A 55,667-nucleotide genomic window follows, 5' to 3' on the forward strand; every position below is an offset into this window, starting at 1 on the left:
CCGCCTCCCCGGCCGGTCCGGGGGAGTGGCCGGGCTACTTCAGGCCGCTGTCGATGGCGGTCATCAGTTCGCCGTTGGCCGTGTCACCGCTGAATTCCCAGAAGAACGCGCCACCCAGCCCCTGCTGCTTGGCGTAGTTCATCTTGCCGATGATCGTCGCCGGGGTGTCGTAGCTCCACCAGTTGCTGCCGCAGCGGGCGTAGGCGGTGCCGGCGACGGTGCCTCCCCCAGACTCCGTCTGGGAGGTGCCCCCAGCCGGGCAGCTCGCCTTGAGGATCTTGTAGTCCTCGATGCCCGCCTCGTACTTGCCGGGGGCCGGTCCTGTGGCGGTGCCGCCGGGGGCGTCCTGGGTGACGCCGGTCCAGCCGCGCCCGTAGAAGCCGATGCCGATCAGCAGCTTCTTGGCGGGTACGCCCTTGGCCTTGAGCTTCTGCAGGGCCGCGTCGGTGTTGAAGCCCTGCTTGGGGATGCCGGGATAGGTGGTCAGGGGCGAGTGGGGGGCGGTGGGGCCGGTCTTGTCCCAGGCGCCGAAGAAGTCGTACGTCATGACGTTGTACCAGTCGGCGTACTGCGAGCCGCTGCCGTAGTCGGCCGCGTCGATCTTGCCGCCGTCGGAGCCGTCGGCGGTGATCGCCGCGGTGACCAGCTGCTTGCCGAACTTGGCGCGCATCGCCTTCATCATCTCGGCGAACGCCGCCGGACCGCTGGTGTCACAGGTCAGGCCGCAGGCGTTGGGGTACTCCCAGTCCAGGTCGATGCCGTCGAAGAGGCCGGCCCAGCGCGGGTCGTTGACCAGCTGGTGGCAGGAGTCGGCGAAGGCCGCCGGGTTCTTGACGGCGTCGGGGAAGCCGCCGGACCAGGTCCAGCCGCCGAAGGACCACAGGAGCTTGATGTTCGGGTACTTCGCCTTGAGCTTCTTGAGCTGGTTGAAGTTGCCGCGCAGTGGCTGGTCCCAGGTGTCGGCGACGCCGTCCACGCTCTGGTCGGCGGTGTACGCCTTGTCGGTGGCCGCGTAGGCGTCGCCGATGGTGCACCGGCCGCCCTGGACGTTGCCGAAGGCGTAGTTGATGTGCGTCAGCTTGCTCGCGGAGCCGGAGGTGACCAGGTTCTTCACGTGGTAGTTGCGGTCGTAGACGCCCCACTCGGTGAAGTAGCCCAGCTTGACCGCGTCCACGGGCTGCCCGCCGCCGCCGGTGGTGCGGACGGTGGTGGCGGCGCTGGCGGGGCCGGTCTGGTCGGCGGTGTCGCGGGCGACGACCGTGTAGGTGTAGTCGGTGCCCTTGGTCAGGCCGGTGTCGGTGTAGGCGAGTTTCTCGACGGTGGCGACCTTGGTGCCGTCGCGGAGGACGTCGTAGTTCTTGATGCCCTTGTCGTCGGTGGCGGCGGTCCAGGTCAGGCGTATGGAGGTGTCGGTGATGTCGCTGGCCACGGGCTTGCCGGGTGCGGAGGGCGGGGTGTCGCCGGGCTGTGCCCCGTCGCAGGGGCCGCCGTTGAGCTTGCAGCCGTTCACGTCGCCGCCGCCGGAGCCGGTGCCGATGAAGCCGAAGCTGACCGAGGCGCCGGGAGTGATGGTGCCGTTCCAGTTGACGTTCTTGGCGGTGTAGTGGCCGTTCGAGCCGCTGACCTGGGCGTCCCAGGCGGAGCCGACGGTGGTGCCGGCGGGGAAGTCCCACTCGACGGTCCAGCCGTTGACGGTGGTGGTGCCGGTGTTCTTCACCGTCCACTGCCCCTGGAAGCCGGTACCCCAGTCGGAGACCTTGGTGTACGTGGCGGTCGCCGATTCGGCGGCGTGCGCGGGGGTGGCGCCGGCCAGGCCGATCAGCGCGGCGACGGGCAGGAGGAGTGCGGTGAGGGCCGCGAGGGCTCTTCGTCGGGCGTGGGTGGTGCGTGTCAGGGTTCCGGGTGTCACGGATGCTCCCAGGTGAGGGGGTGGAGGGTGGGGGAACCTGCGCCGCCCGGTGAGCGCTGTGGGGCGCGCTCACCGCAAAGATGTGAAGGGAGCGTAAAAAGGTCCAGACCTACGGTCAAGAGGTCTGGACCAAAGTGGGGGACGCCCTCCGCGGCGCCCGGCCGCGCGACGGGTGCCGTCGCCCGTCTCAGCCGCCGGCGACACCCAACTCCTGCGCCAGCACCGCCGCTTGCACCCGGCTGCGCAGCTCCAGCTTTCCCAGCAGGCGGCTGACGTGCGTCTTGACCGTGGCCTCCGCCATCTCCAGGCGCACCGCGATGTCGGCGTTCGACAGGCCCTGGCCCAGACAGCCCAGCACCTCGCGTTCGCGGCGGGTCAGCGCGTCCAGCACGGCCGGGTCCGGTGCCGAGGCATCTGCGGGCCGCCGTACCGTACGGGGGTCGGCGAACTCCGCGATCAGCCGCCGGGTCACGGCCGGGGCGATCACCCCTTCCCCGGCGGCCACCGTGCGCACCGCGTCCAGCAGCGCCGCCGCCTCGCTGTCCTTGAGCAGGAAGCCGGCGGCTCCGGCCCGCAGCGCCCCGAAGACGTACTCGTCCAGGTCGAAGGTGGTCAGCACCAGGACGTCGGCCAGCGACTCGGTCACGATCGCCCGGGTGGCCGAGACGCCGTCCAGTTTGGGCATCTGGACGTCCATCAGCACCAGATCGGGCCTCAGTTCGCGGGCCAGCCGCACCGCTTCCTCGCCGTCCGCGGCCTCCCCGGCCACCTCGATGTCGGGGGCGGAGCGCAGGATCAGCGCCAGCCCGGCCCGTACGGCGGACTGGTCCTCGGCGATCAGTACCCGGACCGGGCGGCCGGTGTCAGCGGTCATTGTTGTTCTTCCTCCTCGCGGACGGGCAGTTCGGCCCGTACCTGCCATCGCTTGCCGTCGCCGTGCTCGCCACCGCCCTCGGGCCCGGCCTCGAACCGGCCGCCGAGCAGCTCGATCCGCTCCCGCATGCCGATCAGGCCCGCGCCGGAGCCGGGCGCGCGCGGGCCGGGCCGGTCGCCGAAGGGGCTGGTGACGCGGACGGTGAGCGGGCCGCCGGGGCCTTGGGTGATACGGACCGCGACCTCGCCGGGCGCGGCGTGCTTGAGGGCGTTGGTCAGGGACTCCTGGACGATGCGGTACGCGGCCAGCTCCACCGGCGCGGGCAGTCGCGCACCGCCGTCCGCCCGGGTGTCCTCCAGGGTGAAGGTGAGTCCGCTGCTCGCCCCGTTGACGCGGGCCTGCGCCAGGAGCGCCTCGAGCCCGTGCAGGGTGGGGGTGGCCTGGGCCTCTGCGGTCCCGCCGGGGTGCTTGGCGTCCCGTAGCAGCCCGATCAGGCGCCGCATCTCGGCGAGGCCCTGCACGCTGTTCTCCCGGATGACGCCGAGCGCTTCGCGGGTGGCGCCGGGGTCGTCTATGGCCTGCGCGGCCGTGGAGTGGATGGCGATGGCGGACAGGTGGTTGGCGACCATGTCGTGCAGTTCGCGGGCCATCCGGGCGCGTTCGGCGAGGATGGCCTGCGTACGGTCCATCTCGGCCAGCAGCGCGGTCTGTTCGGCCTCCAGGCGGGCGGCCCGGGCGGTGTTGCGGTGTTCGCGGATGATGGCGCCGGTCCAGGCCGGGCCGACGGTGATCACGCCGATACCGATGCCGATCAGCAGGGCCTGCGGGTCGTGCAGGATCGTCACCGGGACGATGGTGGCGAGGACGGTGAGCAGGACGCTGATGACCGGTACGCGCCGGGCGGTGCCCGGGGGCCCGTACAGCACCGCGGCGTAGACGATGTCGGTGAACATCACGACCGTGGCGATCAGCCCACCGCAGCACAGGTCCAGTGTGATCGCGAGGGTCGCCAGGCCCAGCGCGGACCGCGGGGCGGTCCGGCGCAGCAGCTCGGTGCCGGACATGAGGGTCAGCGTCACCAGGACCAGCCAGGAGGGCAGGCCCGGGAACAGCGGTGGGCTGCTGCGCAGCCCCAGCCCGTACAGCAGCAGCCCGCCGAGCAGCCCGCAGACGGCGATGCGCACGTCGTCGCGGTGCGGGCGCGCCGGGGCGGCGATGGGTCTCGCGGTCACCCCTCCATCAAACACGGCGGTGCGGCCCGTCGCCTCCACGCCCCGGCGGAACCCGTTCCGCCGCGCGCTACATCGAAAGATGCAGTCCTGGATCATCGCGGGTGACGAGGTGACGGCCGGATTCCGGGGTGAGGCTGGAAGGGACCGGAAAGAAGGGGAGTCCCGTGATCGTCACGCTGATCGTCATCTGTGAGGTCGGCTTCTGGGTGCTGCTGGCCGGCGGGCTGGCCCTGCGCTACCTGGCGAAGATGCCGCGTACCGGCATCGCCGTCCTGCTGCTGGAACCGGTGCTGGAGCTCGTCCTGCTGATCGTCACCGCCGTCGATCTGAAGAACGGTGCGGACGCCGACTGGAAGCACGGGCTCGCCGCCGTCTACATCGGATTCTCGGTCGCGCTGGGGCACCGCACGATCAAGTGGGTGGACGCCCGCTTCGCCCACCGCTTCGCGGGCGGCCCGCCGCCGGTGCCGGCACCGAAGTACGGCAAGGAGCGTGCGGTCTTCGAATGGCAGTCGGCGGGCCGCTGGGTCCTCGCCGCGCTCATCGCGATCGGACTGCTCCAGCTCGCGGCCTGGTACGTGGGCGATCCCGCTCGGACCACCTCGCTGCGCGACTGGCAGATCAAGATGCTGTTCGTGATCGGCATCAACCTGGTCATCGCGGTGAGCTACACGCTCTGGCCGAAGAAGGCGCCGGAGGGGGGCCTGCCCCCGGGCGGCGCGGACGGCCGCGACCGTGACCACGGACTCGATCCGGCCGGGGCGGGCCGGCCGGGCCCGCCCACGTCCTGGTAGTTCCGCCCGCCGCCGTCCTGGTGGCCTCCGCCTACCGCTCGCCGCCCGGCACCCACAGCACGTCGCCCTGCTCCTTGTTGGCCGTGCGGGCCAGGATGAACAGGAGGTCGGAGAGGCGGTTGAGGTAGGTGGCGGTGAGGTGGTTCATGGTGTCGCCGTGCGTCTCCAGCGCCGCCCACGTGGAACGCTCGGCGCGGCGTACCACCGTGCACGCCTGGTGCAGCAGCGCGGCACCCGCCGTACCGCCGGGGAGGATGAAGCTGCGGAGCTTCTCCAGGCTCTCCAGGTAGTGGTCGCAGTCCGCCTCCAGCTTGTCGATGTAGGACTGCTCGACGCGCAGCGGCGGGAACTGCGGGTTCTCCACCACCGGCGTCGACAGGTCCGCGCCCACGTCGAAGAGGTCGTTCTGCACCCGGACGAGCACCTTGACGACGTCCTCGGGCAGTGAGCCGAGGGCGATGGCCACGCCGATCGCCGCGTTGGCCTCGTTGGCGTCCGCGTAGGCCGCGATCCGCGTGTCGGTCTTGGCGGTCCGGCTCATGTCGCCGAGGGCGGTGGTGCCCTTGTCGCCGGTACGGGTGTAGATGCGCGTCAGATTGACCATACGGGCGAGCCTACGCGGCGGCCCTGCGGAAGGCGCGGGCGCAGACCGCCGCGGCCACCGCGGCGAGCCCGGCGGCGACCAGCGCGCCGTACAGCACGGGCGTACCGGTGTAGTCGCCCACGTAGGCCGCGCGGACGCCGTCCACGAGGTGGCGCAGCGGCATGAAGCGCGAGAGGACGTCCAGCCACCCGGGGGCCAGGGCCATGGGCAGCATCAGGCCGGACAGCAGCATGGTGGGCATGGTGGCGGCGTTGACGACCGGCCCGAACTCCTGCGGCGAGGCGACCTTCAGGGCCAGTGCGTACGACAGCGAGGACAGGGCGACGGCTGTCGCGGCGACGAACGCGAAGCCGATGAGGATGCCGCCGAGCGGCGCCCGCAGTCCCATCACCAGCGCCGTCAGGACCAGCAGCACCGCCTGGCAGGTGAGCAGCGCGGTGTCCCGCAGCACCCGCCCCAGCAGCAGCGCGAGCCGGCTGACGGGCGTCACCCGCATCCGTTCCACCACGCCGTACTGCTTTTCGAGAAGGATGGCGAAGCCGCAGAACGACGCGCCGAAGAGCGCGAGTTGCAGCAGCAGGCCGGGCACCAGGACCTGCCAGGAGCTGCCTTCGGAGGCCAGCGGCAGTTCGGTCAGCAGCGGGCCGAAGAAGAGCAGGTAGAGCAGCGGCATCAGGACGCCGAAGAACATCTGCACCTTGGAGCGCAGGGTCTGCCGGGCGTAACGCCCGAAGATCAGGGCGGTGTCGGACAGGACGGAGGGCATGCGGGTCTCCTGAGGGGCGGGCGGTCAGACGGCTACGGGGGCGGTGTCCACCGGGGCGGGGCCGCGCCCGGTGATCGCGAGGAAGGTGTCCTGGAGGGACGCGTCGGGCGAGCCGGCGTACTCGGTCTTCAGCGCGCGCGGGGTGCCTTCGGCGGCCACCACGCCGTGGTCCACGATCACGAGGCGGTCGGCGAGCGCGTCCGCCTCGTCGAGGTGGTGGGTGGTCAGGACGACGGTGGTGCCGAAGTCCGTACGCAGCCGCCGGACCAGCTCCCACAGGCCGGCCCGGCTGCCGGGGTCGAGGCCGGTCGTCGGCTCGTCCAGGAAGAGCACCGCGGGCCGGTGCAGCAGGCCCATCGCGATGTCCAGCCGCCGCCGCTGGCCGCCGGAGAGCGCCGCGCACGTGCGGTCCAGCAGGTCGTCGAGGCCGAGGTCGTGCGCCAGTTCTGCGGCGCGGGCCGCGGCCTGGGCCTTCGGGAGGCGGTAGAGCCGCCCTTGGGTCGTCAGTTCCTCCCGTACGGAGATGTGGGGGTCGACGCCGCCGGACTGGGCGACGTAGCCGGTGTTGCGCCGGACGCCGGCCGGGTCGCGGGCGAGGTCGCAGCCGGCCACGGTCGCGTGGCCGCCGGTGGGGGCGAGGAGCGTGGTGAGCATCCGCAGGGTGGTGGTCTTCCCGGCGCCGTTCGGGCCGAGCAGGCCGAGGATCTCGCCGCGTTCGACGGTGAGGTCGATGCCGCGTACGGCTTGGACGGTGCCGCGTCGGGTGGTGAAGGTCCGGGTCAGGCCGGACGCGGTGATGACTGCCATGCCGGACAGAAAAACAGAGTCGGTGAAAGTTTGCAATGCCTCCAAAATTTAAAGGGCACCAAGAAGGCGTACGATGCGAGGCATGGCAGAGGGACTCAGGGAGCGCAAGAAGCGGCAGACGCGCCAGCACATCTCCGACATGGCCACCGGCCTGTTCCTGGAGCGCGGCTTCGACGCGGTGACCATCACGGAGATTGCGGAGGTCTGCGAGGTCTCGGTCAACACCGTCTACAACTACTTCCCGGCCAAGGAAGACCTCTTCATGGACCGCAGCGCCGGGCTGGTGGACCGCCTCGCGCGCTATGTCCGCGGCCGGGACGCGGGGGAGTCGGCGGCCGCCGCCGTCCTGCGCGAACTGCGCGAACAGGTGGAGGCGGTCTCGCCCGCCGTCGGGCTGGTCGAGGGCTACGACCGCTTCCTGCGCGTCATCGAGGGCGCCGCCACCCTCAAGGCCCGCCTCTGGCACCTCCAGCAGGAACAGCTCACCCGCCTGGAGGACACCCTGTGCCAGGAGGCCGGCGCCGCGGCGGACGACTGGCTGCCGCTCCTGGTGGCCGGCCAGCTCAACTGGGTGCACGCCACGCTCACCGCGCACATCGCCCGCGCGATGATGGCCGGGCGCGCACCCGACGAGGTGTCACGCGAAGCGCTCGTCCTGCTCGACGACCTGGAGGACGCGCTCAGCGGAAAGGTCCTCAACTACGCCGTGCGCGGCGGCGGATGAGCCCGCACGGTGTGATGTCCGTCATGTGAGACGTGACGCGCATCTCTAACCCTCCTATCGATCGCCGCCGGGCGCTAACGTCACTGCCGAGAGCCGTCAGGTGTACAGCGTGTTAGGGGACAGCAAGTGGCAAAGAAGCTCGCCGTCATCGGAGCCGGACTCATGGGGTCCGGCATCGCGCAGGTCTCGGCCCAGGCGGGCTGGGAGGTCGTCCTCCGCGATGTGACGGAAGGCGCGCTGGCCCGTGGCAAGGGCGGCATCGAGGCCTCGTACGAGAAGTTCGTCGGCAAGGGCAAGCTGGCCGCCGAGGACGCCGAGCGGGCGCTGGGCCGGATCACCACCACGACCGACCTGGACGCGGCGGCCGACGCGGACATCGTCGTCGAGGCCGTCTTCGAGCGGATCGACGTCAAGCGCGAGATCTTTACGAACCTGGACAAGCTGGTCAAGGACGAGGCGGTGCTCGCCTCCAACACCTCGGCCATCCCGATCACCAAGATCGCGGCGGCCACCGGACGCCCCGATCGGGTGGTGGGCACGCACTTCTTCTCGCCGGTGCCGATGATGCAGCTGTGCGAACTGGTGCGCGGCTACAAGACCAGCGACGAAACCCTCGCCACCGCCCGCGCGTTCGCCGAGTCCGTCGGCAAGACCTGCATCGTCGTCAACCGCGACGTGGCCGGCTTCGTGACCACCCGCCTGATCTCGGCGCTGGTCGTCGAGGCGGCGAAGCTGTACGAGGCCGGGGTGGCCAGCGCCGAGGACATCGACACCGCCTGCAAGCTGGGCTTCGGCCACGCCATGGGGCCGCTGGCCACCGCCGACCTGACCGGCGTGGACATCCTGCTGCACGCCACCGACAACATCTACACCGAGTCGCAGGACGAGAAGTTCGCGCCGCCGGAGATCATGCGGCGGATGGTCGATGCCGGCGATATCGGTCGCAAGAGTGGGCAAGGCTTCTACGAGCACTGATTCCGCGTCGGACGGGCCCGGACCCCGCATCGTGCTGTCGCGGCGTCAGACGCCGCCCACGGCACGGCCGTGGGCGTGGCGGCCGGAGCTCCGGCCGCCGCCGGCGCACCCCCGAAGGTGGCCGGCGCGTCAGGCGCACGGGTCCGGTGCCGTCACCCCCCAGGGTGAATTCGGTATCGGTTCGCTTACAGGCGGCAACTTCGCCGCATGAGAGGCAGTCAGTTCTGTAGACGTAACGATCGAGCATTCATCACCCGGGGAGCGCATATGCACATCAGGGGCGATCACGCCGAGCTGGTCGTCGGGGGCCGCCTCGACGTCCGCAGCGCGGCGGACGCCCGAACCGTCCTGCACACCGCCGTCGACTCGGGTCAGGGCGACCTCGTACTGGACCTGACCGGACTCGACTCCTGGGACGCCACCGGGCTCGGCGTGATCATGGGCGCGCACCGCCGCGCCGGCCGGGCCAACCGCCGCCTCGTCCTGCGCGGCGTCCCCCCGCAGATGCAGCGGCTGCTGGTCGCCACACGGCTGCACCGCATCCTGGCCATCGAGGGCGGCATCGCGGCCGAGACCCTGCCGCGGGTCTGAAGGCGGCCGGGCGCGTACGGCACCGGCACAAGATCAAAGCCGCATACCCGAAGGATTCTCACAACACTGTGACGTTCCGGGCAGGAACGGACCCCGGCGCTTCGTAGATACTGGGCAAAGGTCTAAGGTTCGGTTTTCCGCCGTCCGGTACGCCGCGCGGCGGGCACCGGACCAGAAGCGGCGGCCGGGGAGCACCCCGGCCGGAGGCTGGGGGAGTGCGGACGGCCGGGACGCAAACGGTCGGTCGGCACGCCAAGCGCATCTGGGGGGCATTTCACCATGGACCCGAACACCAACCGGGGACCTGAGGAGTACGGCGAGCAGGACGCCCCTGCCACGACGCCGCCACCCGCGTCCAGCGGCTCCGGAGCCGCCCCCGGCGGGCTCGCGCGCACCGTACAGCTCGTGTCGGGCCCCTACCTGCTCACCGTCAACCCGGTCGACGGCAGCGAGATCGAACCCTGCCCGCCCGGCGAGCAGCCCGCCGTCCCCGGCAAACACGGCCCCGAGGAACGCGCGGAGCTCGCCCGCGCCGCCGCCCCGCCCGCCGTACCGGTCTCCGCGGGCCGCCACGGCGCCCTCCTGGAGCGGGCCGAGGAGACCGAGAGGCTGGTGCGACTGCTGTCCCGCGGCAGATCCGTACGCGTCACCGGGCCCTCCGGATCGGGCCGTACGCGCCTGCTGGACGCCGTGGCCACCGCCTGCGACGGCCTGGCCCCCGACGGCGTGGTGCGGCTCTCCGGCTACCACCGCACGCCCACCGACGTGATGTACGAGCTGTTCGCCGCCGTCCACCGGGCCCCGCTGCACCGCCCCGACCGCGGCGAGCTGCTGCGCCTGCTCGGCGAGATCGGCGCGATCGTCGTCCTGGACGACCTGGAATTCGGCGGCGCCGCGCTGGACGAGCTGCTGGGCGCCACCCCCGAGTGCGCCTTCCTGCTCGCCGCCACCCCCGACGTCGCCGCCCCCTCGCCCGGCTCCCACCTCGAAGAGGTCTTCCTCGGCGGCATCGGCCGCGGCGCCTGCCGGGACCTGCTGGAGGGCGTCGTCGGCCGGCCGCTCAGCGACGACGAGGCCGCGTGGGCCGCCGACCTGTGGTTCGAGTCCGAGGGGCTGCCACTGCGCTTCGTCCAGGCCGGCGCCCTGCTGCGGCAGCGGCACCGTACCGACCAGGACCCCGAGACGTACGGGGAGCACTCCGACGACGCGGGCGCGCCCGGCGACGGCGCACCGCTGCCGACCGTCACCGAGGCCGCCTCGCCCGCACCGCTGATCGCCTCCCGGCTCAGCGAGGCCGCGCGCGAGACGCTGCGCTTCGCGGTCGCGCTGGGCGGCGAACTGCCGCACCAGGCGCACCTGCCCGCGCTCGCCCAGGACACCCACGCGGACGCCGCGCTCGGCGAGCTGCTGGACTGCGGACTGATCACCCCGGCCGGGGCCCACTACCGGCTCGCGGCCACCGTCGAGGACCAGCTCGCGGCCGCCGGGTACGCCGACGGCGCGGGCGAGCGGGCGCTGACCGCCGCCCAGCACTACGCCTGGTGGGCCGGCCACCCCTCGGTCACCCCCGAACGGGCCGCCGTCGAGTCCGACGCGATCCTCGCCGCGATGAACGTCCTGACCGGCAGCCGGGAGAGCGGCCACCCCAGCGCCGCCGTCCTGCTGGCCCGTACGGCCGCCCCGGCCTTCGCCGCCGCCCTGCAGTGGAACGCCTGGGAGCGCAGCCTGCGGCACGGCGCCGAGGCCGCCAGGATCGCCGGGGAGGTGGCCGAGGAGGCGTACTTCCACCACGAGCTGGGCGTGCTCGCCCTGTGCACCGGCAACCTGGACCGGGCGCGGGCCGAGCTGGAGGCGTCGATAGGGCTGCGCGGTGTGCTTTCCGACCGGCGCGGTGCCGTCGCGGGACGGCGCGCGCTGGCCCTGGTCGCCGACCGCTCCGGCGCGTTCACCCCGCCCGCCGGCACGGCCACACCGGCCGGCGAGGAGGTCCCGGACGCGCGGACGGAGGAATCCGCCTCGCCGCCCGGCGGGGTGCCCGCCGGGCTCGCGCCGGCCCCGGCCGTCGACGCGACCGCGCCCACCGTGGTCACACCCCATGCCGCCCGTACGGGCGGCGGCAGGACCGGCGGCAAGGCCGGCGGCCGCAAGGCGCTGGTGCTGGGCGCCCGGCGCAACCTGGTCGCCGCTGCCGCGGGCGCGCTGCTCGTCGCCGTCCTCGGCACGGTCGTCACCCTGGGCGCGGTCTCCGGGCCCGACGGCGGTCCGGGCGACAAGGTCAAGACCGAGCAGTCCGCCGAAACGGGCCAGGACGGCGACGGCCTGCCCGCCGACCAGCCGGGCACCGACAGCACCCGCACCGGCCAGGGCAGCCGCCCCGGTACGCACACCGGCCCCGGCTCGACGGCGCCGGGCACGCCGGGCACCAGCGGCCGGCCGGGCAGCGGCACGGCCGCCCCGAGCACCGGCGCCACCGGCCCGACGACCGGCCGGCCCACGGACGGGAGCAGCAGCCCGACCGACCCGACGACGCGCCCGACCGACCCGACCACCCGGCCCACCGACACGGGGACCGGGACCGGCAAGCCCACGGACAAGCCGACCGGCAAACCGACGGACAAGCCCACCGACAAGCCGACGGACAAACCGACCGACAAGCCCACCGACAAGCCGACCAGCCAGGACCCGACCGGGACCACCAGCAACCCGGCGCCCAGCAGCGCCAACGGCAGCGGCTCGGCGGGCACCACCACCGGCGGCGGCACGAGCGGCGGTGGCACGACGGGCGGTACGGACGCCTGAGCGCAGCACGACGGCCCGGTACGTGACCGTCCGCCCCCGTGGGCGGGCGTTGCGTACCGGGCCGTCGTCGTCCGTACCGCAGGGCCGTGCGGCCCCGCGCCCTGTGGGCCGGCCGCTCAGAACAGCCGCAGCTTGTCGTCCTCGATGCCGCGCAGCGCGTTGTAGTCCAGCACGACGCAGCCGATGCCGCGGTCGGTGGCCAGCACCCGCGCCTGCGGCTTGATCTCCTGGGCCGCGAAGACGCCCTTGACCGGCGCCAAGTGCGGGTCACGGTTGAGGAGTTCGAGATAGCGGGTGAGCTGCTCGACACCGTCGATCTCGCCGCGCCGCTTGATCTCCACCGCGACCGTCCCGCCGTCCGCGTCCCGGCACAGGATGTCCACCGGGCCGATGGCGGTGGGGTATTCACGTCGGATGAGCGAGTAGCCCTCGCCGAGGGTCTCGATCCGGTCGGCGAGCAGCTCCTGGAGGTGCGCCTCCACCCCGTCCTTGATGAGGCCCGGGTCCACGCCCAGTTCGTGGGCCGAGTCGTGCATCACCTCTTCCAGGGTGATGATGAGCTTCTCGCCACCCTTGTTCTCCACCGTCCACACACTGCCGTCCCCCTCCTTGAGGGTGCACGGCGGGGACATCCAGTTGAGGGGTTTGTAGGCCCGGTCGTCCGCGTGGATGGAGACCGAACCGTCCGCCTTCACGAGGATCAGGCGAGGGGCCGACGGGAGGTGGGCACTGAGCCGGCCCGCGTAGTCCACGGAGCAACGGGCAATGACGAGACGCATGGTGCGCCACGCTACTCGACCGGAGGCCGCCGACGCGATTCGCCCCTGAAGCGCCCGGTGGGCCGGTGGCCGGTTGTCCCTGCAATCTCCTGGTGCGGGCCGGATGAGCGGCATACCGTTGAAGCGGGGGGTCGTGATACGGACACGCTCCGTCGCGAAACCCCCGTCCGATCCCTGAGGCCCCGTCCCGGCGGGGCCGCGAGAGGAGAACCTCATGTCGCTCGACGTCTCACCGGCCCTCCTCGAACAGGCCGAGCGAGGCGAGGTCGACGAAGCGGAATTCGTCGACTGCGTCCGGACCTCCTTGCCCTACGCATGGGGAATGATCAGCTCCCTGGTGGCCCAGCTGAAGGTGGACGGCGGCCAGTTCGCCGACAACCAGACGCCGCCGCCGGACGAGCAGGCACGCGGTCAGCTGCTGCGTGCGCTGGCCAGTGACGCGATACGCGGGTCACTGGAGCGGCACTTCGGTGTGCGACTGGCGTTCCAGAACTGCCACCGGGTCGCGGTCTTCCCGCTCGGCCCGTCGGCGGACGACAGGCTGGCCAAGTTCACCTCCATCCGGGGCCAGCTGCTGAACCAGTCGCCGGAGCTGCGCGACTGCTGACCGGAGATGCTGCCGCTGCGCACGCGCAGGGGAGGCCGTACGGCCAAGGGTGCGTGGGCGGCAGCATCGGCCGACCCGGCGCGGTCACACAGAGTCGGCGCGGCCTGAACGGTGTCCTCCGGTCGCGGGCCGGGGACCGGCACTATCGCGCCAGGCGCACGGACCGCGGCCGGCGCACCTCACCGGCCCGCGCGGGACACCGCACTCCGCCGCCGCGTCCGGCTCAGCCGAGCCGGGGCAGCACCTCGGCACCCAGCCGCCGTACGTTCTCCTCGGTGGCGTCCAGGTCCCCGGAGCCCTCGACGAGCAGCGCGAAGCGCCGGATGCCCGTCCGCTCCGCCGAGGCCGCCAGCCGGTCGGCGCACAGCTCGGGCGGCCCGACCGGATGCAGGTCGCAGAGCAGCTCCGTGTACGCCAGCGGATCGCGCATGGCGCGGTAGCGGCCGTCGACCGTCTCATGGGCCGCCAGCCCGCGCCGCAGCCAGCCCGGCATGGCCTTCGTGAGGACCTCGGCCGCGCCCTGGCGGGTGTCGCCGACCTGCACCACACCGGCCGAGACGTGCTCCGCCGCCGCGACCTGCTCAGGGTCCCGCCCGGCCGCCAGCGCGGCCCGGCGCCACAGCGCCACCATCTCCGCCTTGTCCTCGTCGCCGCAGTGCATCCCCAGCAGCATGGGCAGCCCGCGCTCGGCGGCCAGCCGCACCGTCCCGGGCGAGGTGCACGCGAGGACGACGGGCGGTCCGGCCGGCATCTCCAGCGACTCGTCGGGCCGCGGCACGACGGCGACCTCCCGGAAGGAGTGCCGCTGCCCCGCGGCGCCGACCCGCGGCTCGCGCAGCCAGCGCAGCAGCAGGTCCAGCGACTCGGGGAAGTGCTGCTCGTACGCGGCCAGCCCCGAGCCGAAGACCTCCAGGTCCACCCAGGGGCCGCCCCGGCCGACACCGAGGGTGAACCGCCCGCCGGAGGTCAGGTGCAGCAGCGCCGCCTGTTCCCCGAGGGCGACCGGGTGCTGGGTCGGCAGCACGCTGACGGACGTACCGACGCCGATCCGGCGGGTACGGCCCAGCAGCAGGGCGGCCAGCGTCGCCGCCGACGGGCACACCCCGTACGGCACGAAGTGGTGCTCCGCCAGCCAGACCGCATCGAGCCCGGCCTCCTCCGCGGCCTCGGCGGACCGCACCGCCCGGTGCAGCGCCTCCCCCTGCCCCTGACCGGGAAACTGAGCGGCCAGAATGAAAGCCCCAACACGCATCGCTCTTCTGCCTCCTCGCAGCCGACGCGACATCCCCCTAACAGGCAACAACGGGTGACACGTGCCAAAGGCACGGCCTGGAACGAAGTTTCCTGATGATCGCAGGATTGTGACGGGCGACTACGCCCCATGACGGAGCCGCGTAGGGTGGTGACGGCCCGTGACCCCGCAGATTTCCCGAGGTGCCCAGTGTCTCCGCGTCGAAACCGCCCGCGCGGCGGTGAGAAGCCAGCCGACCACGCGGGCGGGGGCCGCTACGGTCTCGAACGTACCGAGGAGTGGCGCGGCGAGGAGTGGGTCGTACGGCACCTGGGGGGTGGCGGGGCGGCCAAGCACTACCGCTGCCCGGGGTGCGACCAGGAGATCCCGCCGGGGGTGCCGCACGTCGTCGCCTGGCCGCGGGAGGGCGACGTGGACGAACGCAGACACTGGCACAAGGCGTGCTGGAACGCACGGGACCGCCGGAGCGCGAAGCTCCAGCGGTCCCGTAATGCGCCGAGGTACTGAGGGTCAGACGTCGCGCTTCTCCAGCGCGGCGTACGCACCGCCGAGGACGACGGCTGTGACGCCCAGGAGGACGAGCAGCGGCTGCCAGCCGGACGGGCCGTCGGGCATGAACGGCTGGTCGTAGATCGCGGCGAGGTTGTTCGGGACCGAGTACTCGATCAGCTTGGTCGCGAACGGGCGCAGACTCTCCGACCCGATCATGAACACGGCCAGCAGCATGGGCAGTAGGACCAGGCCCAGCATCGCGCTGATCGCGCCGGCCGAGTGCCGCAGCAGCGCGCCCGCGCCCAGGGCCAGCAGGCTCAGCACGGCCACGAACAGGCCGGAGCCGACCGTGGCGCGCAGCCACTGGTCGCCGGTCGGCGCCGGGCCGTTGAGCATCCCGGCGTGCGCCACCGCGACCAGCACGTTGGAGACCGTGGTGACGACGAACGTCAGCCCGAACAGGACGATCGCCTTGGCGGTCAGCACCCGGGCCCGGCCGGGGCAGGCCGTGAACGTCGTACGGATCATTCCGGTGCCGTACTCCGAGGCGATCACCAGCACGCCCAGGGGAATGACGCACAGCGTCCCGAGCAGCAGGCCGAACCAGGCGAAGCCGAGCACCGGATCGACCACCCGGTCCGGGCCCGCCAGAAACAGCGACATCAGCAGTCCGATGCCGACGTTCAGCAGGACCAGCACGCCCAGCGTCCACATCGTGGAGCGCACCGAGCGGATCTTCGTCCACTCGGAGGCAAGGGCGTGGCCCAGGTTCGTACGGCGCACCGGGATCGGCGAGACGTAGGCCGGGGTGGTGCCGCCGGGGCCGGCGGCCTGCCAGGCGGCCGGGATCTGCTGCTGGTGGGACGGCCGCTGCGCCTGCTGCTGAGCGGTCTGCTGCGGCTGGTGGGGTGTCTGCTGCGGCGGGGGGCCGACGGGCGGCTGCTGAGCCTGGAGCGTCATGGTGCCCGCGTCCTTGGGGATGCCCTGCGGGGCGGGTGCACCCTGGGGGACCTGTGGGGCGGACTGGGCCTGGAGCATCATCGTCCCGGCCTCCTTGCCGGGCACGGCGGCCGGCGGCTGCTGGGCCTGGAGCATCACCGTGCCGGCCTCGCGGGCCGGAGCACTCTCCTGCGGCGCCTGGCCGGCCTGCGGGGGCAGCGGCGCGTGGGCCGGCTGCTGCGGCTGCGCCGGGGGCTGCTGTGCGGGCTGCTGCGGCTGCTGTTCCGGCTGCGGGTGTGCGGCCAGCGGCCGGGGCTCCGGCTGCTCGGCGGGCGGCTGTGCGGGCTGCTGCGGGGCCCCCGCCGGGGGCGTCGGGCCGGCGCCCGGGGCGTCGGTGTCGTGCGGCTCAGGCTGCGGCTGCGGCTGCTGAGGGCTGGTCATCGGGCGTCCTCGGTGTGTGGCTTGGAGATGTCGGCGGGGGCGGCGGGCGGCATCGGCGCCGGGGCGCCGGCCTGCGGGCCCGGCTGCGGCTGCCCGTACGGGTTCGGCTGCCCGTACGGCGAGCCCTGGCCGGCCGGCGGCGGGTAGCCCTGGCCCGGCGCGCCGCCGGGACCTTGCGCGTACGGGTTCGGCTGTCCCTGGGCCCCTGGCTGCGGCTGCCCCGGGTGGCCAGGCTGTCCGTAAGGGCCGGGCTGCGGCGCTCCGGGCGCGTACCCCTGCGGCGGCTGCCCCGGCACACCGGCACCCTGCGGCGCGTGGCCGGGCGCCTGCTGCTGGAGGCCGGCCCGCTGGTCGGTCGTCGAGCGGTAGTCCACGACGCCCTGCGTCAGCTGCATGTACGCCTCTTCCAGGGACGCCTGGTGCGGCGACAGCTCCCACAGGCGGATGTCCGCGTCGTGCGCCAGGTCGCTGATGCGGGGCAGCGGCAGCCCGCTGACGCGCAGCGCGCCGTCCTGTTCCGGCACGACCTGGGCACCCGCCTCGCCGAGCAGCGAGCCGAGCTTCTCGCGCAGCGCCGGCTCGGTGTCCGGCGTGCGGACCCGGGCGAAGTCGGCGGAGTTGGCGGAGATGAAGTCCTTGACCGACATGTCGGCCAGCAGTTGGCCGCGGCCGATGACGATGAGGTGCTCGGCGGTCAGCGCCATCTCGCTCATCAGGTGCGAGGAGACGAAGACCGTACGGCCCTCGGCGGCCAGCTGCTTCATCAGGTTGCGGACCCACAGGATGCCTTCGGGGTCCAGGCCGTTGACCGGCTCGTCGAAGAGCAGCACCTGCGGGTCGCCGAGCAGCGCCGCCGCGATGCCCAGGCGCTGGCCCATGCCGAGCGAGAAGCCGTTGGAGCGCTTGCGGGCGACGTCCTGGAGGCCGACCACGCCGAGCACCTCGTCGACCCGGCGCGCCGGGATGCCGGAGAGCTGCGCGAGGCAGAGCAGGTGCTGGCGCGCGCTGCGGCCGCCGTGCACCGCCTTGGCGTCGAGCAGGGCGCCGACGTGCCGCGGGGCGTTGGGCACCTGGCGGAACGGGATGCCACCGATGGTGACCCGCCCGCTCGTCGGGGTGTCCAGCCCCAGGATCATGCGCATCGTCGTGGACTTGCCGGAGCCGTTGGGCCCCAGGAAGCCGGTGACGGTGCCCGGCCGCACCTGGAACGACAGGTTGTGCACGGCCGTCTTGGCGCCGTAGCGCTTCGTCAGGCCGACTGCCTCGATCATTCTCCGCCCCTCAGACATGGTTCGGGGCAGAGGTGCTCTCGTACCCCCGTGAGGGTTAGGAGGTTATCCGCAGGCTGACGGTTCCCGTCAAAACGCGGGCCGGTGGGGCGCGAGGGGTGCCAGGGGCCCGCGCGGGGCGGCCGGAGCCGGATCCGGAGCGCCGGACCTCACGCGCCCCTTCTCACACGTCTCGCCTCATGCGTCCCGCCGCTTCAACAGCACGTACCCGCACAGCAGGACGGCCGCCGTCCACGCCACCATGATGGCGAACCCGCCCCACGGCCCGTACGGCACCTCGTCGCCGGCCGGCGGCACCACCCGCATCACCTTCTGGCCGGCCTGGTCGGGGAGGTACCAGCCGATCTTCTTGGTGGCCGAGACGTTCCCCAGGATGCTGGAGATCAGGAAGAAGAACGGCATCAGGATGCCCAGCGCCAGCATCGGGCTGCGCAGCATCGTGGCCACGCCCATCGAGAACACCGCGATCAGCGTCATGTACAGCCCGCCGCCCACCACGGCCCGCAGCACTCCCGGGTCGCCGAGGGACGCCGCGTGCGTCCCGAGCATCGCCTGTCCGATGAAGAAGGAGAGGAAGGCCGTCACGAAGGAGACGACGAGGGCGAGCAGGGCGGCGACGGCGACCTTGCTGAAGAGGAAGGTGCCGCGCTGCGGTACGGCGGCGAGCGACGTACGGATCATGCCGGTGCTGTACTCGTTGGAGACCACCAGCACTCCGAAGACGATCATCGCGAGCTGGCCGAGGCCCATCCCGGAGAAGCTGATGTTCGTGGGGTCGAAGACGAGCCGGTCGCGGGGGGACATGGTGCCGAAGTCGTTCGAGGCGAGCAGGCAGATCAGCGCGCCCAGCGCCACCGTGACGACCAGCGCGATGCCCAGGGTCCACACCGTGGACCGCACCGACCGGATCTTGGTCCACTCCGACCTCAGGACCTGGGAGACCGCCGCCATCGTCAGGCCCTCCGCTTCTTGTTCCGCCAGTCGGCGCCCCAGCCGCCGCCGGGCGGCGCGTCCGGGGGCGGCGCCCCCGGCGTCCCGGGAGGGGGCGGAGCGTCCGGCAGACCGTCCTCCGGTGCCGCGGGCCGCGGCCCGTCCGCATGGGCGTGGTACTCCACCGACCCGGCGGTCAGCTGCATGAACGCCTCCTCCAGGGACGCCTGCTGCGGGCTCAGTTCGTGCAGGACGATGCGGTGCCGGGCGGCCAGCTCGCCGAGGTCGGCGGCGCTCGCCCCGTCCACCTCGACCGCCTCGCCGGAACCGGCCGCCGCGTACCCGGCATCCGTGAGCACGTCCAGCAGCCGCTCGCGCTCCGGTGCCCGCATCCGTACGTACGAGCGTGAGTTCTCCCGGATGAACTCCGCCATCGAGGTGTCCGCCAGCAGCCGCCCCTGGCCGATGACGATGAGGTGTCCGGCGGTCAGCGCCATCTCGCTCATCAGGTGCGAGGAGACGAAGACCGTACGGCCCTGCGCCGCCAGACCCTTCATCAGGTTGCGGATCCAGTGGATGCCCTCGGGGTCGAGCCCGTTGACCGGCTCGTCGAACATCAGGATCTCGGGGTCGCCGAGCAGCGCCCCGGCGATGCCCAGGCGCTGGCCCATGCCCAGGGAGAAGCCCTTGGAGCGCTTCTTCGCCACCGCGGTGAGTCCGACCGTGTCCAGCACCTCGTGGACGCGGGCGCGCGGGATGCCGTTGCTCTGGGCCAGGCACAGCAGGTGGTTGACGGCGCTCCGGCCGCCGTGCATGGCCTTGGCGTCCAGCAGGGCGCCGATGTGCTTCAAGGGGTCGGACAGCTGCCGGTAGTGCCGCCCGTCGATACGGACCCGTCCCGACGACGGATGGTCCAGGTCGAGCATCATCCGCATGGTCGTCGACTTGCCGGCGCCGTTGGGGCCGAGGAAGCCGGTGACGATCCCGGGCCGCACGGCGAAGGTCAGCCCGTCCACGGCGAGCTTGTCGCCGTAACGCTTGGTCAGCCCCTCGATCTCGATCATGTACAGCACGCTAAGCGGGGGCCGGTGGCCCCGCATCTCGGGCGTACCGGACATCGCGCACCGGTTCCGCCGGACACCGGAGCGGCCCCGTACGACGGTCCGTCCATCTGCTGAAAGCATTCCGCCCGCCCGGCCTCCGGGGAGAGGCGGGGCGGGCGGAAAACGCCTGCGCCGTGGTGCGCGGTACCGGCCGTCACGGGGTGGACGGGCCGCCGGGGCCCGCCGGCCGCACCGGCGTCACAACGACGAACGGCGCCTCAGCGCGACTGCTGCGCCGGGACGCCGCGGGAGATCGGCTCCTCGTCCGCCGGAGTACCGGCCGCGGCGACCGCCGCACCGGTCAGCGTGGCGAGCATCTCGCGGACGTTCGTCAACTGGGCGTTGATCGAGTCCCGGCGGTTGGTCAGCGCCGCCAGCTCCCGCTCCGACTCGCTGCGGATCCGGTCCGCCTTGGCGTTCGCGTCGGCCACGATGTCCTCGGCCTGGCGCTGCGCCGTCTCCACCGTCTGGCGGGCCCGGCGCTCCGCGTCCGTCCGCAGCTTCTCGGCCTCCAGCCGCAGCTGCTCGGCCCGGTGCTCGATCTCCGCCAGCCGCTTCTCGGCCTTGGCCTGACGCGAGGCCAGGTCCCGCTCCGACTGCTCGCGGCGCTTGGCGAGGTTGGTCTCGAAGTCCGCGGCCGCCTGCGCGGCCTTGGCGCGGGTCTCCTCGAAGAGGGAGTCCGCCTCCTCCCGCTTGGACTGCGCGTCCTTCTGCGCCTCTGCGCGCAGCGCGGTCGCCTCGCCCTGTGCCTTCTCGACGATGCGGGCGCCCTCGTCCTCGGCCTTGGCCTTGCGTTCCGTCGCGAACTGCTCCGCGTCGTTGCGGACCTGCTGGGCGGCCGACTCGGCCAGCTCGCGGTGCTGCTCGGCGGCCCGCCGGGCCTCCTCGCGCAGGTCCTTCGCCTCTTCCTCCGCCAGCCGGAGGATCTTCTCCACGCGCGCGCCGAGGCCCGCGTAGGACGGTTCGGCGTCATTGACCTGGGCCTGGGCGTTCTGCGTCTCGAGGTGCAGCTCCTCGATCCGCTTCTCCAGCGAGGTGATACGGGCCAGGGCGCTGTCGCGGTCGGCGACCAGCTTCGAGATGCGGTCGTCCACCTGACCGCGGTCGTACCCACGCCGCACGAGCTCGAAGCCGTAGGGGGAGGAAGTGTCGCTCATGGGGTTCCTGTCGAAAGAGACCGGTGAGGTGATAAAGGGAATCCTAGGGGCCGCAACGGCGTGTCATCGAGTCATTGCGCGTTTGAAGTGGAGAATGGCCCCTCATTCGGGTGGCTACCCCTCAGACTGCTTGCCACTCGAACGAGTTGCGCCCGCCCCCGCCGCGGCCTTCGCCCCGTCCTTGCCACCACCGTTGGCCGGGGCCTCGAAAGACTCCAACGCCTCCAGCACGTCCTGGACACGGGAGATCTCCGCGTTGATGTCCTTGCGGCGCCGCACCAGCACCTCCAGCTCCCGCTGGCCCTCCGACACGATCCGCTCCGCCTCCGCGCGGGCCTCGGCGCGCAGCCGCTCCGACTCCCGTACGGCCTCGGCCTTCTTCTGCTCGGCCTCCTTGAGCAGCCCCTCCGCCTTCTTCACCGCGGCGATCCGGACCTTGCTGGCCTCGCTGCTGGCGTCCGACACCATCCGCTTGGCCTTCTCCTCGGCCTCCGCCTGCTGCTGCGTGGCCTGCGCGATCAGCTTGTCGACACGCTCCCCGGCGTTCTTCATCGTCTCCGAGGACTCGCGGCGGGCCCGCTCGTGCAGTTCCTCGACCTCGCCCTCGATCCGGGTGCGCAGCTCCTCGGCGCGCTCCCTTATCGCGGTGGCGTCCCCGCGGGCCTCGCTGAGCAGGACGTCCGCGTCCGTACGGGACTTCTCGACCATCGCGTTGCCCTCGGCGGTGGCCTCGGCGATGATCCGCTCGGCCTCCTTGCGGGCCGCGCCCACCATCCGGTCGGCCTGCTCCTCGGCGGCGGTCGCCGACTTCAGCGCCTCCTCCTGGGCCTTGGCCACCAGCTGGTCGGCCTGCTCGGCGGCGTCCGCGCGGCGCTGCGCGGCGTCCTTGCGCGCCGCGTCGACGGTCTGCTCCGACTCCTCCAGCGCCTCGGTGCGCAGCCGGTCGGCCTCCGCCTCGGCCTCCTCCTTGATCCGCTCGGACTCGGCACGCGTACGGGTGGCGTGCTCCTGCGCCGAGGTGACGGTCTCCGCCGCCTCCGCGCGCAGCCGGTCCGCCTCCGCGGTGGCCTCGGCGAGCATCCGGTCCGCCTGCTCGCGGGCGTCCGCCCGGGTGCGGTCCGCGTCCCGCTCGGCGCCCGCGACGGTCTCCGCCGCGTCCGCGCGCAGCTTCTCGGCCTCGCTGCCGGCCTCGGTCATCAGCTGGTCGGCCTGCTCGGCGGCGTCCGAACGGGTCTTGTTCGCCGCCTCGCGCGCCTCGTCGCCGATCCGCTCCGCCTCCTGGCGCGCGGTCTCCAGCGCCTCGGCGGCCTCGGCCCGCAGCCGCTCCGCCTCGCCGGTCGCCTCGGCGACCAGCTCCGCCGCCCGCTGCTCGCCCTCGGCCCGCAGCCGCTCGGCGGCCTCCTGGGCCTCGCGGACCGTGCGGTCCGCGTCGTCCTGCGCCGAAGAGGTCAGCTCGGTCGCCTCGGTGACGATCCGTTCGGCCTCCGCGCGGGCCTCGGTCAGGAGCCGGTCCACCTGTTCGGCGGCGTCCGAACGCATCCGGTTGGCGTCGTTGCGGGCCTCCGCGCGGGCCCGGTTGGCGTCCTGCTCGGCCGAGGCCAGCGCGTCGGACGCGTCCGTACGCAGCTGCTGCGCCTTGGCGGAGGCGTCCGCCACCAGCTTCTCGGCCTGTGCGGTGGCCTCCGCGACCAGGCTGTCGGCCTGCTCGGCGGCGTCCGTACGGGTCCGGCCGGCCGCCTCGCGCGCCTCGTCGAGCGTGCTGTCGGCCTCCGCGCGCAGCCGGTCGGCCTCCGCGATGGCCTCCGCGACCGTGCGGTCCGCGAGCGCCTTGGCGGCCTCGGCCTCCTCCTGGGCCTCGCGCCGGGTGCGGCTCGCGTCCTCGGCGGCGCGCTCGCGCTCCGCGTACGCGTCGGCCCGTACCCGGTCGGCCTCCTCCTGCGCCTCGGTCCGCGTACGGTCCGCGGCGTGCTCGGCCGCCGACCGCAGCCCGGCGATCTCCTCCTCGGCCTGCTCGTGCAGCCCGGCGACCGCGTCCCGCACCTGCTGGGCGGTCTGCTCCGCGGCGGCGACCAGTTCGGCGGCGCGCCGGTCCGCCTCCTCGACCAGCCGCTCCGCCTCCTCCTGCGCCTCGGCGACCCGCGTACGGGCCGAGGCCAGCAGCTCCTCGCTCTGCTCGCGCGCGGCGGTGCGCTCCTGGTGGGCCTCCTCGCGGGCCTCGCCGAGCAGCTGCTCGGCCTCCCGGCGGCGGCGGGCCGCCTCCTCCTGGGCGGCGGCCAGCGCCTCGGCGGCCTCGGCGCCCGTGCGCTCCGCGGCGGCCGCGGCCTCCGCGCGCACCCGGTCCGCGGTCTCCTGGGCCTCGGTCTTCAGACGCTCCGCCTCGGCGGCGGCGTCACTGCGCAGCCGTACGGCGACGGACTCGCCCTCGGCGCGCGCGGCCGACGCGTCGGTCGCCGCCTCCGAACGCAGCCGCTCGGCCTCCTCCTCGGCCTGCTGCTGGAGCACCCGCAGCCGCTCAGCGGACTCCGCCTTGAGCTTGGCGGCCTCCTCCTGCGCCTCCCGGCGCAGCTTCTCGGCCTCGCCACGGGCGTCGTGCAGCGCCTCCTCGGCCGCGGCGACCTTCTCCGCGGCCTCCGCCTGGAGCCGGTCCAGTTCCTCCTGCACCTCGGAGCGGCGCTCCGCGGCGGCCTCCTCGGCCTCCGCACGCAGCTGCCGCGCGGCCTCCTCGGCCTCCGATTTCAGTGCGGCGGCGGCCTCCTCGCCCTCGCCGCGCAGCTCCTCGGCCTGCGCGCGAGCGCTCTCCAGCGCCTCCTCCGCCTGCTTGCGCAGCGCCGTGGCCCGCTCGATGGCCTCGGTACGGACCCGCTCGCTCTCCGCGCTCGCGCCCGAACGCGTCTCCTCGGCGTCCGACTTCGCCTTGGCCAGCAGCTCCTCGGCGGTGGCGGCCGCCTCCTCGATCTGCTGGACCGCCTCGCGGCGCGCCTCGGCCCGGATCCGGTCGCCCTCGTCGACGGCCTCGGCCCGCAACTGCTCGGCCTCGCCGCGCAGCCGCCGGGCCTCCTCCTGGAGCTCGACGGTCTTGGCGCGGTACTCCTTGGTGTCGTCCTTGGCGGCGCCCTTGAGCTGCTCGGCGGTGTCGTGCGCCTCACCGCGCAGCCGGTCCGCCTCGGCCTCGGCCTCCCGGCGGACCCGCTCGGCCTCCTCGGCGGCGGCCTTCGTGGTGGCCTTGGCGTCCTCCGACGCCTTGGTCAGCACCTCCTCGGCCGTGCGCGCGGCCTTCGCGAGCTGCGCCGCGGAGTCCTCGGCCGCCTTGGAACGGGCGGCCTCCTGCGCCTCGGCGACCAGCTTCTCGGCCTCCGTACGGGCGTCCGCGCGCAGCTGCTCGGCCTCCGCCTTGAGGGCGTCGGCCTCCTTCGTGGCCTCCGCGACCAGCCGGGCGATCTCCGCCTTGGCGGTCCGCAGCCGCTGCTCCTGGTCCGACTCGGCGGCCGACAGCCGCTTGGCGGCGCTCTCCTGCGCCTCGGTGACCAGCTTCTCCGCCTCGGCGCGGGCCTCGCGCAGCGCGCGGTCGGCCTCCTGCATCCGGGCCTCGGCGGTCCGCGTCAGCTCCGCGGCCTGCCGCCGCGCCTCCTCGGACTCCGTACCGACGCTGGTGCGCAGCTGCTCGGCCTGGTCGGTGGCCTCCTGCGCCTGGCTGGAGGCGGCGTTCAGCAGCCGCTCGGCGTCCGCGCGGGCCCGGCGCAGGATCGCCTCGGCCTCGGTGCGGGCCTGCTCGGCCTCGGTGCCCAGCCGGGCGCGGGTCTGCTCGGCCAGCCGCTGCGCCTCGGCGCGGGCGGCGGCCAGCGCCTGCTCGGCCTCGGCCCGCGACTCGTCCATCAGCCGGCGCGCCTGCGACTCCGTACGGGCGCGCAGCTGCTCCGCCCAGGCCACGTTCTCGTTGACGTGCGACTCGACGGTCTGGCGGCGCTCGTTGAGCTCCTCGTCCAGCCGGCGGCGCCGCTCGACCGCCTCGGCGTGCAGGTCGGCCTCCATGCGCGCCTGGCGCTCGGCCTGCTCCTGCAGCAGCCGCTGCGTCTGGGCGCGCGCCTCGCGCACCTCGCGCTCGGCGTCGGTACGCAACTGGTCGGCCTGGATCTGGGCGTTGCGCAGCAGCTGCTCGGCCTGGTGGCTGACGTTGTCGTAGGCGGGGCGGGCCGCGATGGTGCGCCGCGCCTCGTGGAGCTTGGCTCGCAACACCTCGACCTGGTACCCGAGGTCGTCGGCGTGCTGGACCGCCTTGTCCCGCTCCGTCTTCAGCCGCTCCATCTCGGCCTCGAACTGCGAGAGGTGGTCGTCAGCCTCGTAGCGGTCGTTGCCCCGCACTGCGCGGTCCCATCCGTCCCCTGGTCATGGTGGCGGCCGGCTCCCATCTGCCCGTTCGCACCCGAAATGCCTCGTGCGCAACGCGTGCTGGAGCTGACCCTTCCGAAGAAATGGTGTCAGATCATCGGCGGAGTGTGGACCGAGCCCCGACCCGGCCCCCGGCCGAAGGTGCACTCTACCGGCCGGGGAAGGGAAAGGTCAGTGCTCTGTCGTGGAGGTGGACGAGGAAGCGGGGCCGGCAGTTCCCTCGTGGGGGGCCGCGGTGACCAGTTCGGTCAGTACGCCGTGGCAGTCCTTGGGGTGCAGGAAGGTGATCCGCGAGCCCATGGAACCGGTGCGCGGCTGCTCGTAGAGCACCCGTACACCCTTGTCCCTGATGGCCTCGGAGTCCCCGTCCACGTCCGCCGTGCCGAAGGCGATGTGATGGACCCCCTCCCCGTTCTTGGCGAGCCACTTGCCCACCGCGGAGTCCGCCCGGGTGGGTTCCAGGAGCTGGAGGTACGAGGCGCCGCCGTCCGACGTATCGTTGATCTTCAGCATGGCCTCGCGGACGCCCTGCTCCTCGTTGACCTCGGTGTGGAACACCTCGAAGCCGTACGTGGCGCGGTAGAACTCGACGGTCGCGTCGAGGTTCTCGCAGGCGATCCCGATGTGGTCGATTCGCGTCAGCATGCCTCCAGTGCACCGCTCGCACGCGTGGTTACGCAACGTGCGCGCGATCACACCCGCAGCCCGGTGACCCGGCGCCTACCGCTCAGTACATTGACGGGAACCCTCGTTAACCTCCCTGTACAGGAAGGGCCGCGCTGATGTCGACAGCGAACGGTACGTCCAGCACCACCTCCGTGATCGTCGCGGGCGCCCGTACCCCCATGGGCCGCCTGCTGGGGTCCCTGCGCAGCTTCTCCGGCGCCGACCTGGGGGGCGCGGCCATCAAGGCGGCGCTGGACCGGGCGGGCATCGGCGGTGACCAGGTGCAGTACGTGATCATGGGCCAGGTGCTCCAGGCCGGCGCCGGCCAGATCCCCGCCCGCCAGGCCGCCGTCAAGGCCGGCATCCCCATGAGCGTGCCGGCGCTGACCGTCAACAAGGTCTGCCTCTCCGGCCTGGACGCCATCGCCCTCGCCGACCAGCTGATCCGCGCCGGCGAGTTCGACGTGGTCGTCGCCGGCGGCCAGGAGTCCATGACCAACGCGCCGCACCTGCTGCCCAAGTCCCGCGAGGGCTTCAAGTACGGCGCCGTCGAGATGCTCGACTCGATGGCCCACGACGGCCTCACCGACGCGTACGAGAACGTCGCGATGGGCGCGTCCACCGAGAAGCACAACACCCGCCTGGGCATCGGCCGCGCCGAGCAGGACGAGATCGCCGCGCGCTCCCACCAGCGGGCCGCCGCCGCGCAGAAGAACGGCCTGTTCGAGGCCGAGATCACACCGGTGGAGATCCCGCAGCGCAAGGGCGAGCCGGTCGTCTTCAGCAAGGACGAGGGCATCCGGCCGGAGACCACCGCCGAGTCCCTGGGCAAGCTGCGCCCGGCCTTCGCCAAGGACGGCACCATCACCGCCGGCTCGTCCTCGCAGATCTCCGACGGCGCCGCCGCGGTGGTCGTCATGAGCAAGGCCAAGGCCGAGGAACTGGGCCTGGAGTGGATCGCCGAGATCGGCGCGCACGGCAATGTGGCGGGGCCGGACAACTCGCTCCAGTCGCAGCCGAGCAACGCGATCCGGCACGCGCTGGGCAAGGCGGGCCTGGGTGTCGAGGATCTTGACCTGATCGAGATCAACGAGGCGTTTGCCGCGGTGGCCGTGCAGTCAATGAAGGATCTCGGGGTGTCCCCGGAAAAGGTGAACGTCAACGGCGGGGCCATCGCGCTCGGTCACCCGATCGGCATGTCCGGTGCCCGTATCGTGCTCCACCTGGCGCTGGAGCTGCGGCGGCGGGGCGGGGGTGTCGGGGCGGCGGCGCTGTGCGGTGGCGGCGGTCAGGGTGACGCGCTGATCATTCGCGTGCCGGGCAAGTGAGCCGGGCCTCGTCGGACGCGTAGCCGTAACCGAAGTGGGAGGAGCTGGGCCGTGGTGGACGTCCCCGAGCTGGTGGAACAGGCACGCCAGGGCCGGCCGCGGGCCGTGGCCCGGCTGATCTCGCTGGTCGAGGGGGCGTCCCCGCAGCTGCGCGAGGTGATGGCGGCGTTGGCTCCGCTGGCCGGCGGGGCGTACGTGGTAGGGCTGACCGGGTCACCCGGTGTCGGTAAGTCGACTTCCACGTCGGCACTGGTGAGTGCGTACCGGCGGGCGGGGAAACGGGTGGGGGTGCTCGCGGTGGATCCGTCCTCGCCGTTCTCCGGGGGCGCGCTGCTCGGCGACCGGGTCCGGATGTCGGACCACGCGTCCGACCCCGGTGTCTACATCCGGTCCATGGCCACGCGCGGGCACCTGGGCGGCCTGGCGTGGGCCGCCCCGCAGGCGATCCGGGTGCTGGACGCGGCGGGGTGCGACGTCGTCCTGGTCGAGACGGTGGGGGTCGGGCAGTCCGAGGTCGACATCGCGGGCCAGGCCGATACGACGATGGTGCTGCTCGCGCCGGGCATGGGGGACGGCATCCAGGCGGCCAAGGCCGGAATCCTGGAGATCGGGGACGTGTACGTCGTCAACAAGGCCGACCGGGACGGCGCCGACGCGACCGCCCGGGAGCTGAACCACATGCTCGGGCTCGGCGAGGCGCGGGCGCCGGGCGACTGGCGGCCGCCGATCGTCAAGACGGTGGCCGCGCGGGGCGAGGGCACGGACGAGGTCGTCGAGGCGCTGGAGAAGCATCGCGCCTGGTCGGAGGAGCACGGGGTGCTCGCCGAGCGGCGGCGGGTGCGGGCGGCGCGCGAGGTCGAGACGATCGCCGTCACACGGCTGCGGGAACGGATCGGGGACCTTCGGGGGGACCGGCGGCTGTCCGTGCTGGCGGAGCGGATCGTGGCGGGAGAACTGGATCCGTACGCGGCGGCGGATGAGCTGGTGGCGGGGGTCACGGGGGAGGAGTGACGGCTTCGCGGGGACTCGCGTGCGCGCCCCGCGTCCGGTGGCGGGGGGCTTTCACCAGCTGAGCCCCGCCGCGGTGCGGCGGGGCCCGTGGGGAGTTTCCCGGAGGGTCAGTCGTCCTGGCCGTCGTTGTCGTTGTCGTCGGTGTCCTGCGGGGCGACCGTCACCTCGGCCGTCTTCGGGTCGACGTCGAGCCGGTGCTCCTTGCCGTCCTTGGTGACGGTTTCCACCTCCCAGGTGGGCGTGGAGCGGTGGTCGTCGTCCAGGTCGACCGAGGTGACCTTGCCGTACGTGGCGGCGGCCTTCTCGGCGGCCCGGGCGGCGTCGACGGTGACGCCCTTCAGTTCGGAGCGGGCGTGCGAGACGCCGTGGTCGTCGTCACCTTCGTGCTCCACGTGCTGGTTCAGGACCTTCGCGTCGCCGGCGTCGAGGGTGACCTCGTGCCACTTGCCGTCCTTGCCGAGGATGTCGGCCTCCCAGACCAGGCCGGGGCGGTCCTGGTCGAGGTCGAGGCCGGTGACGGTGCCGGGGACGGCCTTGAGGGCGGCTGCCGCGGCCTGCGGGGCGGAGACGGACGCCGCCTTGGCCTCCCGTGCGTCCTCGTTGACGTCGTCGTCGGGGACGCTGACGCTGGAGCGCGGCGTGGACGACGCGGCCGACGCGGCCGACGCGGACGGCGAGGACGGCGAGGACGGGGCCGCGGAGCCGCCGCTGAAGGCGACGGCGGTGGCGGTGCCGCCGCCGATGAGGGCGGCCGCGGCTACGGTGGCGATGACGATGTTGCGCTTCATCTCGGTTCGTTCTCCCCGGTTGGTGAAGTGGTGCTCGATGACGTGATCCACCGTGGCGCAGGCGAGCTGAAGGGAAGCTGAAGTCACCTGAAGGGCTCTTCAGGTACGGGGTGGCATCGTGTGCGTATGCGCCTGTTGATCGTGGAGGACGAGAAGCGGCTGGCCTTGTCGCTGGCCAGGGGACTGATGGCCGAGGGGTACGCGGTCGACGTGGTGCACGACGGCCTGGAGGGGCTGCACCGGGCGGGTGAGGGCGCGTACGACCTGGTGATCCTGGACATCATGCTGCCGGGGATGAACGGCTACCGGGTCTGCGGCGCGTTGCGTGCGGCCGGCAACGAGGTGCCGGTCCTGATGCTGACGGCCAAGGACGGGGAGTACGACGAGGCCGAGGGGCTGGACACGGGGGCGGACGACTATCTGACGAAGCCGTTCTCGTACGTGGTGCTGGTGGCCCGCGTCAAGGCGTTGCTGCGGCGGCGCGGGCGGACGGCGTTGCCGGTGTTGCGGGTGGGGGAGCTGAGCATTGATCAGGGGGCTCGGCGGGTCGAGCGTGCCGGGGTGGAAGTGGTGCTGACCGCGAAGGAGTTCGCCGTGCTGGAGCAACTGGCGCTGCGCGCGGGGGACGTGGTGTCGAAGGCGGAGATCCTGGAGCATGTCTGGGACTTCGCGTACGAGGGCGACAACAACATCGTCGAGGTGTACGTGAGCGCGCTGCGACGGAAGCTGGGTGCCGCGGCGATCGTGACGGTGCGCGGTGCCGGGTACCGGCTGGTGTCCGGTGCGTAGGGTTTTCGGAAAGGTACGGGTACGGGCGGCGCTGGGCGCGTCGCTGGTGGTGGCGCTCGCACTGGTCGCGGCGGGGACGGCGCTGTTGCTGGTGCTGAAGGACAATCTGGTGGGGCAGGCGGACCTCCAGGCGGAGAACGCCGCGCGGGAAGTCGCCACGCAGATCGCGACCGGCAAGCCGTACGAGAAGCTGGATCTTCCGGACGGGGACGAGCGTCCGGTGGTGGTGCTGTCCGAGGACGGACGGGTACTGGCGGCGGGCGAGGACGTACGGGCGGTGGACGGGAAGGCCGTGACGGAGCGGCATCCGTCGGCGGCACAGCAGCCGGGCGGTTCCGGTTCCGGCGACGATGACGACGACCGGGAGATCAAGCCGGGCGAGGTCGAGGACGAGGCCCGGCACAGCGGCGGTACGGCCACGGTCGGGCACCGTAGCGCGGACTACCGGTTCGCCACCGTCGAGGCCAAGGACACGCAGGGCGGCAAGGCCGTGGTGCGGGCGGGGGCGCCGCTGGCGACGGAGCGGGAAGCGGTGGGGTCGGTGCGGACCGTGATGCTCATCGGGCTGCCGTGTCTGCTGGTGGTCGTGGCGGGGGTGACCTGGCTGGTGACGCGGCGGGCGCTGCGGCCGGTGGAGGGGATCCGGCGGGAGATGGCCGTGATCACGGCGAGCGCGGATCTGTCGCGGCGGGTGCCGGAGCCGGGGTCGCGGGACGAGATCGACCGGCTGGCCCGTACGACCAACGAGACGCTCGGCGCGTTGCAGGCGTCGGTGGAACGGCAGCGGCGGTTCGTCGCGGACGCCTCGCACGAGCTGCGCAGCCCGATCGCGAGTCTGCGGACGCAGCTGGAGGTGGGCATCGCCCACCCGGAGCTGCTGGACGCGGAGGGGGCCGTGGAGGACGCCGTACGGCTCCAGAACCTGGCGGCTGACCTGCTGTTGCTGGCACGGCTGGACGCGGGGGAGCGGCCGGCGGACACCCGGATCGACCTGGCGGCGCTGGTGCGCGAGGAGGTCTCGCAGCGGGTGGGGGACCGGATCGCCGTGCAGGTGGGGGAGCTGGACGGCGTGGAGGTCGCCGGGTCGCGGAGCCAGGTGGGGCGGGTGCTGGGGAATCTGCTGGACAACGCGCAGCGGCATGCGGAGGGCGCCGTACGGGCGAGTGTGGTGCGCGAGGGGGAGTGGGCCGTGCTGCGGGTGCAGGACGACGGGCCAGGGGTGCCGCCGGAGGAGCGGGAGCGGATCTTCGAGCGGTTCGTACGGCTCGACGACGCCCGCAGCCGCGACGACGGCGGGGCCGGTCTCGGCCTCGCCATCGCCCGCGACGTCGCGGAGCGGCACGGCGGCACGCTGGCCGTGCGGGAGGGCTCGGTGTTCGAGCTGCGGCTGCCGGCGGGGTAGCCGTCAGACCTTGCCGCGGCGGCCCCGGAGGTGTTCGGCCACCGGGGTCAGGGAGGTCCGCAGGGACTCCAGGTCCTCGGTGGTGAACAGGTCGATGAAGTGCCGGCGTACGGACGCGACGTGGTGCGGCGCGACCCGGCGCATGGTGTCCCAGCCCTCGTCCGTGAGCACCGCGTACAGACCGCGGCGGTCGGACTCGCAGCTCTCACGGCGTACCAGGCCCGCGTTCTCCATGCGGGTGATCTGGTGGGACAGGCGGCTCTTGGACTGCAAGGTGGCGGCCGCCAGGTCGCTCATGCGCAGCCGCCGGTCCTCGGCCTCGGAGAGGTTGACCAGGATCTCGTAGTCGTTGTTGGTCAGTCCGAACGGCTGCAGGTCGCGCTCCAGCTGGTGCATCAGCAGCCGGCTGACGTCCAGGTGGGTACGCCAGGCTCGCTGCTCCTGCTCGGTCAGCCAGGGAGTGTCGCTGTCGGTCGTCATGAATGAATTCTACCCGTGAAAGTTGAATATCGAATTAGTCATGGCTGTGACATGGCTCAGGCGCTCGGTCGGGCGCTTGCTCAGACGTTCGAGGTCACCGTCCGCAGACTACCGCTCACAGCCCGAAGCGGCGCTGGAGGCCCCCGAGCCCGCCGGGCAGCTGCGGCAGTTGTGAGCCACTTTGGCGAGTTGCCTCACCCCCGCCCGGCACCCCCGCCTCGGCCGCGACCTCGCCCGTCGCCAGCTCGGGCATCAGCTGTTCGGTGGATTGCAGCAGCACCGTGCCGGCCCCGACGAACTCGAACTGGTGCTCCTCGCCGGAGACCCCGCCCAGGCCGGTGTGCGCCCGTACGCCGCCGAGGAACCCGCGCAGGTACTGGTGGTCGTAGTGGTGGCAGGGCGAGGGGCAGTCGGCCCAGCCCACCAGGGCCTGCGGGTCCACCCGGATCGGCGGCTCCATGAAGACCACCGGGCCGTTGGAGGCGGCCACGAACTTGCCCGTGCCGATCAGCGTGAGGAACCCCGGAATGATCGACTGCTTCAGCGACAGAGATGGCTGAAAGGCGAGCAAGTTGCCCGAGCGAATGGTCAGATTGCCCTCTTCCAGGTCGTAGGAATTGACGTCGAACGCCCGGTCGGCGAGGAGCATCTTGCCCTGGCCCTCGGCCACCACCCAGTCCGCGGCGTGCAATGGCGAATGGAAACTGTGGGCGACCAGGCGGTCCAGCGCGCCGTGTCCGATGCCCTGGAAGTCGATCCGCCCGTAGTAGGCGATCATCTTGCCCTTCTGCAGGAACCACTGGCCGTTCAGGTCCACGCTGAAGGTGTACTCGTTGACGTTGTCGTCCGAGGGGAGCGTGTGGGGGTCGAGAACGACGGGACCGGTCACAGTTTCTCCTCCGACGCCTGTACGTAGACGGTGCCCTGGCCGGACAGCTCCAGCTGGAACGCTTCCCCCGAGCCGCGGCCGACCATGTCGCGCCAGCCCAGCGCCGTGGAGAGCTTGTTGCGGACGTCGCCGCGGTGCGCCACGTACGCCTGCGGGTCGACGTGGACGGGCCGCTGCGGGGTGATGGGCAGCTCGATGACGCCGCCGTGCGCCATCACGGCCACCGCGCCCTGCCCCTTGAGGGTCGTGGTGAACAGGCCCTGGCCGGTGACCTGACCGCGCACCATGCCCATGACGCCGCCCTGCGACCCCATGAACATCGTGCCCTGCTGGAGCGTCCCGTCGAAGGCCAGCAGCCGGTCGGCCTCGACGTAGAGGGTGTCGCCGGAGAGGTCCACGACGTGGACGTGGTGGCCGCCGTGCCCGAAGAGGACGGTGCCACTCCCCTCCACGGTCATCAGCGGCGTCGCCTCGTTGGCGATCCGCCGGCCGATCATCGAGCCGATGCCGCCCTGGCCGCCCTGGATGTTCGGGGTGAAGCTGACGTCGCCCTGGTAGGCGAGCATCGCGCCGCGCTGGCTGTACATCCGCTGTCCGGGGCCGACCTGGGCGCGCACCATGCGCGAGTTGACGAGCGTGAACGGCATCAGACCTCCCCGCCGATGGTGTTGCGCTCGCTGGGCTGTACGTACACCAGGCCCTCGCCCTCGAAGCGGATCTGGAAGGACTCGCCGGAGCCTTCCCCTATGAAGGTGCGGAAGTTCACCCCGGACTGGAAGTGCTGTTTGAGGTCGCCGGTGTGCGCGACGTACGCGCCCGGGTCGACCTGGAGCGGGTACTGCTTGGTGACGCGCAGCACCACGGCGGGCCCGTCGGAGACGATCGCGGCCTGGCCGCTGCCCTCGACGGTGGTGGTGAACAGGCCGTTGCCCTGGGAGGCGCCGCGCAGCCCGGTGAAGGTGGTGCCGGTGCGCAGCGACGCGTCCGTGCACAGCAGGTTGCTGGCTTCCACGTACAGCTTCTCGCCGTGCAGCCGTACGAGGTTGATCTCGCTCGCGCGGTCGGCGAAATAGCAGGTGCCGTGGCCTTTCACCTCCATCACTTCCATCTGTTCGCCGGTCAGCCGGCGGGTCACCATGCCGCGCAGCCCGTCACCGCCGCCGGTCATCTTCTTGAACGTCATCTGGCCGTCATAGGCGACCATCGCGCCGTTCTTCGCCTTGACGGCATCGCCGGTCATGTCGACGGCGAGCACTTTGCTCCCCTGGAGCCGAAACTGAGCCACGGGATCGAAGGTAACCGGCGCACCGACCCCTGAACAGTGATCCTTTGCGGGCCTGCAACAATGGTGACGCCCTTGTGAAATGCCGCACAAGCGCATCGTGCCGCCACCTGCCACCCGAACGAGGTTCCCGTGGACATCAAGACCGCTTCCGCCCTGCGCCGGCTCCGCCTGGCGTCCGTACCCGAAGCCGCTTCCTGGTTGCTGCTGATCGTCTGCACCATCCTGAAGTACACGACCGACTTCAACGCGGTACCGGTCCTGGGCCCGGTGCACGGCGTGCTGTTCATCCTGTACGTGCTCTTCTGGCTGGACGCCTGGAACCGCACGAAGTGGTCCTTCGGGACCGCCGCCCTCTACTTCGTCCTGTCCATCGTGCCGACCGGCGGCTTCATCGCGGACCGCCGCCTCAAGCGCGAGGCCGAGGCCACCGTCATCGCCGCCCGCGCCCGCCGCGAAGGCGTGGTCAACGCATGATCGTCGCCTTCTCGGTCAGCCCGCTGGGCGTCGGCGAGGACGTCGGGGAGTACGTCGCCGACGCCGTACGGGTGGTCCGTGAATCCGGGCTGCCCAACCGGACGGACGCGATGTTCACCTCCGTCGAGGGCGAGTGGGACGAGGTCATGGACGTCGTCAAGCGCGCCGTGGCCGCCGTCGAGGCGCGGGCCGGGCGGGTCTCGCTCGTCCTGAAGGCCGACATCAGGCCCGGCGTCACCGACGGCCTGACCTCCAAGGTCGAGACCGTCGAACGCCACCTCGCGGCGGACTCCGGCAGCTGAGGGCCGCGCGTACCCGCGCTCAGCGCGGCGGCGTACCGCCCGCGCTGAGCGCGATCCCCAGCGGCGTCCGCTCGTACAGCACCTGGTGCCCGTGCCGGCGCGAGGTCAGCAGCCCGGCGTCGCGCAGCACCGACAGCTGCGCCGACACCGACGACGGCGCCAGGCCCAGCCGCTGCGCCAGCGCCGTGGTCGACGCCGGCTCGTCCAGCGCGGTGAGCACCGCGGCCCGGTTCACGCCGAGCAGCCGGGCCAGCGCCGGGCCCGACTCCGGCTCCTGCCACAGCCCGCCGATGCCGCGCGCCGGATAGATGACGGTGGGCTGCCAGTGCGGCTCGTAGGCGCTCACCACGTCGGGCCACACGAAAACGCTCGGCATCAGCAGCACACCCCGCCCGTCCAGGTCCTGGATCTGCAGGAACCGGGCGCGGGTACGGACCGTGAGGGTGCCGCCGGACCACGTGATCCGCGGGCCGAGGTCCGCGAACAGCTTCTCCAGCCCGTCGCTCGCCAGCTGCCGCGACCGGTAGGCGACCTCGGCCTCCAGCAGGGCGCGCAGCCGCGGCCAGTCCGGGGCCAGCAGCGCGTGCCAGGCCCGCTCGGTGGCGTCGGCCAGCTCCTGTACGGCGCCGGCCGGGTCCGCCAGCAACGCCCGGCCCCGCGGGGACTCGGCGGCCCCCGGCGTACAGGCCAGCGACTTGGCCAGCTCCGCGCGGGCGAGGACGGGATCCGTGGCCCGTACCCGCGCCAGCTCCTCCTCGAAGGGAGCGAGCGACGACTCCGGCGGCGGCCCCAGGAAGTCGGGGGTGTAGCCGGGCTGCGGGGACGGCATCAGCAGCCACAGCGCGGTCAGGTCCAGGCCCGCCAGCGCCGCGCGCATCCGCCGCAGCCAGGGCAGGTGATAGCCGTGCCGTTCGGTGCGTAACAGGGTCCGTACGGCTTCGTGGGTCTCGCACAGCGGCGAGATGGCGAAGCGGATGCGCAGCAGGTCCTCCGCGCCGAAGCGCATGTCCAGCGGCATGGCCGAGGCCCCCCTCTCCTCCTACCTGCACTACCTTCACTCTTCCCACCGGAGGCCGGTTCCGTCATGGATTCGGCCGCCGGCGAATGACTGGGGCCCGGTGCTCCGGCCCGGCACGCTGCCGCCATGCCCTCACCCGCCGGCCCTTCCCGACCTTCCGGGCCCACCGAACCTGTCCTCCCCTCCGGGCCCGCCGGCCCCTCCAAGCCCGCCGCCACCGGATACCGCGCCGTCTTCGCCGTCCCCGAGTTCCGCCACGTCTTCGCCGCGCACCTCCTCTCCTCCCTCGGCGTCGTCGTCTGCGAGATCGCGCTGTCCGTGCTGGTCCACCGGCTCACCGGCTCACCGGGTCGCCGCTGCTGAGCGCGCTGACCTTCGCGCTCGGCCTGCTGCCGTACGTCATCGGCGGCACGCTGCTCTCCGCGGTCGCCGACCGCTACCCGGCCCGCCGTGTCCTCGTCGTCTGCGACCTGCTGTGCGCGGGCTGCGCCGCCGCGATGGTGGTCCCGGGCACGCCGGTCGCCGTACTGCTGGCACTGCGTTGCGCGACCGCCGCCATCGCCCCCGTCTTCGCAGGTACGCGGGCCGCGACGCTCGGCGACGTGCTGGGGGAGGGCGACCTGTTCGTCCTCGGGCGCTCGCTGATCCGCATCGTCAACCAGAGCGCGCAGCTCGGCGGTTTCGCCGCCGGAGGACTGCTGCTGGCCGCCGTGACGCCCGGTGCGGTGCTCGCCGTCACCGCCGGTACGTTCCTCGGCTCGGCGCTGCTGCTGCGCCTGGGCACCCGCGCCCGCCCAGCGCGCGACACCTCCCCCGGCGCGCTGCTGGCCGCCTCCCTGGCCGGTACCCGGCACCTGCTGTCCGACCGCCGCATCAGGGCCCTTCTCCTGCTGATCTGGCTGCCCCCGACGTTCGTCGTCATCCCCGAGGCACTGCTCATCCCGTACGCAGACCTGCTCGGCACCGGCCCGGCGGGGGCCGGCCTGCTGATGTGCGCCATGCCGGCCGGTGCGATCACCGCCGAAACCCTGGCCGGCACCTTCCTCGGCCCCCGGGCCCGCGCCCGCCTGACCTTCCCGATGGGCGTCTTCTGCGTCCTGCCGTCCCTCGGCTTCGCCGCCCGCCCCTCGCTCGGCTGGTCGGTGGTGCTGCTCGTCCTGACGGGCACCGGCATCGCGTACAACTTCGGCGTGGACCGCTGGTTCGTGGCCGCCGTACCCGATCCCCTGCTGGGCCAGGCGATGACGGTGATGCAGGCGGGCCGCATGACGATCATGGGCCTGGGTATGGCCACGGCGGGCGCCGCAGCCGAGTACGCGCCCTTGCGGGTGGTGATGCCGGCCGGCGGGGTGGTGTGCGTGCTGCTGGTGGTGGGCGAGGTGCGGAGGACGCGCCCCCGAGCCAGGTCCGGGAGTTGCTCCGGTACGACCGGCCAGGCAGGTTCCCGCCCGAGGGGGGCTCCGCGGAGCGCGAGCCCGCGATGTCAGCAGATGATCCGCCCGGGTACCGAAACCTGAGACAGGGCTGACCACGATATGGCTGGCCGGTAGGGTCGAAGGCGTGCCGAAGCCGCTCAGTCTTGCCTTCGATCCCATCGCCCGTGCCGACGAACTGTGGCAGCGGCGGTGGGGAGCCGTGCCGTCCATGGCCGCGATCACTTCGGTCATGCGGGCCCATCAGATCCTGCTGTCCGAGGTGGACGCGGTGCTCAAGCCGTACGGGCTGACGTTCGCGCGGTACGAGGCGCTGGTGCTGCTCACCTTCTCCAAGGCGGGGGAGCTGCCCATGTCGAAGATCGGTGAGCGGCTGATGGTCCACCCGACCTCGGTGACCAACACCGTGGACCGGCTGGTGAAGTCCGGGCTGGTCGACAAGCGGCCGAACCCCAACGACGGGCGCGGCACGCTGGCGTCCATCACCGAGCAGGGGCGTGAGACCTGTGACAAGGCCACTCGTGACCTGATGGCGATGGAGTTCGGGCTGGGGGCCTACAGCGCCGAGGAGTGTGCGGAGATCTTCGCGATGCTGCGGCCGCTGCGGGTCGCGGCCGGTGATTTCCAGGACGGCTGATCCGTGGTAGGGGCGGCGAAGATCGCCCCGGAACGGGCGGTTACGCTCGGGGCATGAAACGAAGCGTGCTGACCCGTTACCGGGTGATGGCCTACGTCACCGCCGTCATGCTCCTCGTCCTGTGTGCCTGCATGGTGGCCAAGTACGGCTTCGGTACGGGCAAGGACCTCACGCTGGTGGTCTCCCAGATCCACGGCGTGCTCTACATCATCTACCTCGTCTTCGCCTTCGACCTGGGGTCCAAGGCGAAGTGGAAGTTCGGCAAGCTGCTGTGGGTGCTGATCTCCGGCACGATCCCGACCGCCGCCTTCTTCGTCGAGCGCAAGGTCGTCCGCGAGGTCGAGCCGCTGGTCGCGGACGGTACGCCGCAGCCCGCCAAGGTCTGAGGCAGCCGCACGGCACGGCCGCCGGGCCCGGACCGGCGGCCCCCCGTACTGTCCCGTAGGCCGTCCCGTACCGCCGTTCCGTAGCCCCTCGGGGGGTTGTCCGGCGGCTCGCGGCCTGCTGCCATCGACAATTACTAGGACGTCCTAGTAAATTTGTGGGTATGGACGCTGACGCGATCGAAGAGGGCCGCCGTCGCTGGCAGGCCCGGTACGACTCCGCCCGTAAGCGGGACGCGGACTTCACCACGCTCTCCGGCGACAGCGTGGAGCCGGCGTACGGCCCCCGTCCCGGCGACACGGTCGAGGGGTTCGAGCGCATCGGGTGGCCGGGTGAGTACCCCTTCACGCGCGGGCTGTACCCGACCGGCTACCGCGGCCGTACGTGGACCATCCGCCAGTTCGCGGGCTTCGGCAACGCCGAGCAGACCAACGAGCGGTACAAGATGATCCTCAAGGCCGGTGGCGGCGGTCTGTCGGTCGCGTTCGACATGCCGACCCTCATGGGCCGGGACTCCGACGACCCGCGCTCGCTGGGCGAGGTCGGCCACTGCGGTGTCGCCATCGACTCGGCCGCCGACATGGAGGTCCTGTTCAAGGACATCCCGCTCGGCGACGTCACGACCTCGATGACGATCTCGGGACCGGCCGTCCCGGTCTTCTGCATGTACCTGGTCGCCGCCGAGCGCCAGGGCGTCGACCCGGCTGTCCTGAACGGCACGCTCCAGACGGACATCTTCAAGGAGTACATCGCGCAGAAGGAGTGGCTCTTCCCGCCCGAGCCCCACCTGCGCCTGATCGGCGACCTGATGGAGCACTGCGCGCGCGGCATCCCCGCGTACAAGCCGCTCTCGGTCTCCGGCTACCACATCCGCGAGGCGGGCGCGACGGCCGCGCAGGAGCTGGCGTACACCCTCGCCGACGGCTTCGGGTACGTGGAGCTGGGCCTCTCCCGCGGCCTGGACGTGAACACCTTCGCGCCCGGCCTGTCCTTCTTCTTCGACGCCCACCTGGACTTCTTCGAGGAGATCGCGAAGTTCCGGGCCGCCCGCCGCATCTGGGCCCGCTGGATGCGCGACGTGTACGGCGCGACCAGCGAGAAGGCCCAGTGGCTGCGCTTCCACACCCAGACCGCCGGCGTCTCGCTGACCGCCCAGCAGCCGTACAACAACGTCGTCCGAACAGCCGTGGAGGCACTGGCCGCGGTCCTCGGCGGGACGAACTCCCTGCACACCAACGCGCTGGACGAGACCCTCGCCCTGCCCAGCGAGCAGGCCGCCGAGATCGCGCTGCGCACGCAGCAGGTGCTGATGGAGGAGACCGGCGTCGCCAACGTCGCGGACCCGCTGGGCGGCTCGTGGTTCATCGAGTCGCTGACCGACGGGATCGAGGCCGACGCCGAGAAGATCTTCGAGCAGATCAAGGAGCGCGGCACCCGGGCGGTCCCGAACGGCGACCACCCGATCGGCCCGATGACCTCCGGCATCCTGCGCGGCATCGAGGACGGCTGGTTCACCGGCGAGATCGCCGAGTCGGCCTTCCGCTACCAGCAGGCGCTGGAGAAGGGCGAGAAGAAGGTCGTCGGCGTCAACTGCCACCACGGCTCGGTCACCGGCGACCTGGAGATCCTGCGGGTCAGCCACGAGGTCGAGCGCGAGCAGGTACGGGTCCTCGCGGACCGCAGGGCGGCCCGGGACGACGCGCGGGTGCGCTCTTCGCTGGCGGCGATGCTGGACGCCGCGCGCGACGGCGGCAACATGATCGAGCCGATGCTGGAGGCCGTACGGGCCGAGGCCACGCTCGGCGAGATCTGCGACGCGCTGCGCGACGAGTGGGGTCTGTACACGGAGCCCGCGGGGTTCTGACGACGGTACGTACCGGGGGCGGGGCCGTGCGCGGTCCCGCCCCCGGGTGCCGTGTCAGACCACCGCGCCGTTCCCGGTCCTGGCCTTGTCGCGCGGGCGGGCGGCGGGTGCCTCCGGGGCCGGGCGGCGGCTCTCCAGGACGACGGCGGCCGGGGTGGCCGTGAAGACCGTCGAGGCGATGCCGAAGAGGACGCCCGCGAGCAGCGCGACGGAGAAGTCGGCCAGTGAGTCGCCGCCCAGCACGGCGAGGGCGGCGAGGACGAACAGGGCGCCCATGCCGGTGTTCACCGTGCGGGGCACGGTCTGCACGATCGCCCGGTCGGCGAGGCGCGCGAGCCCTTCCGGGCCGCGCGCGGTCCGGTCGCCCTTGGCGGCGCGCCGCAGTTCCCGTACGCGGTCGAAGAGCACCACCGTGTCGTTGACGGAGTAGCCGACGACGGTCAGCAGTGCCGCGAGGAAGACGCTGTCCACGGGCTTGCCCAGCCAGGCGAACAGGCCCACCACCAGGACGACGTCCTGCACCATGGCGAGCACCGCCGCCGTCGCGAACGTCCAGCGGAACCGGATGCTCAGGTAGATCAGCTGGGCGGCGACCGCGATGCCCAGCGCGATCAGCGCCTTGCCGCGCAGCTCGCTGCCCATGCTGGGGCCGATCAGCTCGTCCCGCTCGACCTCGACCGTGCCGCCGGGTGTCCGGAGGGACGTACGGATACGTTCCTGCTCGGTGTCGGTCAGCTGCTCGGTCCGTACGGCGATGCCGCCGTCGCCCGACTCCTGGACGACCGCGCGCGGGAACCCCGCCTCCGAGACCGCTTCGCGCGCGGTCTCGGCGTCCACCGTACGGCTGGTGCTGTACTCGACGAGCCGGCCGCCGGTGAACTCCACGCCGAACTCCAGGCCGCGCACGCCGATGCCGGTGACGGCGAGCAGCAGCAGACCGGCGCCGATCCCCAGCCAGGTGCGGCGGCGCCGCATCAGCCGTGGGTCGCGGCGGGCCAGCCACCGCCGCACCCGGCCTTCGGAGGCCATGCCGGTGATCGCGGGCCGCCGCCGTACGGGCCCGCGGCGCACCGCCCACCCCGCCAGCACCCGGGTGATGACCAGCGCGGAGACCATCGAGGCGAGCACACCGATGGACAGGGTGACGCCGAAGCCCTTCACCGGCCCGGTGGCGAAGAAGAACAGCAGGCCGGCGGCGAGCAGGGTGGTGACGTTCGAGTCGACGATCGCGCTCCACGCCTTGCCGAAGCCTTCGCGCAGCGGGCGCCGCAGGTCGCCGCCGGAGCGGGCCGCGCGCCGCGCGTACTCCTCCCTGGCCCGCTCGAAGACCAGCACGTTGGCGTCCACCGCCATGCCGATCGCCAGCACGAAACCGGCGAGGCCGGGAAGGGTGAGGGTGGCGCCCAGGGCGACGAGCACGGCGTAGGAGATCAGTCCGTACGCGGCGAGGGCCACCGTCGCCAGCGCGCCCAGCAGCCGGTAGACCACGATGACGAACGCGCCGGTGCACAGCAGGCCGATGACCGCGGCGGTGGCGCTGGCCTTGATCGCGTCGGCGCCCAGCGTCGGGCCGACGGTGCGCTGTTCGACGACCTCGACGGGCACCGGCAGGGCGCCGCCCTTGACGAGGGCCGCCAGGTCGCGGGCCTCGGTGTCGCTGAACCCGCCGGTGATCTGGGCGTTGCCGCCCGCGATGCCGGTCCCGCACGGCACGCTCTGCTGCATGCCGGGGGCGGAGATGACCCGGTCGTCCAGCACGATCGCGACCCGCCGGGCCGGATCGCCGGGCGCCGCGCACGCCGCCTGGCCGGTGACCCGTGCCCAGGCGTCGGCGGCGGCGCCGCGGAACGCCAGGTCGACGGTCCAGCCGCGCCCGCCCTGCGTGTCGAAGACGGCCTCCGCGTCCTTGACGCCCTCGCCGGTCAGCGCGGGCGCGCCGAGCCGGAGGGCCTGGCCGGGCGCGTCGGGGTCGGGCAGGGTGCGGGTGCGGTCGCCCTTGGCCTTCGCTTCCGGGGTGCCCTTCGGGTCCTGCGTCGTGCCGAGTACGGGATGGAAGGTGAGCTGCGCGGTACGGCCGATGACCTCGACGGCCTCCTTCGGGTTCCGGACCCCGGGCAGTTCGGCGACGATGCGCCGCTCACCGGAGCGGGACAGCGACGGTTCGGCGACGCCGAGCGCGTCGACCCGCTGCCGCAGCACCTCCAGGGCCCGGTCGGTGGCGGCGGAGTCGGCGCGGGTGGTGGGCGAGTCCCGGGTCTCCAGGACGATCTGGGTGCCGCCGCGGAGATCGAGTCCGAGACGGGCGGGGGTGGTCAGGGCGAAGAACAGCGACACGGCGACGACGGCGAGCGCGATCAGCGCACGCCAGAGCCGCCGCGACGGAGCACGGGACGGCATGGGTCTCCCCTTCAGGGATACGGAGGCGGGGCGCCGACGGCCGCGCGCACCGGGCCGCGGCGGCGCGCGAAGGCGTCACCGGGCGTGCGGGTGCTGCGGGCTGCCGTACGCCGGGGGCGTCAGCTGCTCCGTACGAAGGGCGGGGCGCGCGGGCTGCGCGGGGAGTACCGGGCCCAGGGCGGGGCCCGCTCCTGGCGGGGGCCGACGGTCTCGCCGTACCCGAAGGGGGAGTGGTGCGGCGCCGGGGTCGCGGACGGCAGCGCGCCCGGCAGGCCGGGGAAGCGCGGGTGCGGAAGGACCGCGTGGACGTGGGCGGTGGCGGTCTGGCGGGCCACCGGCCGGTCGGGGATGGTGCGGGCGTCGGCCTGGGGGTGGGCGGGAACGGGGTGCGCGGTGAGGATCCGGGGCGCGGCGGACGACGGCTGGGAAGTGGTGGCCGCGGGGCTCGCGGCGGCAGCCGGTGGGCCGGGCGCCGGCGGGCCGGAGGCGGCATTCGCCGCTCCGGACGTGCCGGCCAGTACCAGCAGGACGGCCCACAGCCCGGCCAGCGCGCGGGGCAGGAAGCCCGGCAGCGCACGATGTGCTCCTCTGCTCACCGCCCGCCCTCCCGGTTCGTCGCCCCTGGCCGTCCGGCCGCGCGTCCGGCCCAGGGTAGTACGCCGCTGCTGTTCAGAAGTCCGTACGGTTCCGTCCTACCCTGCCGGGAAGCGGAGACGGAAGAGCGCCCCGCCGCCCGGCGCCTGTGCGGCCGTCAGTTCGGCCTGGTGCGCGCGGGCGATCTGGCGGGCCATGGCCAGACCGAGGCCGGAGCCGGGCAGCGCGCGGGCCGTCTCGGCGCGGTAGAAGCGGTCGAAGACGTGCGGCAGGTCCTCGGCCGCGATGCCGGGGCCGTGATCCCGGACGGTCAGTTCCAGGCCGTCCGCGGCGGCGGTCAGTTCCGTCTCGACCGGGCCGCCGGGCGGCGAGAACTTCGCCGCGTTGTCCAGCAGATTGGACAGCAGCCGGGACAGCCGCGCCGGTACGCCCGGGAGGGTCACTTCCTCCGCCGCCCCGTCGGTCCGCGCGGTGAATGTGATCTCCGGCCAGTGGCCGCGGGCCGCCTCCACCGCGTGCTCCAGCAGCGCCGCCGGTCGCACCTGTTCCACCAGCGGCTGCGGCTCTTCGTCCCGGGCCAGTTCGATCAGGTCGTTGACGAGCGTGGTGACCTCGCGCAGCTGGCGGCCCAGGGCTCTGGACGCGCGGTCGCGCTGGGCGTCGGTCAGCCGGTCGGCGCGGGCGAGCAGTTCGGCGTTGGTGCGCAGCGCGGTCAGCGGGGTGCGCAGCTCGTGGGAGGCGTCCGCGACCAGCCGGCGCTGCGCGGCGACCGACTGCTCCAGCTCGCCGAGCATGGTGTTGAAGCTGGCGGCCAGCCGGGTGACCTCGTCCTCGCGGCCGGGCGGCCCGGCGGGCAGTTCGATGCGGTGCCGGGCGTCGCGGGTGGCGGCGATGCGTTCGGCGGTGGCGGTGAGCCGGGCGACCGGGGCCAGGCCGGTGCGCGAGACCCAGTAGCCGAGCCCGGCCGCCAGCAGGATGCCCGCGCCGCCGACCCCGGCCAGTGCCATGGAGGCCTTCTGGACGCCGCGCTCCACGAGGTCCGAGCGCAGCGCCACCTGGAGCGCCTCGTCCTTGCCGCGCAGCCGGACGGTGTACATCCGCACCGGATATCCGGCGACGGTCAGCTGGCTGTAGTACGGCGCGCGCCGGCCGGCGGCGACCTCGCGGGTGGCGTCGGTGACCGGCAGCACGTAGGGGCCGCGCGGGTCCCTGGCCTTGTCGGCGGGGACCGACTGGAGGCAGGGCACGGCCTGGTACCGGCAGCCCGTGTCCCCGGCCGACGGGCCGTCCTGGCGGTACTGCTCGGTGTGCTGGGAGGCTGTCTGAGCCAGGCGGAATTCGAGCTGGCGGATCATCTGGTGGCGGGTGATGAAGATCGCCGCCACACAGATGCCGACCGCCACCAGGGCCACGGCGGCGGACGCGGCGAAGGCCAGCCGGGTCCGCAGCGGCCGGCGCCGCCGCCAGCGCGCGCCCAGGCCGCGCCGCCCGCTCACGCCCGTCCCGCCTTGCCGTTCCGCTCTGCCGTGCCGTCCCGGCCCTTCCTGCCGTTGAGGTCCGTCCCACCGTCCCGGGCCGCTCTGCCCTCCCGGCCGCCGGGGTCCGGCTCGTCCAAGCGGTAGCCGACCCCGTGCACGGTGTGCACCAGCCGTGACTCGCCGCCCGCCTCCAGCTTGCGGCGCAGGTAACCGACGTACACCGCAAGGGAGTTGGAGTCCGGGCCGAAGTCGCGTCCCCAGACCCGCTCCAGGATCACCTCACGCGGCATCACCTGCCCGGGGTGCAGCAGCAGCAGTTCCAGCAGGGCCCACTCCGTACGGCTGAACTCCAGCGGCCGCCCGCCCCGGTGGCCGGTGCGGGTCACCGGGTCGACGACCAGATCGGCGAAGGACAGCGAGGTGTCGTCGGCGGCGGTGGCCGAGGCGCGGCGCAGCAGCGCCCGTACGCGCGCGACCAGCTCGTCCAGCGCGAACGGCTTGACGAGGTAATCGTCGGCGCCCGCGTCGAGCCCGTCCACCCGCTCGCTGACCGAGTCCAGCGCGGTCAGCACGAGGATCGGCGTACGGTCGTCCAGCGCGCGCAGCCGGCGGCAGACCGCCAGGCCGTCCAGGACCGGCATCATCACGTCCAGCACGATCGCGTCCGGCTGCCAGGAGGCGACCTCGGAGAGCGCGGCCAGCCCGTCGGCGGCGCCGCGTACCGCGTACCCCTCCACACTGAGGCCGTCCTCGACGGCGGCCCGCACCTCCGGTTCGTCGTCGACGACGAGGAGCTTCGGCGGGGACGCGGCGGCGGGCTGCTGGGCGGCGCTCCGGTGCGCGGGGTGCGGTGCAGGCGAGGACGGCATGCACACAGGCTGCCAAACCCGTGTCTTAGAACCTTCTTAGGGCGCTTGGCGAGCGTGGCGGCCATGCGCACACCACTCTCAGTCGTCATCGGTGCGGGCGGTACCGGCGGCCACATCTATCCCGGGCTCGCCCTCGCGGACGCCCTGCGCCGGGCCGTGCCCGACGCGGTGGTCTCCTTCGTCGGTACGGAGCGCGGGCTGGAGACGCGGCTCATCCCGCAGGCCGGATACCGCCTGCACACCGTGGACATGATTCCCTTCGACCCGTCGCTCGGCGCCAAGCGCTATCTGCTGCCCGCCGCGCTGCTGAAATCGGGCGCCCAGTGCCGCTCGATCCTGCGTCACCAAGAAGCCCAGGTCGCGGTCGGTATGGGCGGCTACCCCAGCGCGCCGGTCATCGTCGGGGCGCGGATGGCCGGGCTGCCCAGCCTGGTCCACGAGTCCAACGCGGTGCCCGGCCGGGCCAACAAGTTCGCCGCCCGGCTCACCCCGCACATCGCGCTGGCCTTCGACCGCAGCCGCGAGCACCTGGCGGGCGGCGAGCGCGCCGAGACCGTCGGCATGCCGCTGGTCGGGCCGCTGGCGAGCCTGGACCGTTCGACGCTGCGGGAGGGGGCGCGCCGCGAGCTGGGCGTACCGGAGGGCGCCCGGCTGCTGCTCGTCAACGGCGGCAGCCTGGGCGCGGCCCGGCTCACCGAGGCCGCGGTCGGTCTCGCGGCCCGGTACCGCTCCCGTACGGACCTGCGGCTGCTGATCAAGACCGGACCGGCCGCCCTGGAGGAGACCCGGGAGCGGCTGGCGGCGACGGGCGGCGCGGCGGTCGCCGAGGCCGTCCCGTACCTGGACCGGATGGACCTGGCCTACGCCGCCGCCGACCTCGTGGTGTGCCGGGCCGGCTCGGCGACCGTCGCCGAGCTGGCCACGATCGGCATGCCGGCCGTCCTGGTCCCGTACCCGCACGCGCCCGGCGACCACCAGACGCACAACGCGCGGGTGCTGTCCGACGCGGGCGCCGCCGTCCTGCTGCCGGACGCCGAGACCACCGCGGAACGCCTGGCCGCGCTCGTCACACCCCTGCTCGACGACCCCGCCCGGCTGGCGGCCATGGGCCAGGCCGCCGACCCGGGCACCCACGCACACGCCGCCGACCTGCTGGCCGCCAAGGTCCTGAAGCTGGCCGGCCACCCCGCATCCCGTCCCACCACCTACCTGAGGGAGACCGCATGAGCACCACCGACCACGCCACCATGGAAACCCGCTGGAAGGGCCGCACCGTCCTGGTCACCGGCGCCGAGGGCTTCATCGGCTCGACGCTGGTGGACCAGCTCGTCGGGTACGGCGCGAAGGTGCGCGCCTTCGTGCACTACAAGCCGTACGCCGAGAAGGGGCACCTGGCCCGCTACCTGGGCCCGGACGGCCCGGTCGAGATGCTCGCGGGCGACGTGCGGGACGCCGGCCGGGTGGCGGACGCGGTGGCCGGCTGCGACACGGTCTTCCACCTCGCGGCCCTCATCGGCATCCCGTACAGCTACGACTCGCCCGGCGCCTACGTGCAGACCAACGTCGTGGGCACCGAGAACATCGCCGAGGCGTGCCGCCGGCACGCCGTGCGCCGCCTGGTGCACACCTCGACCAGCGAGGTGTACGGCACCGCGCTGACCGCGCCGATCAGCGAGGACCACCCGCTGCAGCCGCAGTCCCCGTACTCCGCCTCGAAGATCGGCGCGGACATGATGGCGCTCTCCCACTGGCACGCCTTCGAGCTGCCGGTCACGGTCGTGCGGCCGTTCAACACCTACGGCCCGCGCCAGTCCGCGCGCGCCGTCATTCCCACCATCCTGGCGCAGCTGCACTCCGGCGCCCGGCAGATCCGGCTGGGCTCGCTCACCCCCACCCGTGACTTCACCTACGTCACCGACACCGCGGCCGGATTCCTGGCGATGGCCGACTGCGACCGGGCGCTGGGCGAGGTCGTCAACCTCGGTACGGGGCGGGAGATCTCCATCGGCGACCTGGCGCGGTCCCTGATAGCCGCCTCCGGGCGGGACGCCGAGGTGGTGGTGGAAGGGTCCCGGCTGCGGCCCGCCGGCAGTGAGGTCCAGCGACTGCTTTCGGACAATTCGCGGGCGCGCGAATGGGCGGGGTGGGCGCCGGAGGTGTCCCTGGAGGACGGGCTGAAGCGGACCTCGGAGTGGGTCGCGGAGAACGTCCACCTGTTCGCGGCGGACCGGTACCAGGTCTGAGCGGCGGTCCGTACCCCGTCCGGCCGGCGGGCCCGCCCGGAGCCTCACGCTCCGGCCGGGCCCGCGTCCGTCTCCGTGGGCGGCGCCGCGTCCGTGTGCGCGAGTCCGGCCAGTCCGGCCAGCAGCAGCGTGCTGAACTGCTGCGCCCACCGTTCGTCCACCGGTTCCGCGCTGACCAGTGCCCGGTGCACGACGGCGCCCGCGATCACGTCGAAGATCAGTCCCACTGCCCGTCCGGCGGCCGCCGCGCCTTCCTCGCCGGCCGGGTCCGGCGGCAGTTCCCCGCGCGCCTGGGCCCGCTCGCGCCCGAGGATCACCAGCCGCTTCTGCCGCTCCACCACCGCGGAGCGGATACGGGTCCGCAGCGCTTCGTCGGTGGTGGACTCGGCGACCACGGCCATCAGCGCCGTCTTGGTCTCCGGCCGGGCCAGCAGCGCCGCGAACTGCAGTACGACGCCCTCGATGTCGGCCTGCAGGCAGCCCCGGTCGGGGAGTTCGAGCTCGTCGAAGAGGACCGCCACGGCGTCCAGGACCAGCTCGTTCTTGTTGGCCCAGCGGCGGTAGAGGGTCGTCTTGGCCACCTTGGCGCGGGCGGCGACGTCGCTCATCGTGAGCTTGCCCCAGCCCAGCTCGACCAGCGCGGCGCGGGTGGCGTCGAGGATCGCGCGGTCCGCCTCGGCGCTGCGCGGCCGGCCCGTACGGCTCCGGGAGCCCGCACGGCCCGTGGGCGCGCTGGTGCCGGTGAGGGGGCAGCGGTGCATGGGGGCGACCATACCGGCCAGTAGGTGCCGGTGGGCCCGTCCTCGTGAGGCAGATCACTCGCACGGTTTCCGGCAGGGGTTGCCGGGCCGGGGCGCCGGACAGTTACGCTACGGGTCGTAGCGAAAGGGTGGGCTGCCATGGCCTGCCCCGGACGCGACAGCCACTGGCCGCGGGTGGGGACCCGCGGCCGCAGCAGCACCACGCCGTCCTCCGGGCCGGCGGAAACGCGGCACCTCCGTCCTGCGCCGGCACACCGGCGGGCCGCACGGACGGACCAGGAGCCGCGCGCTTTTCGCGCACCGTGAATTTTCGGCACCGCTTTTCGCAACGGTCCGCGGAAGGGGGGAGGATAGGCGCATGCAGCCACGCAACATGTCCATGAGTGGAGTCGTCGACCTCGCCGCGGTGAAGGCGGCCGGGGAAGCCAAGCAGAAGGCGGAGCAGGCGCGCGCCGAGGCGGCCCGCACGGGCCGGCCCACAGGCGGCGCCCGTCTGGTGTTCGACGTCGACGAGGCGGGGTTCCAGCAGGACATCCTCCAGCGCTCCACCGAAGTCCCGGTCGTCATCGACTTCTGGGCCGAGTGGTGCGAGCCGTGCAAGCAGCTCGGCCCGCTGCTGGAGCGGCTGGCGGGGGAGTACGCCGGCAAGTTCGTCCTCGCCAAGATCGACGTTGATGCCAACCAGGCGCTGTTCCAGCAGTTCGGCGTGCAGGGCATCCCGGCGGTCTTCGCGGTCGTCGCGGGCCAGCCGATCCCGCTGTTCCAGGGCGCGGCCCCGGAGGCGCAGATCCGCCAGGTGCTGGATCAGCTCGTGCAGGCCGCCGAGCAGCAGTTCGGGATCGTGGGCGCGCCCGTCGACCCGGCGGGCGCCGAGCCCCAGGAGGCCGCCCCCGAGCCGGCCGGCCCGTACGACGCGCTGCTGGAGGCCGCGAACCGGGCCCTGGACGCCGATGACCTCGACGGTGCCGTCCAGGCGTACAAGAACGTGCTCTCCGACGACCCGGCCAACCCGGAGGCCAAGCTCGGCCTGGCCCAGGCCGAACTGCTGCGCCGGGTGCGCGGCCTGGACCCGCAGGAGGTGCGCAAGGCGGCGGCCGACGGCCCCGGCGACGTGCAGGCGCAGATCAGGGCGGCCGACCTGGAGCTGGTCGGCGGCCATGTCGAGGACGCCTTCGGGCGGCTGGTGGACACCGTCCGGCGTACGGCGGGCGAGGACCGCGAGGCCGCGCGCGTACGCCTGCTGGAGCTCTTCGAGGTCATCGGTGCCGACGACCCGCGGGTGATTTCGGCCCGTACGGCCCTGGCGCGGGTGCTGTTCTGACCTCTCGGCGTCCGGTCTCCCGCGTCTCCTGAGGCGCGCGGACCCCATCACTCGGCAGCGGCCACGTTTTACCAAATCTTGGTAATCGTGGCCGCTGTTACTTGGAGTAAATGGGGGCGGGGGATTTATCAGCTTTCCTCCCCGATTCCCCCATGCCTCATCACCGTCAGCGACAACCCAGGGTGCCCGCCCGATTTCGCGCCGTCGCGGCGTGGTTATCTCCCCGTTACTCGCAAGTAACGAACCCCTTGTGCGACGGCCGCCGATGCACCACGATCGGCCACGCTCGGTCCATTCCCGCCGCCCGGCAACCGGTCGGCGCCGCGGGGGTCATGGGTCCCCACCGAGTGGCCGGCGGCACCGCCACCGGTCCTGGACAGGGGGGTTCCTGCCCACCCGGCAGGGCCTGTCCGACAAGGGCCGCGCGCGAGCGTGGCCAGTGGTTGTCGCTCGGGGGTGATCGCCGGTGATTCGGAACGCCGTACGCCTGTACGCCTTTTCGATACGGGCGCTCTCCTTCCCGAGGACGTAGCACTTCTCCCATCCCAGGTACGGCCGCCGTCTTCTCAAGACCCGGACCGCAACCGGAGATGTACGTCCGAGAAGGAGGAAAGTCATGGAGTCCCTGGCTCGTGGCGGGACCAGATGGAAGCGGTTCGCCGTTGTCATGGTGCCGAGCGTCGCGGCGACGGCTGCCATCGGAGTCGCCATCGCGCAGGGTGCGCTGGCGGCGTCGTTCAGCGTCTCCGGTCAGCAGTTCAAGGTCACCGCGTCCGAACTGGACGGCAAGGGGTTCGTCCAGTACGGAGCCCTCGACAGCGGCAAGTCGGGGCAGCACCCGGTCGCCGTGGTGGGCATGAACTCCGCGGAGATCACCAACCTGTGCCAGTCGGTCGTCGTCCCGGTGCCGATCTTCGGCGATGTGACGATGCAGCTCAAGGCGGGCGGCAACGGCGGCCCGCGGGTCGAGGCGAAGAAGCTCTACATCGACGCCGACGACCTGCAGACCAACGCGACGTTCACCAACGTCGACATCGGCGTCTCGGTGGACCACACCACCAAGGGCCCGGGCCCGGCGAAGCCCGGCGAGGGCGGCCGGGGCCAGTACCTCCCCGACTCCTTCGCCCAGCAGGCCGACAGCGTGCACTTCGAGAAGGTCAAGCAGCGCGCCTGGGCCACCACGGCCGGAACGTTCAAGCTCAGCGGACTGCACATGAACGTCAGCCGCGGCAAGAACGAGTGCTACTGACGCACTGAGCGCACGGGTGCGGGGCGCGCGCCGCACGGCGGGACCGTCCGCCGTCCCAATCGCCCCGTACCCGTACGCCGGCAGCCACCGCAGCGCGTACTCCAGCGCACGTACCACCGATGAGCCAGTCCCGAGGAGCTGTACGACATGAGCGCCGACACGCGACCACGGCTGAACGAGAGCATCGGCCGCAAGCGCACTTCATTCAGGGACTGGCGAGGTCAGCGCCCGTTCTGGGGCGGAGTGCTGACGCTGCTGGCCGGATTCCCGATCATGTACATCCCCTACGCGAACCTCACGATCGGCTCCCTGACCGTCCGGATGGCGACGACCGCGGGCGCCGGCTCGCTGATCATCGGCGTACTCCTGGTCGTACTCGGCCTGACCATGTGGTTCCAGCCCGCCTCCCGCGTCTTCGCGGGCGTCGCGGCGATCCTGCTGTCCCTGGTCTCCCTGGTCGTCTCCAACTTCGGCGCCTTCGTGGTCGGCTTCCTGCTGGGCCTGATCGGCGGTGCACTGGCGGTCTCCTGGGCGCCGGGCAGGCCGGTCGCCCCCGAGAGCGGCGCACCGGCCCGGACCGCGGGCGGCGCACCGGACGATCTGTCAGGAGCGAACCCGGTCAACGGGACGAACGGGAGGAACAGTGCCGGGTGACGAGCACGAGACGAAAGCGGCCGCCCCGGCGGCGAGAACCGGGCCGCGCCACGCGGCCCCGCGTAAACCGCTGCTGACCCGGCTGCACGTACCCGCGGGAAAGGCGATCGCCATCGCCGCGATGCCGTCCGCCGTCCTGATGGGCATGGGCCTGACGCCGCAGCTGGCGATGGCCAAGCCGCAGCCGGAGAGCCCGTTCCGTAAGGGCCCGTGCGTCAGCGCACCCGACACGGCGGAGCAGCAGGCCGAGGAGAAGGCCGAGAAGGAGAAGGCGGCCGAGGAGAAGGCCGAGAAGGAGAAGGCGGCCAAGGAGAAAGCGGCCGACGACAAGGCCGCCGGGGGCAAGGCCGGCAAGGGCGAGAACCCCGCCGGCACGGACAGCGGTACGGACACCCCCGCCCCTGGCGCCTCCTCCCCGGCCCCGGGCAAGAACGGGGAGGCCCCCGGACCGGCCCCGACCCCTTCCCCGTCCTCCTCCGCGGGCAAGCCCGCCACACCGTCCCCCTCCGCCTCACCCACGGACCAGAACCCCTGGTACGACCCGCTGGGCGTGGGCAAGAAGCTGCACGATGTCTTCCACCCGGGCGAGGACAAGTCCGCCACCCCGAGCACGTCCCCGTCCCCGTCCCTGCCCTCCTCCACCCCCAGGGGTCAGGACTCCGGCGGTACGCCCGGCACACCGGGCGGCAAGGTCACCGACCCGCTCAAGGACACCGCCGACAAGCTGGGCAAGGCGGCCGGCGACACCACCGGCAAGACCGGGAAGGCCCTGGACGACGCCGGGGACAAGGCGGACGACGCCCTCCCGTCACCGTCACCGTCCCCCAGCGGCAGCGCCGATCCGAACGCCCCCGACGCGGACGGCAAGAAGCCGTTCCCCTGCGTCGAGGAGAAGAAGGTCGCCGGCCAGGACGAGCAGACCCCGGCCACCGTCCCGAACCAGCCCTGGTACCTGGAGTCCAGCGGCCTGACCCTGCGCGGCCTGGACTACGAGGGCGTCGTCAACCTCACGATGCCGAACGGCCGCACCAAGCAGACCCTGAAGTTCACCGCCGACAGCATCGACATCGGCGACCTCCACCAGATCGTGGACGGCCCCGCCGGGAAGAAGTACCACGTCCAGGCGGCCAAGGGCTCGACCTCCACGATCCGCGGCGGCAAGGTCACCATGTACACCGAGCGCCTCCAGGGCAACCTCTTCGGCCTCATCCCGATCGTCTTCGACCCGGAACACCCGCCGCCCGTCAACGTCCCCTTCGCGTACTTCACCAAGGTGAAGATCACCCAGGCGGGCCAGTTCGGCGGCAACCTGACGATTCCGGGGCTGCATCAGTCGATCACGGGGTGACAGCCGCCGTCATCGTGTCCCGTCGGGGCGGCCCCGGAACGGGACGGGCCGTGGGCGGGCGTCGGTGTACGGCAAGGGGCCGCATCCCCAACCGGATGCGGCCCCTTGCCGTATTCACGTCATGCCCGGCGCGTCAGCCGCGGTCGCCGCCCAGGTGGTGGACCCGGACCATGTTCGTGGTCCCGGGAACACCGGGAGGCGAACCAGCGGTGATGATCATGGTGTCACCGTCGTTGTAGCGCTGGAGCTTGAGCAGTTCGGCGTCGACCAGGTCGACCATCTCGTCGGTGTGCTCCACGTGCGGCACGACGAAGGTCTCCACGCCCCAGCTCAGCGCGAGCTGGTTGCGGGTGGCGGCGTCCGTGGTGAAGGCCAGGATGGGCTGAGACGCGCGGTAGCGGGACAGACGGCGTGCCGTGTCGCCGGACTTGGTGAAGGCGACCAGGGCCTTGCCGTTGAGGAAGTCGGCCATCTCGGCGGCCGCGCGGGCCACCGCGCCGCCCTGCGTACGGGGCTTCTTGCCCGGGACCAGCGGCTGCAGGCCCTTGGACAGCAGCTCCTCCTCGGCCGCCTCGACGATCTTCGACATCGTCTTGACGGTCTCGATCGGGTACTGGCCGACCGAGGACTCCGCGGAGAGCATGACCGCGTCGGCGCCGTCCAGGATCGCGTTGGCGACGTCGGACGCCTCCGCGCGGGTCGGCCGCGAGTTGGTGATCATCGACTCCATCATCTGGGTCGCCACGATCACCGGCTTGGCGTTCCGCCGGCACATCTCCACCAGGCGCTTCTGCACCATCGGGACCTTTTCGAGGGGGTACTCGACCGCGAGGTCGCCGCGGGCCACCATGACGCCGTCGAAGGCCGCGACGACCTGCTCCATGTTGGCGACCGCCTGCGGCTTCTCCACCTTGGCGATCACCGGGACGCGCCGGCCGACCTCGTCCATGACGCGGTGCACGTCGTTGACGTCCTTGGCGTCCCGGACGAAGGACAGGGCCACCAGGTCGCAGCCCATGTTCAGGGCGAACTTCAGGTCCTCGATGTCCTTCTCGGACAGCGCCGGGACGTTGACCGCCGCACCGGGCAGGTTGATGCCCTTGTGGTCGGAGATGACGCCGCCCTCGATGACGATGCAGCGCACCCGCGGGCCGTCGACCTCGACGACCTGGAGGGCCACGTTGCCGTCGTTGATCAGGACCGGGTCGCCCTTGGAGACGTCACCGGGCAGGCCCTTGTAGGTCGTGCCGCAGATGGTCTTGTCACCGGGCACGTCCTCGGTGGTGATGACGAACTCGTCACCGCGCACCAGCTCGACGGGGCCGTCGGCGAAGGTCTCCAGGCGGATCTTGGGGCCCTGGAGGTCGGCCAGCACGCCGATGGCGCGGCCGGTCTCCTCGGCGGCCTTGCGGACGCGGTGGTAGCGCTCCTCGTGCTCCGCGTGGGTGCCGTGGCTCATGTTGAATCGGGCCACGTTCATGCCGGCCTCGATCAGCGTCTTCAGCTGGTCGTAGGAGTCGACGGCGGGGCCCAGGGTGCAGACGATTTTGGAACGGCGCATGGGATCGATCCTATCGTTTGTTTCGGAGCGGAATTATTGGGGCTCGGGTGCCCCGGAAGCAGGGGGCGGCCAGGCGCCGCACGGGCGCCGGCGGCACCTGGCCGCGCATGCCACGGGTCAGTTGCTGACCAGGGCGTATGTCTGGTTGGCGATCTCCAGCTCCTCGTCGGTGGGGACGACGGCGACCGCGACCCGCGCGTACTCCGGCGATATCAGCCGCGCCTCGTCGGACCGTACGGAGTTCAGATCGGCGTCCACCGCCAGCCCCAGCTCCTCCAGCCCCTTGACCGCGGCCTCGCGCACCGGGGCGGCGTTCTCGCCGACGCCCGCGGTGAACGCCACCGCGTCCACCCGGCCCAGCACCGCGCTGTAGGCGCCGATGTACTTCTTCAGCCGGTGGATGTAGATGTCGAAGGCGAGCGCGGCCCGCTGGTCGCCCTCGTCGATCCGGCGGCGGATCTCCCGCATGTCGTTGTCGCCGCACAGCCCGACCAGCCCGCTCTTCTTGTTGAGCAGCACGTCGATCTCGTCGGTGTCCATGCCCGCCACCCGCTTGAGGTGGAAGACCACGGCCGGGTCGATGTCGCCGGACCGGGTGCCCATGACCAGGCCCTCCAGCGGCGTCAGACCCATCGAGGTGTCCACGCAGCGGCCGCCGGCCACCGCCGAGGCGGAGGCGCCGTTGCCCAGGTGCAGCACGATGACGTTGACGTCCTCGGGCGCCTTGCCGAGCAGCTCGGCGGTCTTGCGCGAGACGTACGCGTGCGAGGTGCCGTGGAAGCCGTACCGGCGGATGCGGTGCGCGTCGGCCGTCTCCACGTCGATGGCGTAGCGCGCCGCGTGCTCCGGCATCGTGGTGTGGAAGGCGGTGTCGAAGACCGCGACCTGCGGCAGGTCGGGACGGAGCGCCTGCGCGGTCCTGATGCCGGTGATGTTCGCCGGGTTGTGCAGCGGGGCGACCGGCACCAGCCGCTCGATCTCCTTGAGCACCG

At 72.6% G+C, this 55,667-nt stretch carries 50 protein-coding genes and 1 pseudogene (1 of these 51 cut by a window edge); 23 read left to right on the forward strand and 28 right to left on the reverse strand.

From position 1 onward, the window contains the following. Positions 1-34 precede the first annotated feature (34 nt). The 3 genes from ACZ4Z1_RS12070 to ACZ4Z1_RS12080 all read right to left on the reverse strand — a co-directional run bounded on the left by ACZ4Z1_RS12070 (position 35) and on the right by ACZ4Z1_RS12080 (position 4,015). Complete coding sequence (locus tag ACZ4Z1_RS12070) at positions 35-1,894, reverse strand: glycosyl hydrolase family 18 protein (RefSeq protein WP_468486672.1); 1,860 nt, start codon at positions 1,892-1,894, stop codon at positions 35-37. 202 nt (positions 1,895-2,096) lie between these two features. Continuing rightward, positions 2,097-2,783, reverse strand: coding sequence for a response regulator (locus ACZ4Z1_RS12075; RefSeq protein ID WP_468486458.1), 687 nt, complete (start codon positions 2,781-2,783; stop codon positions 2,097-2,099). Further along, the gene (locus ACZ4Z1_RS12080) at positions 2,780-4,015 is read right to left on the reverse strand and encodes a sensor histidine kinase (RefSeq protein ID WP_468486459.1); all 1,236 of its coding nucleotides are present in this window, start codon (positions 4,013-4,015) and stop codon (positions 2,780-2,782) included. The genes ACZ4Z1_RS12075 and ACZ4Z1_RS12080 overlap by 4 nt, the downstream gene beginning before the upstream one ends. Positions 4,016-4,179: 164 nt before the next feature. On the opposite strand from ACZ4Z1_RS12080, the gene ACZ4Z1_RS12085 reads away from it, so the two are divergent. Beyond that, the gene (locus ACZ4Z1_RS12085; RefSeq protein WP_468486460.1) at positions 4,180-4,809 is read left to right on the forward strand and encodes a hypothetical protein; all 630 of its coding nucleotides are present in this window, start codon (positions 4,180-4,182) and stop codon (positions 4,807-4,809) included. A 31-nt stretch (positions 4,810-4,840) separates the two neighbouring features. Here the strand turns inward: ACZ4Z1_RS12085 and ACZ4Z1_RS12090 are convergent, their stop codons facing one another. The 3 genes from ACZ4Z1_RS12090 to ACZ4Z1_RS12100 are packed head-to-tail and all read right to left on the reverse strand — an operon-like array spanning position 4,841 to position 6,986. Next, complete coding sequence (locus ACZ4Z1_RS12090) at positions 4,841-5,413, reverse strand: cob(I)yrinic acid a,c-diamide adenosyltransferase (RefSeq protein WP_468486461.1); 573 nt, start codon at positions 5,411-5,413, stop codon at positions 4,841-4,843. Positions 5,414-5,423: 10 nt separating this feature from the next. After that, a complete protein-coding gene (locus tag ACZ4Z1_RS12095) occupies positions 5,424-6,179 on the reverse strand; it encodes an ABC transporter permease (protein ID WP_468486462.1) in 756 nt (251 codons plus the stop codon). Positions 6,180-6,203: 24 nt separating this feature from the next. Continuing rightward, positions 6,204-6,986: an ABC transporter ATP-binding protein gene (locus tag ACZ4Z1_RS12100; protein ID WP_468486463.1), complete on the reverse strand. Its 783-nt coding sequence runs from the start codon at positions 6,984-6,986 to the stop codon at positions 6,204-6,206. Between the two features lie 82 nt (positions 6,987-7,068). On the opposite strand from ACZ4Z1_RS12100, the gene ACZ4Z1_RS12105 reads away from it, so the two are divergent. The 4 genes from ACZ4Z1_RS12105 (at position 7,069) to ACZ4Z1_RS12120 (ending at position 12,075) form a co-directional block, all read left to right on the forward strand. After that, the gene (locus tag ACZ4Z1_RS12105; protein WP_468486464.1) at positions 7,069-7,710 is read left to right on the forward strand and encodes a TetR/AcrR family transcriptional regulator; all 642 of its coding nucleotides are present in this window, start codon (positions 7,069-7,071) and stop codon (positions 7,708-7,710) included. A 126-nt stretch (positions 7,711-7,836) separates the two neighbouring features. Then, entirely contained in the window at positions 7,837-8,685 is an 849-nt protein-coding gene (locus ACZ4Z1_RS12110; RefSeq protein WP_468486465.1) for a 3-hydroxyacyl-CoA dehydrogenase family protein, read from the forward strand. Positions 8,686-8,952: 267 nt separating this feature from the next. Next, a complete protein-coding gene (locus ACZ4Z1_RS12115) occupies positions 8,953-9,276 on the forward strand; it encodes an STAS domain-containing protein (protein WP_073757771.1) in 324 nt (107 codons plus the stop codon). Positions 9,277-9,555: 279 nt separating this feature from the next. After that, entirely contained in the window at positions 9,556-12,075 is a 2,520-nt protein-coding gene (locus ACZ4Z1_RS12120; protein WP_468486466.1) for an ATP-binding protein, read from the forward strand. A 116-nt stretch (positions 12,076-12,191) separates the two neighbouring features. On the opposite strand, the gene nucS is transcribed toward ACZ4Z1_RS12120, so the two are convergent. Further along, entirely contained in the window at positions 12,192-12,854 is a 663-nt protein-coding gene (nucS, locus tag ACZ4Z1_RS12125) for an endonuclease NucS (RefSeq protein WP_360132050.1), read from the reverse strand. Positions 12,855-13,068: 214 nt separating this feature from the next. On the opposite strand from nucS, the gene ACZ4Z1_RS12130 reads away from it, so the two are divergent. After that, positions 13,069-13,461 carry an SCO5389 family protein gene (locus tag ACZ4Z1_RS12130; protein WP_468486467.1) on the forward strand — a complete coding sequence of 131 codons (393 nt, stop codon included), beginning with the start codon at positions 13,069-13,071 and terminating at the stop codon, positions 13,459-13,461. Between the two features lie 223 nt (positions 13,462-13,684). Here ACZ4Z1_RS12130 and ACZ4Z1_RS12135 read toward each other — a convergent pair whose 3' ends face one another. Beyond that, positions 13,685-14,713 (reverse strand): LLM class flavin-dependent oxidoreductase, encoded by a 1,029-nt coding sequence (locus ACZ4Z1_RS12135; RefSeq protein WP_468486468.1) that lies wholly within the window; start codon positions 14,711-14,713, stop codon positions 13,685-13,687. A 189-nt stretch (positions 14,714-14,902) separates the two neighbouring features. On the opposite strand from ACZ4Z1_RS12135, the gene ACZ4Z1_RS12140 reads away from it, so the two are divergent. After that, positions 14,903-15,220, forward strand: coding sequence for an ATP/GTP-binding protein (locus tag ACZ4Z1_RS12140; protein WP_468486469.1), 318 nt, complete (start codon positions 14,903-14,905; stop codon positions 15,218-15,220). Positions 15,221-15,223: 3 nt separating this feature from the next. On the opposite strand, the gene ACZ4Z1_RS12145 is transcribed toward ACZ4Z1_RS12140, so the two are convergent. The 7 genes from ACZ4Z1_RS12145 to mce all read right to left on the reverse strand — a co-directional run bounded on the left by ACZ4Z1_RS12145 (position 15,224) and on the right by mce (position 26,095). After that, complete coding sequence (locus tag ACZ4Z1_RS12145) at positions 15,224-16,585, reverse strand: ABC transporter permease subunit (RefSeq protein ID WP_468486470.1); 1,362 nt, start codon at positions 16,583-16,585, stop codon at positions 15,224-15,226. After that, positions 16,582-17,856, reverse strand: a complete 1,275-nt coding sequence (locus ACZ4Z1_RS12150; protein ID WP_468486471.1) for an ABC transporter ATP-binding protein — start codon at positions 17,854-17,856, stop codon at positions 16,582-16,584. Before ACZ4Z1_RS12150 ends, ACZ4Z1_RS12145 begins: the two co-directional genes overlap by 4 nt. A 195-nt stretch (positions 17,857-18,051) precedes the next feature. Further along, complete coding sequence (locus tag ACZ4Z1_RS12155; protein ID WP_468486472.1) at positions 18,052-18,825, reverse strand: ABC transporter permease; 774 nt, start codon at positions 18,823-18,825, stop codon at positions 18,052-18,054. A gap of 2 nt (positions 18,826-18,827) precedes the next feature. Next, positions 18,828-19,868, reverse strand: a complete 1,041-nt coding sequence (locus tag ACZ4Z1_RS12160; RefSeq protein ID WP_468486473.1) for an ATP-binding cassette domain-containing protein — start codon at positions 19,866-19,868, stop codon at positions 18,828-18,830. Positions 19,869-20,125: 257 nt separating this feature from the next. Further along, positions 20,126-21,064, reverse strand: coding sequence for a cellulose-binding protein (locus ACZ4Z1_RS12165; RefSeq protein WP_468486474.1), 939 nt, complete (start codon positions 21,062-21,064; stop codon positions 20,126-20,128). A 114-nt stretch (positions 21,065-21,178) separates the two neighbouring features. Then, positions 21,179-25,423 carry a polarized growth protein Scy gene (scy, locus tag ACZ4Z1_RS12170; RefSeq protein ID WP_468486475.1) on the reverse strand — a complete coding sequence of 1,415 codons (4,245 nt, stop codon included), beginning with the start codon at positions 25,421-25,423 and terminating at the stop codon, positions 21,179-21,181. 198 nt (positions 25,424-25,621) lie between these two features. Next, the gene (mce, locus tag ACZ4Z1_RS12175; RefSeq protein ID WP_468486476.1) at positions 25,622-26,095 is read right to left on the reverse strand and encodes a methylmalonyl-CoA epimerase; all 474 of its coding nucleotides are present in this window, start codon (positions 26,093-26,095) and stop codon (positions 25,622-25,624) included. Between the two features lie 173 nt (positions 26,096-26,268). Between mce and ACZ4Z1_RS12180 the strand changes: the two genes are divergently transcribed. Both ACZ4Z1_RS12180 and meaB read left to right on the forward strand, forming a co-directional pair. Further along, positions 26,269-27,444, forward strand: coding sequence for an acetyl-CoA C-acetyltransferase (locus tag ACZ4Z1_RS12180; protein WP_468486673.1), 1,176 nt, complete (start codon positions 26,269-26,271; stop codon positions 27,442-27,444). Between the two features lie 51 nt (positions 27,445-27,495). Beyond that, positions 27,496-28,455 (forward strand): methylmalonyl Co-A mutase-associated GTPase MeaB, encoded by a 960-nt coding sequence (gene meaB / locus ACZ4Z1_RS12185; RefSeq protein ID WP_468486477.1) that lies wholly within the window; start codon positions 27,496-27,498, stop codon positions 28,453-28,455. A 107-nt stretch (positions 28,456-28,562) separates the two neighbouring features. On the opposite strand, the gene ACZ4Z1_RS12190 is transcribed toward meaB, so the two are convergent. Continuing rightward, positions 28,563-29,330, reverse strand: a complete 768-nt coding sequence (locus tag ACZ4Z1_RS12190) for a PepSY domain-containing protein (RefSeq protein WP_468486478.1) — start codon at positions 29,328-29,330, stop codon at positions 28,563-28,565. A gap of 39 nt (positions 29,331-29,369) precedes the next feature. Here ACZ4Z1_RS12190 and ACZ4Z1_RS12195 point away from each other — a divergent pair, with 39 nt between their 5' ends. Then, entirely contained in the window at positions 29,370-30,032 is a 663-nt protein-coding gene (locus ACZ4Z1_RS12195; RefSeq protein WP_468486479.1) for a response regulator transcription factor, read from the forward strand. Beyond that, positions 30,025-31,434: a sensor histidine kinase gene (locus ACZ4Z1_RS12200; protein WP_468486480.1), complete on the forward strand. Its 1,410-nt coding sequence runs from the start codon at positions 30,025-30,027 to the stop codon at positions 31,432-31,434. Before ACZ4Z1_RS12195 ends, ACZ4Z1_RS12200 begins: the two co-directional genes overlap by 8 nt. Before the next feature lie 3 nt (positions 31,435-31,437). Here the strand turns inward: ACZ4Z1_RS12200 and ACZ4Z1_RS12205 are convergent, their stop codons facing one another. From ACZ4Z1_RS12205 to ACZ4Z1_RS12220, 4 genes are all read right to left on the reverse strand, one after another. Then, complete coding sequence (locus tag ACZ4Z1_RS12205) at positions 31,438-31,914, reverse strand: MarR family winged helix-turn-helix transcriptional regulator (RefSeq protein ID WP_468486481.1); 477 nt, start codon at positions 31,912-31,914, stop codon at positions 31,438-31,440. Positions 31,915-32,029: 115 nt separating this feature from the next. Beyond that, positions 32,030-32,803 carry an AIM24 family protein gene (locus ACZ4Z1_RS12210; protein ID WP_468486482.1) on the reverse strand — a complete coding sequence of 258 codons (774 nt, stop codon included), beginning with the start codon at positions 32,801-32,803 and terminating at the stop codon, positions 32,030-32,032. Next, on the reverse strand, positions 32,800-33,450 hold the full coding sequence (locus tag ACZ4Z1_RS12215) for an AIM24 family protein (RefSeq protein ID WP_468486483.1): 651 nt from the start codon (positions 33,448-33,450) through the stop codon (positions 32,800-32,802). The genes ACZ4Z1_RS12210 and ACZ4Z1_RS12215 overlap by 4 nt, the downstream gene beginning before the upstream one ends. Then, positions 33,450-34,058, reverse strand: coding sequence for an AIM24 family protein (locus tag ACZ4Z1_RS12220; RefSeq protein ID WP_468486674.1), 609 nt, complete (start codon positions 34,056-34,058; stop codon positions 33,450-33,452). Before ACZ4Z1_RS12220 ends, ACZ4Z1_RS12215 begins: the two co-directional genes overlap by 1 nt. A gap of 159 nt (positions 34,059-34,217) precedes the next feature. Here ACZ4Z1_RS12220 and ACZ4Z1_RS12225 point away from each other — a divergent pair, with 159 nt between their 5' ends. Together ACZ4Z1_RS12225 and ACZ4Z1_RS12230 are read left to right on the forward strand one after the other, a co-directional pair. Continuing rightward, on the forward strand, positions 34,218-34,562 hold the full coding sequence (locus ACZ4Z1_RS12225; RefSeq protein WP_361146373.1) for a DUF3817 domain-containing protein: 345 nt from the start codon (positions 34,218-34,220) through the stop codon (positions 34,560-34,562). After that, complete coding sequence (locus ACZ4Z1_RS12230; protein WP_468486484.1) at positions 34,559-34,864, forward strand: MTH1187 family thiamine-binding protein; 306 nt, start codon at positions 34,559-34,561, stop codon at positions 34,862-34,864. The genes ACZ4Z1_RS12225 and ACZ4Z1_RS12230 overlap by 4 nt, the downstream gene beginning before the upstream one ends. A gap of 19 nt (positions 34,865-34,883) precedes the next feature. Here the strand turns inward: ACZ4Z1_RS12230 and ACZ4Z1_RS12235 are convergent, their stop codons facing one another. Continuing rightward, complete coding sequence (locus ACZ4Z1_RS12235; protein ID WP_468486485.1) at positions 34,884-35,882, reverse strand: ArsR/SmtB family transcription factor; 999 nt, start codon at positions 35,880-35,882, stop codon at positions 34,884-34,886. Positions 35,883-36,008: 126 nt separating this feature from the next. Between ACZ4Z1_RS12235 and ACZ4Z1_RS12240 the strand changes: the two are divergent. The 4 genes and pseudogenes from ACZ4Z1_RS12240 (at position 36,009) to ACZ4Z1_RS12255 (ending at position 40,200) form a co-directional block, all read left to right on the forward strand. Then, a pseudogene (locus ACZ4Z1_RS12240) lies at positions 36,009-37,399 on the forward strand (MFS transporter). A gap of 43 nt (positions 37,400-37,442) precedes the next feature. Beyond that, on the forward strand, positions 37,443-37,952 hold the full coding sequence (locus ACZ4Z1_RS12245; RefSeq protein WP_468486486.1) for a MarR family winged helix-turn-helix transcriptional regulator: 510 nt from the start codon (positions 37,443-37,445) through the stop codon (positions 37,950-37,952). Between the two features lie 53 nt (positions 37,953-38,005). Continuing rightward, positions 38,006-38,338, forward strand: coding sequence for a DUF3817 domain-containing protein (locus ACZ4Z1_RS12250; protein WP_468486487.1), 333 nt, complete (start codon positions 38,006-38,008; stop codon positions 38,336-38,338). Between the two features lie 161 nt (positions 38,339-38,499). Then, the gene (locus ACZ4Z1_RS12255; RefSeq protein WP_468486488.1) at positions 38,500-40,200 is read left to right on the forward strand and encodes an acyl-CoA mutase large subunit family protein; all 1,701 of its coding nucleotides are present in this window, start codon (positions 38,500-38,502) and stop codon (positions 40,198-40,200) included. A 54-nt stretch (positions 40,201-40,254) separates the two neighbouring features. Here ACZ4Z1_RS12255 and secD read toward each other — a convergent pair whose 3' ends face one another. The 4 genes from secD to ACZ4Z1_RS12275 form a co-directional block, all read right to left on the reverse strand. Then, positions 40,255-42,597: a protein translocase subunit SecD gene (gene secD / locus ACZ4Z1_RS12260; RefSeq protein WP_468486489.1), complete on the reverse strand. Its 2,343-nt coding sequence runs from the start codon at positions 42,595-42,597 to the stop codon at positions 40,255-40,257. Between the two features lie 119 nt (positions 42,598-42,716). Beyond that, the gene (locus tag ACZ4Z1_RS12265; RefSeq protein WP_468486490.1) at positions 42,717-43,193 is read right to left on the reverse strand and encodes a hypothetical protein; all 477 of its coding nucleotides are present in this window, start codon (positions 43,191-43,193) and stop codon (positions 42,717-42,719) included. A gap of 96 nt (positions 43,194-43,289) precedes the next feature. After that, positions 43,290-44,687, reverse strand: coding sequence for a sensor histidine kinase (locus tag ACZ4Z1_RS12270; RefSeq protein WP_468486491.1), 1,398 nt, complete (start codon positions 44,685-44,687; stop codon positions 43,290-43,292). Next, positions 44,684-45,538 carry a response regulator transcription factor gene (locus tag ACZ4Z1_RS12275; RefSeq protein ID WP_468486492.1) on the reverse strand — a complete coding sequence of 285 codons (855 nt, stop codon included), beginning with the start codon at positions 45,536-45,538 and terminating at the stop codon, positions 44,684-44,686. Before ACZ4Z1_RS12275 ends, ACZ4Z1_RS12270 begins: the two co-directional genes overlap by 4 nt. 63 nt (positions 45,539-45,601) lie before the next feature. On the opposite strand from ACZ4Z1_RS12275, the gene ACZ4Z1_RS12280 reads away from it, so the two are divergent. Further along, entirely contained in the window at positions 45,602-46,765 is a 1,164-nt protein-coding gene (locus ACZ4Z1_RS12280) for a UDP-N-acetylglucosamine--N-acetylmuramyl-(pentapeptide) pyrophosphoryl-undecaprenol N-acetylglucosamine transferase (RefSeq protein ID WP_468486493.1), read from the forward strand. Then, on the forward strand, positions 46,762-47,781 hold the full coding sequence (locus ACZ4Z1_RS12285; protein ID WP_468486494.1) for a GDP-mannose 4,6-dehydratase: 1,020 nt from the start codon (positions 46,762-46,764) through the stop codon (positions 47,779-47,781). The genes ACZ4Z1_RS12280 and ACZ4Z1_RS12285 overlap by 4 nt, the downstream gene beginning before the upstream one ends. Before the next feature lie 44 nt (positions 47,782-47,825). On the opposite strand, the gene ACZ4Z1_RS12290 is transcribed toward ACZ4Z1_RS12285, so the two are convergent. Then, complete coding sequence (locus ACZ4Z1_RS12290) at positions 47,826-48,542, reverse strand: TetR/AcrR family transcriptional regulator (protein ID WP_468486495.1); 717 nt, start codon at positions 48,540-48,542, stop codon at positions 47,826-47,828. A 358-nt stretch (positions 48,543-48,900) separates the two neighbouring features. Here ACZ4Z1_RS12290 and ACZ4Z1_RS12295 point away from each other — a divergent pair, with 358 nt between their 5' ends. From ACZ4Z1_RS12295 to ACZ4Z1_RS12310, 4 genes are all read left to right on the forward strand, one after another. Beyond that, entirely contained in the window at positions 48,901-49,863 is a 963-nt protein-coding gene (locus ACZ4Z1_RS12295) for a tetratricopeptide repeat protein (protein ID WP_468486496.1), read from the forward strand. Between the two features lie 616 nt (positions 49,864-50,479). Next, positions 50,480-51,112, forward strand: a complete 633-nt coding sequence (locus ACZ4Z1_RS12300) for a DUF6230 family protein (RefSeq protein ID WP_468486497.1) — start codon at positions 50,480-50,482, stop codon at positions 51,110-51,112. Positions 51,113-51,259: 147 nt separating this feature from the next. After that, positions 51,260-51,766: a DUF6114 domain-containing protein gene (locus ACZ4Z1_RS12305; RefSeq protein WP_468486498.1), complete on the forward strand. Its 507-nt coding sequence runs from the start codon at positions 51,260-51,262 to the stop codon at positions 51,764-51,766. Beyond that, on the forward strand, positions 51,756-53,114 hold the full coding sequence (locus ACZ4Z1_RS12310) for a hypothetical protein (RefSeq protein WP_468486499.1): 1,359 nt from the start codon (positions 51,756-51,758) through the stop codon (positions 53,112-53,114). The genes ACZ4Z1_RS12305 and ACZ4Z1_RS12310 overlap by 11 nt, the downstream gene beginning before the upstream one ends. 133 nt (positions 53,115-53,247) lie before the next feature. On the opposite strand, the gene pyk is transcribed toward ACZ4Z1_RS12310, so the two are convergent. Both pyk and ACZ4Z1_RS12320 read right to left on the reverse strand, forming a co-directional pair. Beyond that, positions 53,248-54,675, reverse strand: a complete 1,428-nt coding sequence (gene pyk / locus ACZ4Z1_RS12315; RefSeq protein ID WP_468486500.1) for a pyruvate kinase — start codon at positions 54,673-54,675, stop codon at positions 53,248-53,250. A 117-nt stretch (positions 54,676-54,792) separates the two neighbouring features. After that, positions 54,793-55,667, reverse strand: the 3' portion of a protein-coding gene (locus ACZ4Z1_RS12320) for an acetate kinase (protein ID WP_468486501.1). It continues 337 nt past the right edge of the window; only the last 875 of its 1,212 coding nucleotides appear in the window; its start codon lies off the right edge, out of view; its stop codon occupies positions 54,793-54,795.

Source organism: Streptomyces sp. NPDC030165, from assembly GCF_055573595.1.

What these genes read in the sequence shown, in the direction of transcription:
- ACZ4Z1_RS12160 (WP_468486473.1), bottom strand. Translation starts at nt 19,868, where the DNA reads ATGATCGAGATCGAGGGGCTGACCAAGCGTTACGGCGACAAGCTCGCC.
- ACZ4Z1_RS12305 (WP_468486498.1), top strand. Translation starts at nt 51,260, where the DNA reads ATGAGCGCCGACACGCGACCACGGCTGAACGAGAGCATCGGCCGCAAG.
- ACZ4Z1_RS12130 (WP_468486467.1), top strand. Translation starts at nt 13,069, where the DNA reads ATGTCGCTCGACGTCTCACCGGCCCTCCTCGAACAGGCCGAGCGAGGC.
- ACZ4Z1_RS12280 (WP_468486493.1), top strand. Translation starts at nt 45,602, where the DNA reads ATGCGCACACCACTCTCAGTCGTCATCGGTGCGGGCGGTACCGGCGGC.
- ACZ4Z1_RS12095 (WP_468486462.1), bottom strand. Translation starts at nt 6,179, where the DNA reads ATGCCCTCCGTCCTGTCCGACACCGCCCTGATCTTCGGGCGTTACGCC.
- ACZ4Z1_RS12195 (WP_468486479.1), top strand. Translation starts at nt 29,370, where the DNA reads ATGCGCCTGTTGATCGTGGAGGACGAGAAGCGGCTGGCCTTGTCGCTG.
- ACZ4Z1_RS12090 (WP_468486461.1), bottom strand. Translation starts at nt 5,413, where the DNA reads ATGGTCAATCTGACGCGCATCTACACCCGTACCGGCGACAAGGGCACC.
- ACZ4Z1_RS12150 (WP_468486471.1), bottom strand. Translation starts at nt 17,856, where the DNA reads ATGATCGAGGCAGTCGGCCTGACGAAGCGCTACGGCGCCAAGACGGCC.
- ACZ4Z1_RS12100 (WP_468486463.1), bottom strand. Translation starts at nt 6,986, where the DNA reads ATGGCAGTCATCACCGCGTCCGGCCTGACCCGGACCTTCACCACCCGA.
- pyk (WP_468486500.1), bottom strand. Translation starts at nt 54,675, where the DNA reads ATGCGCCGTTCCAAAATCGTCTGCACCCTGGGCCCCGCCGTCGACTCC.
- nucS (WP_360132050.1), bottom strand. Translation starts at nt 12,854, where the DNA reads ATGCGTCTCGTCATTGCCCGTTGCTCCGTGGACTACGCGGGCCGGCTC.
- ACZ4Z1_RS12290 (WP_468486495.1), bottom strand. Translation starts at nt 48,542, where the DNA reads ATGCACCGCTGCCCCCTCACCGGCACCAGCGCGCCCACGGGCCGTGCG.
- mce (WP_468486476.1), bottom strand. Translation starts at nt 26,095, where the DNA reads ATGCTGACGCGAATCGACCACATCGGGATCGCCTGCGAGAACCTCGAC.
- ACZ4Z1_RS12135 (WP_468486468.1), bottom strand. Translation starts at nt 14,713, where the DNA reads ATGCGTGTTGGGGCTTTCATTCTGGCCGCTCAGTTTCCCGGTCAGGGG.
- ACZ4Z1_RS12285 (WP_468486494.1), top strand. Translation starts at nt 46,762, where the DNA reads ATGAGCACCACCGACCACGCCACCATGGAAACCCGCTGGAAGGGCCGC.
- ACZ4Z1_RS12300 (WP_468486497.1), top strand. Translation starts at nt 50,480, where the DNA reads ATGGAGTCCCTGGCTCGTGGCGGGACCAGATGGAAGCGGTTCGCCGTT.
- ACZ4Z1_RS12215 (WP_468486483.1), bottom strand. Translation starts at nt 33,450, where the DNA reads ATGCCGTTCACGCTCGTCAACTCGCGCATGGTGCGCGCCCAGGTCGGC.
- ACZ4Z1_RS12120 (WP_468486466.1), top strand. Translation starts at nt 9,556, where the DNA reads ATGGACCCGAACACCAACCGGGGACCTGAGGAGTACGGCGAGCAGGAC.
- ACZ4Z1_RS12165 (WP_468486474.1), bottom strand. Translation starts at nt 21,064, where the DNA reads ATGAGCGACACTTCCTCCCCCTACGGCTTCGAGCTCGTGCGGCGTGGG.
- ACZ4Z1_RS12255 (WP_468486488.1), top strand. Translation starts at nt 38,500, where the DNA reads ATGGACGCTGACGCGATCGAAGAGGGCCGCCGTCGCTGGCAGGCCCGG.
- ACZ4Z1_RS12235 (WP_468486485.1), bottom strand. Translation starts at nt 35,882, where the DNA reads ATGCCGCTGGACATGCGCTTCGGCGCGGAGGACCTGCTGCGCATCCGC.
- ACZ4Z1_RS12250 (WP_468486487.1), top strand. Translation starts at nt 38,006, where the DNA reads ATGAAACGAAGCGTGCTGACCCGTTACCGGGTGATGGCCTACGTCACC.
- secD (WP_468486489.1), bottom strand. Translation starts at nt 42,597, where the DNA reads ATGCCGTCCCGTGCTCCGTCGCGGCGGCTCTGGCGTGCGCTGATCGCG.
- ACZ4Z1_RS12105 (WP_468486464.1), top strand. Translation starts at nt 7,069, where the DNA reads ATGGCAGAGGGACTCAGGGAGCGCAAGAAGCGGCAGACGCGCCAGCAC.
- ACZ4Z1_RS12295 (WP_468486496.1), top strand. Translation starts at nt 48,901, where the DNA reads ATGCAGCCACGCAACATGTCCATGAGTGGAGTCGTCGACCTCGCCGCG.
- ACZ4Z1_RS12075 (WP_468486458.1), bottom strand. Translation starts at nt 2,783, where the DNA reads ATGACCGCTGACACCGGCCGCCCGGTCCGGGTACTGATCGCCGAGGAC.
- ACZ4Z1_RS12230 (WP_468486484.1), top strand. Translation starts at nt 34,559, where the DNA reads ATGATCGTCGCCTTCTCGGTCAGCCCGCTGGGCGTCGGCGAGGACGTC.
- ACZ4Z1_RS12155 (WP_468486472.1), bottom strand. Translation starts at nt 18,825, where the DNA reads ATGGCGGCGGTCTCCCAGGTCCTGAGGTCGGAGTGGACCAAGATCCGG.
- ACZ4Z1_RS12145 (WP_468486470.1), bottom strand. Translation starts at nt 16,585, where the DNA reads ATGACCAGCCCTCAGCAGCCGCAGCCGCAGCCTGAGCCGCACGACACC.
- ACZ4Z1_RS12205 (WP_468486481.1), bottom strand. Translation starts at nt 31,914, where the DNA reads ATGACGACCGACAGCGACACTCCCTGGCTGACCGAGCAGGAGCAGCGA.
- ACZ4Z1_RS12275 (WP_468486492.1), bottom strand. Translation starts at nt 45,538, where the DNA reads ATGCCGTCCTCGCCTGCACCGCACCCCGCGCACCGGAGCGCCGCCCAG.
- ACZ4Z1_RS12115 (WP_073757771.1), top strand. Translation starts at nt 8,953, where the DNA reads ATGCACATCAGGGGCGATCACGCCGAGCTGGTCGTCGGGGGCCGCCTC.